51 protein-coding genes and 1 pseudogene (1 of these 52 only partly in view) are annotated in these 55,632 nt (G+C 71.5%); 27 read left to right on the top strand and 25 right to left on the bottom strand.

Going from position 1 to position 55,632, the window contains the following annotated elements:
- The 3 genes in view from ACF1FZ_RS18285 to ACF1FZ_RS18275 are tightly spaced (at most 2 nt apart) and all read right to left on the bottom strand, a layout consistent with a single transcriptional unit that may run on beyond the window.
- Positions 1–2,217, bottom strand: the 5' portion of a protein-coding gene (locus ACF1FZ_RS18285; protein ID WP_391774399.1) for a xanthine dehydrogenase family protein molybdopterin-binding subunit. It extends 201 nt beyond the left edge of the window; only the first 2,217 of its 2,418 coding nucleotides appear in the window; it begins with the start codon at positions 2,215–2,217; its stop codon lies beyond the left edge, outside the window.
- A 2-nt stretch (positions 2,218–2,219) separates the two neighbouring features.
- Positions 2,220–2,816 (bottom strand): (2Fe-2S)-binding protein, encoded by a 597-nt coding sequence (locus ACF1FZ_RS18280; protein WP_391774398.1) that lies wholly within the window; start codon positions 2,814–2,816, stop codon positions 2,220–2,222.
- Positions 2,817–2,818: 2 nt separating this feature from the next.
- Entirely contained in the window at positions 2,819–3,709 is an 891-nt protein-coding gene (locus tag ACF1FZ_RS18275; RefSeq protein WP_391774397.1) for an FAD binding domain-containing protein, read from the bottom strand.
- Between the two features lie 271 nt (positions 3,710–3,980).
- On the opposite strand from ACF1FZ_RS18275, the gene ACF1FZ_RS18270 reads away from it, so the two are divergent.
- Positions 3,981–5,696 carry a PucR family transcriptional regulator gene (locus ACF1FZ_RS18270; protein WP_391774396.1) on the top strand — a complete coding sequence of 572 codons (1,716 nt, stop codon included), beginning with the start codon at positions 3,981–3,983 and terminating at the stop codon, positions 5,694–5,696.
- 192 nt (positions 5,697–5,888) lie between these two features.
- The gene (locus ACF1FZ_RS18265) at positions 5,889–6,674 is read left to right on the top strand and encodes a hypothetical protein (protein WP_391774395.1); all 786 of its coding nucleotides are present in this window, start codon (positions 5,889–5,891) and stop codon (positions 6,672–6,674) included.
- A gap of 55 nt (positions 6,675–6,729) precedes the next feature.
- On the opposite strand, the gene ACF1FZ_RS18260 is transcribed toward ACF1FZ_RS18265, so the two are convergent.
- On the bottom strand, positions 6,730–7,464 hold the full coding sequence (locus ACF1FZ_RS18260) for a GntR family transcriptional regulator (RefSeq protein ID WP_391774394.1): 735 nt from the start codon (positions 7,462–7,464) through the stop codon (positions 6,730–6,732).
- A gap of 143 nt (positions 7,465–7,607) precedes the next feature.
- On the opposite strand from ACF1FZ_RS18260, the gene ACF1FZ_RS18255 reads away from it, so the two are divergent.
- Together ACF1FZ_RS18255 and ACF1FZ_RS18250 are read left to right on the top strand one after the other, a co-directional pair.
- Positions 7,608–8,456, top strand: coding sequence for a (2Fe-2S)-binding protein (locus ACF1FZ_RS18255; RefSeq protein WP_391774393.1), 849 nt, complete (start codon positions 7,608–7,610; stop codon positions 8,454–8,456).
- A gap of 204 nt (positions 8,457–8,660) precedes the next feature.
- Positions 8,661–9,746, top strand: coding sequence for a DUF2637 domain-containing protein (locus ACF1FZ_RS18250; RefSeq protein ID WP_391774392.1), 1,086 nt, complete (start codon positions 8,661–8,663; stop codon positions 9,744–9,746).
- A gap of 3 nt (positions 9,747–9,749) precedes the next feature.
- On the opposite strand, the gene ACF1FZ_RS18245 is transcribed toward ACF1FZ_RS18250, so the two are convergent.
- Positions 9,750–10,160: an ATP-binding protein gene (locus ACF1FZ_RS18245; protein ID WP_391774391.1), complete on the bottom strand. Its 411-nt coding sequence runs from the start codon at positions 10,158–10,160 to the stop codon at positions 9,750–9,752.
- Between the two features lie 252 nt (positions 10,161–10,412).
- Here ACF1FZ_RS18245 and ACF1FZ_RS18240 point away from each other — a divergent pair, with 252 nt between their 5' ends.
- Positions 10,413–10,811 (top strand): ribonuclease domain-containing protein, encoded by a 399-nt coding sequence (locus tag ACF1FZ_RS18240; protein WP_391774390.1) that lies wholly within the window; start codon positions 10,413–10,415, stop codon positions 10,809–10,811.
- 102 nt (positions 10,812–10,913) lie between these two features.
- Entirely contained in the window at positions 10,914–11,303 is a 390-nt protein-coding gene (locus ACF1FZ_RS18235; RefSeq protein ID WP_391774389.1) for a barstar family protein, read from the top strand.
- A gap of 14 nt (positions 11,304–11,317) precedes the next feature.
- Here the strand turns inward: ACF1FZ_RS18235 and ACF1FZ_RS18230 are convergent, their stop codons facing one another.
- Both ACF1FZ_RS18230 and ACF1FZ_RS18225 read right to left on the bottom strand, forming a co-directional pair.
- A complete protein-coding gene (locus ACF1FZ_RS18230) occupies positions 11,318–13,060 on the bottom strand; it encodes a pyruvate dehydrogenase (RefSeq protein WP_391774388.1) in 1,743 nt (580 codons plus the stop codon).
- A 60-nt stretch (positions 13,061–13,120) separates the two neighbouring features.
- The gene (locus tag ACF1FZ_RS18225; RefSeq protein ID WP_391774387.1) at positions 13,121–14,458 is read right to left on the bottom strand and encodes a protein phosphatase 2C domain-containing protein; all 1,338 of its coding nucleotides are present in this window, start codon (positions 14,456–14,458) and stop codon (positions 13,121–13,123) included.
- 309 nt (positions 14,459–14,767) lie between these two features.
- Here ACF1FZ_RS18225 and ACF1FZ_RS18220 point away from each other — a divergent pair, with 309 nt between their 5' ends.
- Positions 14,768–15,754 carry a helix-turn-helix domain-containing protein gene (locus ACF1FZ_RS18220; protein WP_391774386.1) on the top strand — a complete coding sequence of 329 codons (987 nt, stop codon included), beginning with the start codon at positions 14,768–14,770 and terminating at the stop codon, positions 15,752–15,754.
- Positions 15,755–15,872: 118 nt separating this feature from the next.
- Complete coding sequence (locus ACF1FZ_RS18215) at positions 15,873–16,355, top strand: DUF456 domain-containing protein (RefSeq protein WP_391774385.1); 483 nt, start codon at positions 15,873–15,875, stop codon at positions 16,353–16,355.
- A gap of 55 nt (positions 16,356–16,410) precedes the next feature.
- Here ACF1FZ_RS18215 and rsgA read toward each other — a convergent pair whose 3' ends face one another.
- Entirely contained in the window at positions 16,411–17,574 is a 1,164-nt protein-coding gene (rsgA, locus tag ACF1FZ_RS18210) for a ribosome small subunit-dependent GTPase A (protein ID WP_391774384.1), read from the bottom strand.
- A gap of 788 nt (positions 17,575–18,362) precedes the next feature.
- On the opposite strand from rsgA, the gene ACF1FZ_RS18205 reads away from it, so the two are divergent.
- A complete protein-coding gene (locus tag ACF1FZ_RS18205; protein ID WP_391774383.1) occupies positions 18,363–19,376 on the top strand; it encodes an alpha/beta fold hydrolase in 1,014 nt (337 codons plus the stop codon).
- A gap of 145 nt (positions 19,377–19,521) precedes the next feature.
- Here the strand turns inward: ACF1FZ_RS18205 and ACF1FZ_RS18200 are convergent, their stop codons facing one another.
- The 5 genes from ACF1FZ_RS18200 to ACF1FZ_RS18180 all read right to left on the bottom strand — a co-directional run bounded on the left by ACF1FZ_RS18200 (position 19,522) and on the right by ACF1FZ_RS18180 (position 23,218).
- Positions 19,522–19,878: a hypothetical protein gene (locus ACF1FZ_RS18200; RefSeq protein WP_391774382.1), complete on the bottom strand. Its 357-nt coding sequence runs from the start codon at positions 19,876–19,878 to the stop codon at positions 19,522–19,524.
- A gap of 99 nt (positions 19,879–19,977) precedes the next feature.
- Positions 19,978–20,280, bottom strand: coding sequence for a hypothetical protein (locus ACF1FZ_RS18195; RefSeq protein ID WP_391774381.1), 303 nt, complete (start codon positions 20,278–20,280; stop codon positions 19,978–19,980).
- Positions 20,281–20,541: 261 nt separating this feature from the next.
- The gene (locus tag ACF1FZ_RS18190) at positions 20,542–20,811 is read right to left on the bottom strand and encodes a hypothetical protein (protein WP_391774380.1); all 270 of its coding nucleotides are present in this window, start codon (positions 20,809–20,811) and stop codon (positions 20,542–20,544) included.
- Positions 20,812–21,056: 245 nt separating this feature from the next.
- Positions 21,057–21,326: a hypothetical protein gene (locus ACF1FZ_RS18185; protein ID WP_391774379.1), complete on the bottom strand. Its 270-nt coding sequence runs from the start codon at positions 21,324–21,326 to the stop codon at positions 21,057–21,059.
- 992 nt (positions 21,327–22,318) lie between these two features.
- Positions 22,319–23,218 carry a hypothetical protein gene (locus tag ACF1FZ_RS18180; protein ID WP_391774378.1) on the bottom strand — a complete coding sequence of 300 codons (900 nt, stop codon included), beginning with the start codon at positions 23,216–23,218 and terminating at the stop codon, positions 22,319–22,321.
- A gap of 468 nt (positions 23,219–23,686) precedes the next feature.
- On the opposite strand from ACF1FZ_RS18180, the gene ACF1FZ_RS18175 reads away from it, so the two are divergent.
- Positions 23,687–24,475 carry a chaplin gene (locus ACF1FZ_RS18175; protein ID WP_391774377.1) on the top strand — a complete coding sequence of 263 codons (789 nt, stop codon included), beginning with the start codon at positions 23,687–23,689 and terminating at the stop codon, positions 24,473–24,475.
- Positions 24,476–24,541: 66 nt separating this feature from the next.
- Here the strand turns inward: ACF1FZ_RS18175 and ACF1FZ_RS18170 are convergent, their stop codons facing one another.
- From ACF1FZ_RS18170 to ACF1FZ_RS18150, 5 genes are all read right to left on the bottom strand, one after another.
- Positions 24,542–25,474 carry a dihydrodipicolinate synthase family protein gene (locus ACF1FZ_RS18170; RefSeq protein ID WP_391774376.1) on the bottom strand — a complete coding sequence of 311 codons (933 nt, stop codon included), beginning with the start codon at positions 25,472–25,474 and terminating at the stop codon, positions 24,542–24,544.
- Entirely contained in the window at positions 25,471–26,478 is a 1,008-nt protein-coding gene (locus tag ACF1FZ_RS18165; RefSeq protein WP_391774375.1) for an oligopeptide/dipeptide ABC transporter ATP-binding protein, read from the bottom strand. The genes ACF1FZ_RS18170 and ACF1FZ_RS18165 overlap by 4 nt, the downstream gene beginning before the upstream one ends.
- Complete coding sequence (locus ACF1FZ_RS18160; protein WP_391774374.1) at positions 26,475–28,451, bottom strand: dipeptide/oligopeptide/nickel ABC transporter permease/ATP-binding protein; 1,977 nt, start codon at positions 28,449–28,451, stop codon at positions 26,475–26,477. Before ACF1FZ_RS18160 ends, ACF1FZ_RS18165 begins: the two co-directional genes overlap by 4 nt.
- Before the next feature lies 1 nt (position 28,452).
- Positions 28,453–29,403 (bottom strand): ABC transporter permease, encoded by a 951-nt coding sequence (locus ACF1FZ_RS18155; protein ID WP_391774373.1) that lies wholly within the window; start codon positions 29,401–29,403, stop codon positions 28,453–28,455.
- Positions 29,404–29,474: 71 nt separating this feature from the next.
- Complete coding sequence (locus tag ACF1FZ_RS18150) at positions 29,475–31,070, bottom strand: ABC transporter substrate-binding protein (RefSeq protein ID WP_391774372.1); 1,596 nt, start codon at positions 31,068–31,070, stop codon at positions 29,475–29,477.
- A gap of 170 nt (positions 31,071–31,240) precedes the next feature.
- On the opposite strand from ACF1FZ_RS18150, the gene ACF1FZ_RS18145 reads away from it, so the two are divergent.
- From ACF1FZ_RS18145 to ACF1FZ_RS18130, 4 genes are all read left to right on the top strand, one after another.
- Positions 31,241–31,972, top strand: coding sequence for a FadR/GntR family transcriptional regulator (locus ACF1FZ_RS18145; protein WP_391774371.1), 732 nt, complete (start codon positions 31,241–31,243; stop codon positions 31,970–31,972).
- Positions 31,973–32,118: 146 nt separating this feature from the next.
- Positions 32,119–33,123, top strand: coding sequence for an acetylxylan esterase (locus tag ACF1FZ_RS18140; RefSeq protein WP_391774370.1), 1,005 nt, complete (start codon positions 32,119–32,121; stop codon positions 33,121–33,123).
- A gap of 14 nt (positions 33,124–33,137) precedes the next feature.
- Positions 33,138–34,433, top strand: a complete 1,296-nt coding sequence (locus ACF1FZ_RS18135) for a GDSL-type esterase/lipase family protein (RefSeq protein ID WP_391774369.1) — start codon at positions 33,138–33,140, stop codon at positions 34,431–34,433.
- A 71-nt stretch (positions 34,434–34,504) separates the two neighbouring features.
- Entirely contained in the window at positions 34,505–35,941 is a 1,437-nt protein-coding gene (locus ACF1FZ_RS18130) for an exo-alpha-sialidase (RefSeq protein WP_391774368.1), read from the top strand.
- A 385-nt stretch (positions 35,942–36,326) separates the two neighbouring features.
- Here ACF1FZ_RS18130 and ACF1FZ_RS18125 read toward each other — a convergent pair whose 3' ends face one another.
- Complete coding sequence (locus ACF1FZ_RS18125; RefSeq protein WP_391774367.1) at positions 36,327–37,034, bottom strand: FadR/GntR family transcriptional regulator; 708 nt, start codon at positions 37,032–37,034, stop codon at positions 36,327–36,329.
- Positions 37,035–37,198: 164 nt separating this feature from the next.
- Here ACF1FZ_RS18125 and ACF1FZ_RS18120 point away from each other — a divergent pair, with 164 nt between their 5' ends.
- From ACF1FZ_RS18120 to ACF1FZ_RS18105, 4 genes are read left to right on the top strand one after another with little or no spacing between them, the layout of a single operon-like run.
- Positions 37,199–38,158: a dihydrodipicolinate synthase family protein gene (locus ACF1FZ_RS18120; RefSeq protein WP_391774366.1), complete on the top strand. Its 960-nt coding sequence runs from the start codon at positions 37,199–37,201 to the stop codon at positions 38,156–38,158.
- Positions 38,155–39,099 (top strand): ROK family protein, encoded by a 945-nt coding sequence (locus ACF1FZ_RS18115; RefSeq protein ID WP_391774365.1) that lies wholly within the window; start codon positions 38,155–38,157, stop codon positions 39,097–39,099. Before ACF1FZ_RS18120 ends, ACF1FZ_RS18115 begins: the two co-directional genes overlap by 4 nt.
- On the top strand, positions 39,096–39,776 hold the full coding sequence (locus tag ACF1FZ_RS18110; protein WP_391774364.1) for an N-acetylmannosamine-6-phosphate 2-epimerase: 681 nt from the start codon (positions 39,096–39,098) through the stop codon (positions 39,774–39,776). Before ACF1FZ_RS18115 ends, ACF1FZ_RS18110 begins: the two co-directional genes overlap by 4 nt.
- Before the next feature lie 45 nt (positions 39,777–39,821).
- Positions 39,822–41,288 carry a sialate:H+ symport family MFS transporter gene (locus ACF1FZ_RS18105; protein WP_391774363.1) on the top strand — a complete coding sequence of 489 codons (1,467 nt, stop codon included), beginning with the start codon at positions 39,822–39,824 and terminating at the stop codon, positions 41,286–41,288.
- Between the two features lie 243 nt (positions 41,289–41,531).
- Here the strand turns inward: ACF1FZ_RS18105 and ACF1FZ_RS18100 are convergent, their stop codons facing one another.
- From ACF1FZ_RS18100 to ACF1FZ_RS18085, 4 genes are all read right to left on the bottom strand, one after another.
- Positions 41,532–41,990 carry a MaoC family dehydratase gene (locus ACF1FZ_RS18100; RefSeq protein WP_391774362.1) on the bottom strand — a complete coding sequence of 153 codons (459 nt, stop codon included), beginning with the start codon at positions 41,988–41,990 and terminating at the stop codon, positions 41,532–41,534.
- 29 nt (positions 41,991–42,019) lie between these two features.
- A complete protein-coding gene (locus tag ACF1FZ_RS18095) occupies positions 42,020–43,363 on the bottom strand; it encodes an MFS transporter (RefSeq protein WP_391774361.1) in 1,344 nt (447 codons plus the stop codon).
- Between the two features lie 115 nt (positions 43,364–43,478).
- Entirely contained in the window at positions 43,479–44,705 is a 1,227-nt protein-coding gene (locus ACF1FZ_RS18090; protein WP_391774360.1) for an acetyl-CoA C-acetyltransferase, read from the bottom strand.
- A gap of 117 nt (positions 44,706–44,822) precedes the next feature.
- Positions 44,823–45,713 carry a LysR family transcriptional regulator gene (locus ACF1FZ_RS18085; RefSeq protein WP_391774359.1) on the bottom strand — a complete coding sequence of 297 codons (891 nt, stop codon included), beginning with the start codon at positions 45,711–45,713 and terminating at the stop codon, positions 44,823–44,825.
- A 155-nt stretch (positions 45,714–45,868) separates the two neighbouring features.
- Between ACF1FZ_RS18085 and ACF1FZ_RS18080 the strand changes: the two genes are divergently transcribed.
- From ACF1FZ_RS18080 to ACF1FZ_RS18050, 7 genes and pseudogenes are all read left to right on the top strand, one after another.
- Complete coding sequence (locus ACF1FZ_RS18080; RefSeq protein ID WP_391774487.1) at positions 45,869–46,786, top strand: CoA transferase subunit A; 918 nt, start codon at positions 45,869–45,871, stop codon at positions 46,784–46,786.
- Between the two features lie 26 nt (positions 46,787–46,812).
- Positions 46,813–47,589: a CoA-transferase subunit beta gene (locus ACF1FZ_RS18075; protein ID WP_391774358.1), complete on the top strand. Its 777-nt coding sequence runs from the start codon at positions 46,813–46,815 to the stop codon at positions 47,587–47,589.
- A gap of 63 nt (positions 47,590–47,652) precedes the next feature.
- A complete protein-coding gene (locus tag ACF1FZ_RS18070) occupies positions 47,653–49,182 on the top strand; it encodes a 3-hydroxyacyl-CoA dehydrogenase (protein WP_391774357.1) in 1,530 nt (509 codons plus the stop codon).
- Between the two features lie 68 nt (positions 49,183–49,250).
- Positions 49,251–49,643 (top strand): VOC family protein, encoded by a 393-nt coding sequence (locus tag ACF1FZ_RS18065; RefSeq protein ID WP_391774356.1) that lies wholly within the window; start codon positions 49,251–49,253, stop codon positions 49,641–49,643.
- Between the two features lie 102 nt (positions 49,644–49,745).
- Complete coding sequence (locus ACF1FZ_RS18060) at positions 49,746–50,036, top strand: SDR family NAD(P)-dependent oxidoreductase (protein WP_391774355.1); 291 nt, start codon at positions 49,746–49,748, stop codon at positions 50,034–50,036.
- A gap of 75 nt (positions 50,037–50,111) precedes the next feature.
- Positions 50,112–50,246: pseudogene (locus tag ACF1FZ_RS18055) on the top strand (short-chain dehydrogenase); the annotation flags it as partial.
- Between the two features lie 119 nt (positions 50,247–50,365).
- Entirely contained in the window at positions 50,366–50,503 is a 138-nt protein-coding gene (locus tag ACF1FZ_RS18050) for a hypothetical protein (RefSeq protein WP_391774494.1), read from the top strand.
- Between the two features lie 43 nt (positions 50,504–50,546).
- Here ACF1FZ_RS18050 and ACF1FZ_RS18045 read toward each other — a convergent pair whose 3' ends face one another.
- Together ACF1FZ_RS18045 and ACF1FZ_RS18040 are read right to left on the bottom strand one after the other, a co-directional pair.
- Positions 50,547–51,272 carry a DUF6597 domain-containing transcriptional factor gene (locus ACF1FZ_RS18045; RefSeq protein WP_391774486.1) on the bottom strand — a complete coding sequence of 242 codons (726 nt, stop codon included), beginning with the start codon at positions 51,270–51,272 and terminating at the stop codon, positions 50,547–50,549.
- A gap of 17 nt (positions 51,273–51,289) precedes the next feature.
- Positions 51,290–52,414 carry a YihY/virulence factor BrkB family protein gene (locus ACF1FZ_RS18040; RefSeq protein ID WP_391774354.1) on the bottom strand — a complete coding sequence of 375 codons (1,125 nt, stop codon included), beginning with the start codon at positions 52,412–52,414 and terminating at the stop codon, positions 51,290–51,292.
- Positions 52,415–52,431: 17 nt separating this feature from the next.
- Between ACF1FZ_RS18040 and ACF1FZ_RS18035 the strand changes: the two genes are divergently transcribed.
- Together ACF1FZ_RS18035 and ACF1FZ_RS18030 are read left to right on the top strand one after the other, a co-directional pair.
- A complete protein-coding gene (locus tag ACF1FZ_RS18035) occupies positions 52,432–54,069 on the top strand; it encodes an acyl-CoA dehydrogenase family protein (RefSeq protein WP_391774353.1) in 1,638 nt (545 codons plus the stop codon).
- 254 nt (positions 54,070–54,323) lie between these two features.
- Positions 54,324–55,616 (top strand): GAF domain-containing protein, encoded by a 1,293-nt coding sequence (locus ACF1FZ_RS18030; protein WP_391774352.1) that lies wholly within the window; start codon positions 54,324–54,326, stop codon positions 55,614–55,616.
- Positions 55,617–55,632 lie beyond the last annotated feature (16 nt).

The following is a 55,632-nucleotide window of genomic DNA, read 5'->3' as shown; positions in this document are numbered from 1 at the left end:
CAGGTAGTCGGTGAAGGAGGGGTTGCGCACCTTCGCCGTCTCCGGGTCGACGATGATCTCCTCCATGACGGCGACACCCAGCCCCTGGGTGGTTCCGCCCTGGATCTGGCCCACGACCGACAGCGGGTTGAGGGCCTTGCCGACGTCCTGGGCGCAGGCGAGCTCGATGACCTTGACCAGACCGAGCTCGGTGTCGACCTCCACGACCGCGCGGTGCGCGGCGAAGGAGTACTGGACATGGCCGTTGCCCTGTCCGGTACGCAGGTCGAAGGCCTCGGTGGGCCGATGGCGCCACTCCAGCTCCACGTCCACCGCCTCACCCTCGAGCACATCGGCCAGCGAGGCGAGCACCTCGCCACCGTCGGTGACGACCTTGCCGCCCTCCAGGAGGAGTTCGGCGGTGGCCCAGGCGGGGTGGTACGTGCCGAACCTGCGGCGGCCGATCTCCAGGACCTGCTCCCGGACGGCTTCGCAGGAGTTCTTCACGGCACCGCCGGTGACGTACGTCTGCCGGGACGCGGAGGTGGACCCGGCGGAGCCCACCTGGGTGTCCGCCGGGCGGATGGTGACCTGGCTGACGCCGAGTTCGGTCCGCGCGATCTGGGCGTGGACGGTGACCCCGCCCTGCCCGACCTCGGCCATCGCGGTGTGCACGGTGGCGACGGGTTCGCCGTTGATGACCTCCATCCGCACCCGGGCGGTGGAGTAGTCGTCGAAGCCCTCGGAGAAGCCGACGTTCTTCAGTCCGACGGCGTAGCCGACGCCGCGCACCACGCCTTCCCCGTGGGTCGTGTTGGACAGTCCGCCGGGCAGGGCTCGTACGTCGACGGAGTCCCCCTCGGCGCCGGCCGCGAGCCACTGCTGCTCGGGAGGCATGGGGCGGGCCTTGACGCGGCGCAGCAGTTCGGCCACGGGGGCCGGCGAGTCGACGGCCTGCCCGGTGGGGAGGAGGGTGCCCTGCTCCATGGCGTTCAGCTGCCGCAGTTCGACCGGGTCCATGTCCAGGGCGGCGGCCAGCTTGTCCATCTGCGCCTCGTAGGCGAAGCAGGCCTGGACCGCGCCGAAGCCGCGCATGGCGCCGCAGGGGGGGTTGTTGGAGTAGAGCGCGATGGCCTCGATGTCGACGTCGTCGACGGCGTACGGTCCGACCGCGAGCGAGGAGGCGTTGCCGACGACGGCCGGGGAGGCGGAGGCGTAGGCCCCGCCGTCCAGCACGATCCGGCACTTCATGTGGGTGAGCTTGCCGTCCTTGGTGGCGCCGTGCTCGTAGTGGAGCTTCGCGGGGTGCCGGTGGACGTGTCCGAAGAAGGACTCGAAGCGGTTGTAGACCATCTTGACCGGCTTGCCGGTGCGCAGCGCGAGCAGGCAGGCGTGGATCTGCATAGACAGGTCCTCGCGTCCGCCGAAGGCGCCGCCGACGCCGGAGAGCGTCATACGGACCTTGTCCTCGGGGAGGCCGAGGACGGGTGCGATCTGCCGGAGGTCGGAGTGCAGCCACTGGGTGGCGACGTACAGTTCGACGCCGCCGTCCTCGGAGGGCACGGCGAGGCCGGACTCGGGGCCGAGGAAGGCCTGGTCCTGCATCCCGAAGACGTAGTCGCCCGTGACGATCACGTCGGCCCGCTCGGCGGCCGCGGCCGCGTCACCGCGGATGATCGGCTGACGGTGGACGATGTTGGGGTGCGGGACATGACCGATGTGGTGGTCGGTGCGGCCCTCGTGGACCAGGATCGCGTCGGGGGCCGTCGCGGACGCCTCGTCCGTGATGACAGGCAGTCCGGCGTAGTCGATCCTGATCTTCGCGGCGGCGCGGCGCGCGGTCTCGGGGTGGTCCGCGGCCACCAGGGCCACGGGTTCGCCGTGATGGCGGACCTTGCCGTGGGCGAGGACGGGGGTGTCCTGGATCTCCAGCCCGTAGTTCTTCATCTCCGCGGGCAGGTCGTCGTAGGTCAGGACGGCGTACACGCCGGGTGTGGCGACGGCCTCGCCGATGTCGATCGAGCGGATCACGGCGTGGGCGACCGTGGAGCGGAGCGTGTGGCCCCACAGCATGTCCTCGTGCCACATGTCCGAGGAGTACGCGAACTCACCGGTGACCTTGAGGGTGCCGTCGGGACGCAGGGTGGACTCGCCGATACCGCCCCGGGTCTCGGAGCCCTGGGTGATCCTGGTGGGGGTGCCGGCCGGTACGGACGCGGCTCGTGGGTGCAGCGCCATGGCTATCGGACCGCCTCTTCCTGACGGGCGGCCGCGAGGCGGACCGCGTCGAGGATCTTCTCGTAACCGGTGCATCGGCAGAGGTTGCCGGAGAGCGCCTCGCGGATGTCCTGGTCGGACGGGGAGGGCCGCGTCTCGAGCAGTTCGTCGGCGGCTACCAGCAGACCGGGGGTGCAGAAGCCGCACTGCACGGCGCCCGCGTCGATGAACGCCTGCTGGACGGGGGAGAGTTCGGTCGCCTCGGCGCTCTGCCCGTCGCCGGGCCTGGCCTGCCACCGCTGGGCGGCGTCGAGCGGGGTACCGCAGGTCCCCGCGGCGCAGCCGGTGCCGGGGTGGGCGTCGTCACGGTGCCTGGCGTAGTCCGCCAGGCCCTCGACGGTGACGACCTCGCGGCCCTCCGCCTGGCCCGCGGCCACGAGACACGAACAGACCGGCACACCGTCGAGGCGTACCGTGCAGGAGCCGCATTCGCCCTGTTCGCAGGCGTTCTTGGAGCCGGGAAGGCCCATGCGCTCACGCAGGACGTACAGGAGGGACTCGCCCTCCCAGACGTCGTCGGCTTCCTGCTTGCGGCCGTTGACCGTGAAATTCACTCGCATGGTTAAGCAGCTCCTTCGAGGGTGCGTCCCGCTCCGCGGTACTGCTCCCAGGTCCAGCCCAGCGTGCGGCGGGCCATGATGCCGACGGCGTGCCTGCGGTAGGCGGCGGTGCCCCGGACGTCGTCGATGGGGTTGCAGGCCCCGGCGGCGAGCTGGGCGAACTGCTTGGCCACGGAAGGAGTGATGGTCTTTCCGCTCTCCCAGAACCCGCCCTCCTCCAGTGCGGCGTCCAGGAACGCCTCCGCCTCCTTCGCCCGCACCGGGGTCGGGGCGGCGGAGCCGATGCCGGTGCGCACGGTGCGGGTCTCCGGGTGGAGCGCGAGACCGAAGGCGCAGACGGCGATGACCATCGCGTTGCGGGTGCCGACCTTGGAGTACTGCTGGGGGCCGTCGGCCTTCTTGATGTGCACGGCCCGGATCAGCTCGTCCGGGGCGAGGGCGTTGCGCTTGACCCCGGTGTAGAAGTCGTCGATCGGGATCATCCGCGTCCCCCGTACGGACGCGGCCTCGACCTCGGCTCCTGCGGCGAGCAGCGCCGGGTGGGCGTCACCCGCGGGCGAGGCGGTGCCCAGGTTGCCGCCGACACCTCCGCGGTTGCGGATCTGCGGTGAGGCGACGGTGTGCGAGGCGAGGGCGAGCCCGGGCAGCTCGCCGCGCAGGTGCTCCATGACGGCGCTGTACGGCACGGAGGCGCCGAGGCGCACGGTGTCCGGGCCCACCTGCCACTCCGACAGCTCACCGATGCGGTTCAGGTCCATGAGGTGGCCGGGCCGCCGGTGGTCGAAATTGATCTCGACCATCACATCGGTGCCACCCGCGATGGGCACAGCCGTCGGGTGCTCGGCCTTGGCGGCGAGCGCCTCCTCCCAGCTGGCGGGGCGAAGGAAGTCCATGAGTGGCTCTCTTCTTCTTGATCGGGTCCGTTCGGGTGGGCTGGGGACGGCCGGCCCTCGATGGCTCGTTCCTGTGTTGTTGACACGGTGTGTGGCCCAGTACACAAGCCTTGCTCCAGTCGGTGCAGTCACCGAAAACATGAAGGAACTGGCTGGTCCCCGTCGCTGTCTTGTAGATTCGAACGAATGGCGGGTACCGGTAACCTCACCGCGTTTCACAGGTCACCCCCGCTGACCCCCGCACCAACGAAGAGATCGGCGGCAATCGACGATGCGGCTGCGCGCACTGCTGGACACCGAGGTACTGGGCCTGCGGCTGCTCGGCGGCGAGGACGAGCTGGACCGCTCGGTCCGGGGTGTCATGACGACCGACCTGCGCGACCCCAGCCGCTATCTCTCCGGCGGTGAACTGGTCCTCACGGGGCTGGCCTGGCGCCGGGACGCGTCGGACTCCGAGCCCTTCGTCCGGATCCTGGCGAGCGCCGGGGTGGCCGGCCTGGCGGCGGGTGAGGCCGAACTCGGGGCCGTCCCCGACGATCTGGCCGAGGCGTGCCTGCGGCACCGGCTGCCCCTCTTCGCGGTCGACGAGACCGTGGCGTTCGCGACGATCACCGAGCACGTGGTGCGCCAGGTCTCCGGTGAGCGGGCCGGCGACCTCGCCGCGGTCGTGGACCGCCACCGCAGGCTGATGACCTCGGGACCGGCCGGTGGCGGCCCCGAGGTGGTCCTCGACCTGCTCACCTCCGACCTGGACCTGCGCGCCTGGGTCCTGTCCCCCACGGGCCGGCAGATCGCCGGAGCGGGCGACCCCCTGCCCCCGCACGTCGGTGCGGAACTGGCGGGCCGGCACCTCGCGGCGGCCCGCACCGGCCGCCCGGGCCCGCACCGGGCGGAGGTGGACGGCGCCGCGTATTCGCTGTTCCCGATCCGGAACACCGGGCGGGGGGCCGTGCCCGCCCCGTCCCGCGATGTGCGGGAGTCCGTGCTGTCGGACTGGCTGCTGGCCGTGGCGGCCGACGCGGGTGACTGGCCGGCCCCTCGGCTGGACCTGCTCCAGGGCGTCACCCAGCTGATCGCCGTCGAACGGGACCGCCGCGACGCGGCCCGCGCGGTACGCCGCCGGCTCGCCCAGGAGGTCCTGGAGCTGGTCCGGACGGGTGCTGCCCCGGCCGAGATCGCGGCGAGGCTGCGGGTGGCCACGCCGGTCCTGCTGCCGGGTCTCGGCACGGCGCCGCACTGGCAGGTCGTGGTGGCCCGGGTCGAGTGGGCGGCGGAGAGCACGGACCTGTCGGGCGGCCGGGCCGCGCAGGCCCTGCTGGAGGAGATCCTCGTCGACCCGGCGGTGGCGGGCCCGGATTCGGCCGACCGGATCGCCGTGGCGCACACGGACGAGGAGGCGGTGGCTCTCGTGCCGCTGGCCTCGCACACCTCACCGGACGTGGACGGGGCCGACACGCCGGAGGAGTCCGCCGCTCCGGAGCGGCAGGCCGCCGCGCTGCACGCCGACGCCCTGCTCGGCACCGTCCGCGCGCCGCTCTCCGCCGGCCTCGCGGAGGACGGCCGCCTGACGCTGGGAGTCAGCGCGGCGGTCCATTCCGCAGAAGGGCTGCGGGGTGCGCTGGAGGAGGCCCGGCACGCCCGCCGGGTCGCGGCGGCCCGGCCGGGCCCGGTCTGCGCGGCGGGTCACCACGAGCTCGCCTCGCACGTCCTGCTGCTGCCCTTCGTTCCGGACGACGTCCGCCGCGCGTTCACCGCCCGGCTCCTGGACCCGCTGCGCGACTACGACCGGCGGCACCGCGCCGAACTGATCGAGACGCTGGAGGCCTTCCTGGACTGTGACGGCTCCTGGACCCGCTGCGCGGCCCGGCTGCACCTGCACGTCAACACGCTGCGCTACCGCGTCGGACGTATCGAGCAGTTGACGGGACGGGACCTTTCGCGCCTCGAGGACAAGCTCGACTTCTTCCTCGCCCTGCGTATGAGCTGATGCCCCGGGCTTATCACAGTCCTCCTGGGCTCCAGGTGATTGTGAAATCTTTCACCTGAGATCGATCCCACCTCTTGGCCCGGTGTGCCATTCCGTGCTGAGATGCGCGCAGACCCTGGCCGCCCGGCTTCCGCCGGCCGGCCTCCACAGCTCGACGGCGCGCTCGGGGAGGGCAATGTGGCGCATACCGCCATGTCTGGTTCCGGAACGACAGCAGATGACGATCCGCCGCTCCAGACCGCGGTATGGCGGCTGCGCTCACGAGCCTGCTGGACGGACGCGGCCGCGCTCCTCGGTCCCCGGGCGGCCACCGACCCCGCGGCCGCTCTCCAGCGGACCTCACTGCTGACCGAGCGGTGCCTCTACACGGGCACCGGCTGGACGGACGCCGAGGACGCCCTGCGCACCGCGGAGGCGCTCGCCCAGGACGACTCCGAGCGCGGGGCGGCCGCCTGTGAGCGCGGATACCTGGCCTACGCCTCGACCCTGCTGGGGGCGCGCGACCGGGCCGACGAGGCCAGCGTGGCGCTCAGCAGGGCCGCGGCCCTGCTCCCGCCCGCGGCCCCCGGCCGGCCCCTGCTGGACTTCCGCCGGGGTCTGATCGCCCAGAACATCGCCGACTCCCCCCAGTCCGCCCGCGCCGCCTACCGCAGGGCACACGCCGGCGCCACGGCCCGGGGGGACGAGCTCCTGCTCTCCTTCACCTGGCGGCACCTCGCCTCGCTCGCCCTGCGCGAGGGTGAGCGGGCGGAGGCGCGGCACGGCTTCGCGGAGTCGCTGCGCATACGGGAGGATCTGGGCTATCTCGTGGGCACGGCTCCGGCGCTCATCTCGCTCGCGGACGCCGAGCCGGAACCCGAGGCGGCCGCCCGGCTGCGCGCCGAGGCCGGCCGGCTGTTCCGGCTGCTGGGCGGCGTACCGACCTGGCTCGCCCCCCGCCTGGAGCCGCCGGCCCCGGAGGCCGTCGAGGCGAACTGAGGGCCCGGTCCCGCCTCGCGGGGCACGAGCCCGGCAGACGGCCGGTCCTGCCGTCTCAGACGTCCGCGCGGTCGAAGTGCTCCCGTACGAGGGCCTGCGCCCCCGGGAGGTCCCGGGCGATGAGCGCGTCCAGCAGCGCGGTGTGCTCCGAGGCGTCGGCGAGCAGGCAGGCCCGGCTGCCGGCCAGGGGCCACTGGGACCGGCGATGGAGGTCCTCGGCGACCGACACGAGCTGCTGGTTGCCGGACAGGGCGAGCGCGGCGCGGTGGAAGGACCGGTCGCTCTCCGCGTACGCCGCCCGGTCGCCCACGGCAGCCGCCGCGACCGTGGCGTCGGCCAGCGGACGCAGCGCGCACCAGTCGGCCGCGGGAACCGTGCGGGCGAGCCGCAGCAGGACGGGGACCTCGATCAGGGCGCGCACCTCGGCGAGCTCCGCCAGATCGCGGGGACCCCGCTCGCTGACCCGGAAGCCGCGGTTCGGTACGACTTCCACGGCGCCTTCGGCGGCCAGCTGCTGCATCGCCTCGCGCACCGGCGTCGCGGACACGCCGAAGCGGGCACCGAGCGCCGGGGCGCTGTAGACCTCTCCGGGGGCCAGCTCGCCGCCCACGAGCGCGGCGCGCAGGGCGTCCAGGATCTGGCCGCGTACGGAGTGCCGCTGGACCATGCGGGCAGCGGACGGCTCGCCGTGGGTGTGTTCGCCACGCGCCTGTTCGGGCACGCGGACGCCCGGCGGGGTGCCCGCGGACGCGTACGGCCGCACGTCCTCACGCGCTCTGCCCTGCTCCACCGGCACCTCCTGCGACTGGCGGGCCGGCTCGCGTGCGCCGTACCCCTTGTGCACGATAAGCGGAGCGGACCCCAGTTCAAACACCGATCACTTCGGGTAAGGTAAGGCTTACCTGCAAAAGATCGTGAATCGGTGGTCCCCGAATGACCGTGCCCGCCCTGCTCACCTCCACCGCCCTGTCTCCGCTGACGGCTGCGTACGCACGCCTGGCCGAGGTCTTTCCCGGGCTGCGCGCCGAGGTGCTCTCCGATGACGTCGCGGCGCCTTCGGGCAGCGGATGGGTCGGCGCCGCCGACCTCGCGGCGGGCGGTGCCGCGCTGGACGAGTTCCTGGCGTGGGACGAGGCGCAGGTGCTGCGGGACTACGGCACCCGGGCCCGCCCCGACGTGGTGGCGAGCTTCGGACTGCACCGCTATGCCTGGCCGGCCTGCCTCCTGGTGACCCTGCCGTGGTTCACGCACCGCCGGGTGCCGAGGATTCCCGTCGAGGGCGTCGCCTTCCACCGGGGTCTGGGCCGGCTGGCCCTCCGCGTGAGCGGGTTCGCCTGCCTGCCCGACGACCCGGCGGCCGGACTGCCCGGCGCCCGGGTCGTCCCCGACGAGTCGGCGCTGCGGGCCGAGGTCCTCGATTCCGTCGCGCAGCACATCGGCCCGGTGCTGGACGGCTTCCGGCCGCGCATGCGGCGCGGGAAGCGGGCCCTGTGGGGCATGGCGACCGACGAGATCGTCGAGGGCCTCTGGTACGTCGCCCATCTGCTCGGCGAGGAGGACCGCGCGATGAGGGAGCTGGAGCTGCTGCTGCCGGGCACCACCGAGCCGTACGTCGGCACGGCCGGCTTCCGTGAGCTGACCGGGCCCGACGGCGAATCACTGCCGACACGCGACCGCGCGAGCTGCTGCCTGTTCTACACCCTTCGCCCGGAGGACACGTGCGTCACCTGCCCGCGCACCTGTGACACCGAGCGCGTGCGGAAGCTGACGCCCGTCTCCTGAGCCCCGTGGCCACTCACACCACCCGGACGGGTGAACTGAATTCGAACGTAACTCGGCTTTCACGTGTGGGAATTCGAAAAGATTCCGCCCAACGATGAGCCCGGCCGACCCGATGGCGTTCACTTGCCCCGAAACTCCTTGAGCACAGCGGTATTTCCGTCACGATGGCGCCCGAAACGCCCTACGTGACGCAAGGGACCGCGCATGAGACTGACCGATATATCGCTTGACTGGCTGCTTCCGGGCGCCGTGCTGCTCGTGGGGGTCATGGCGGCGGTGACGGTGGTCGCGCGCGGCAGGCGCGCCGCTGAGAAGGCCGGGTCCGACGACGGCTGGGAACGCAGTGAGGAGCGCCGCAGGCGCAAGGAGACGCTCTACGCCACCGCCTCGTACGTCCTGCTGTTCTGCTGTGCCGCGGTCGCCGCCGCCCTCTCCTTCCACGGGCTCGTCGGCTTCGGCCGGCAAAACCTCGGCCTCTCCGGGGGCTGGGAGTACCTCGTGCCGTTCGGCCTCGACGGGGCCGCGATGTTCTGCTCGGTGCTCGCGGTGCGCGAGGCCAGCCACGGGGACGCCGCACTGGGCTCCCGGCTGCTGGTGTGGACGTTCGCCGGGGCGGCAGCCTGGTTCAACTGGGTGCACGCGCCGCGCGGAATCGACCACGCGGGCGCCCCGCACTTCTTCGCGGGAATGTCCCTGTCGGCGGCCGTCCTGTTCGACCGCGCGCTGAAGCAGACCCGCCGTGCGGCGCTGCGCGAGCAGGGCCTGGTGCCCCGTCCACTGCCGCAGATCCGGATCGTGCGGTGGCTGCGTGCTCCCAGGGAGACCTTCGGCGCCTGGTCGTTGATGCTCCTCGAGGGCGTACGCACCCTGGACGAGGCGGTGGACGAGGTGCGCGAGGACCGCCGGAACAGGGAACAGGACCGGCGCCGCAGAAGGGACCAGGTGAAACTGGACCGGGCCCGCATCAAGGCCCTGAACCGGCAGAACCGGGCCTGGGGGCGCGGCGGCCGGGCCGGCAGGCAGGTGGACGTCCAGGCCATCGCCCCGGCACCGGTCGGCGGCCCGCCGTCCGTCGCGGAGCCTGCCACGGCGGAGCCGGGACAACTGCCACTGCGTCCCCGGCCGCCCCTGCAGGCCGTGAACGGGTCAGGAGCCGGAAGCTCTTCGGCACAGACCACGACCGGTGATCCCTCGGCCGTCGGCCTCACCGCGGAGGACGACACCCAGGCCCTGCCCCGGCTCGATTCGCTCGAGCGGAAACTCAAGGACCTGGAGCAGCAGTTCGGCTGAGCGTCAGGACGTCCCGGCGTTCAGCTCGAACCAGACCACCTTGCCCAGCGCCTGCATCGTGACTCCCCAGGAGTCCGCCAGGCTCTGGACGAGGAGCAGCCCCCTGCCGTGCGTACCGTCGTCGGCGTTCGGTACGTACGGCGCGGGCTCCTGCCCGCTCACGAAGTCACGGACCTCCACCCGCACCCGTGCGGGCGCGGAGGTCACCGTGACCACGGCGCCGTTCCTCGTGTGGATGAGGGCGTTCGTCACCAGCTCGCTGAGCAGGAGCTCCGCCACCTCGGTCTCCTCGGGACGTCGGCGATAACGCAGGAACTCCCGCAGCGCCGCACGTGTCTCCCCCACGCCTGACAGATCGGCGTGTCCGAGTCTGCGGTGCAACCGCGTCGGTGCACCTTTCTGCCGCTTCGTCATGTCCCCCGCACGCACGTTGAATCGACCTCCCTGAATTCCGTTTCGTCATGTCATGTCTCGAACGCCTTCACGGAATGCATGCCCCACAGCGGGGCTGTCACGCGTCTTCCGGCGTCAACACATGAACGAGCGGTCGCACAACCCGGCGCGGACGATCGGCGCGTCACGTTTTCGTACTCACGGTCAACTTCCCAAAAATTCACTCGTCCCAGCGTTGACGAATGGGGATCTACGCGCGTCATCATGGTGGGCATGCGAATCCCCCCACGGATCACCACGCTCGGCGGTATCGCCGCCGTCCTGTCCGTCCTGTTCGTCGGCGGGCCGGTCACCGCATCGGCCGCGACAGCTCCCTCGACCGCCGCGGTCGGCAGCGTCTGTTACTCCGCGCTGCCGTCCCAGGCCCACGACACGCTCGACCTCATCGATGCGGGCGGCCCGTTCCCGTACGAGCAGGACGGCACCGTCTTCCAGAACCGGGAAGCACTGCTGCCGAGTCAGAACACCGGCTACTACCACGAGTACACGGTCATCACACCCGGCTCCTCGGACCGCGGCGCCCGCCGGATCGTGACGGGTGAAGAAGCCGAGGAGGACTACTACACCGCGGACCACTACGAGTCCTTCGACCTGGTCGACCACGGCTGCTGATCCGCACTCCCCGGGTCCGGCCCGGTCCGCAGCCCCCCACCTGCGGCACGGGCCTCCGGACCGGGGCCGGGGGCCGGGAAAGCCTGCTTGTACCCTCCACGCATGACCGTGACCTATGTGATCGAGGGTTCCCGCATCACCGGCCTGGACGGCTTCTGGGATGCGATCGGCGAGGCGGTGAACGGCCCCGGCGGCTATTTCGGCCGTAGTCTCGACGCCTTCGCCGACTGCCTCGGCGGCGGTTTCGGCACTCCGGAGGACGGCTCCTTCGTCATCGAGTGGCGCGACCACGCCCAGTCGGCCCGCGCGTTGGGCCACGAGGAGACCGCCCGCCGGCTGGACCGCATGCTCCCCCGGGTGCACCCTACGAACAGGGTGCGCGTGGAGCGGGAGCTGGCCGAGGCCCGGGCGGGCATCGGCCCGACGCTCTTCGACCACCTGGTCGAGATCATCACGGACCGGACACCGCCCGGGACACTACGGCTGAGGTGAACCCGCGGCCCCGCTCAGGGACGCGGCACGTTGCGGAGGTTGGAACGGGCCATCTGGAGCATCTTGCCGACTCCGCCGTCCAGGACGATCTTGCTGGCGGAGAGCGCGAAACCGGTGACCATGTCGGCGCTGATCTTCGGCGGGATGGAGAGGGCGTTCGGGTCCGTGACCACATCGACGAGCGCGGGCCCCTTGTGCTTGAAGGCGTCCTTGAGTGCACCCGCCAACTGCTTGGGCTTCTCCACCCGCACCCCGTAGGCTCCCGCCGCCCGCGCGATCGCCGCGAAATCCGGGTTCTTGTTGGCCGTGCCGAACGAGGGCAGTCCCGCCACCAGCATCTCCAGCTCGACCATGCCGAGCGAGGAGTTGTTGAACAGGACGACCTTCACCGGCAGGTCGTACTGGACCAGCGTGAGGAAGTCGCCCATCAGCATGGTGAATCCACCGTCACCGGACATCGACACGACCTGCCGGTTCCGGTCGGTGAACTGGGCCCCGATCGCCTGCGGCAGAGCATTCGCCATCGAGCCGTGACTGAACGAACCGATCACCCTGCGCTTGCCGTTGGGCGTGAGGTAACGGGCCGCCCACACATTGCACATACCGGTGTCGACGGTGAAGACGGCGTCGTCGTCGGCGAGTTCGTCGAGCACCGAGGCGACGTACTCGGGATGGATCGGGATGTGCTTCTCCACCTTGCGGGTGTACGCCTTGACGACGCCCTCGAGCGCGTCGGCGTGCTTCTTCAGCATCCGGTCGAGGAATTTACGGTCGGTCTTGACCTTCACACGCGGATTCAGGGCACGCAGTGTCTCGCGCACGTCGCCCCAGACCGCCAGGTCGAGCTTGGACCGCCTGCCCAGGTGCTCGGGGCGCACGTCGACCTGGACGATCTTCACATCGGTCGGCAGGAAGGCGTTGTACGGGAAGTCGGTGCCCAGCAGGATCAGCAGGTCGCATTCGTTGGTGGCCTCGTAGGCGGCGCCGTAGCCGAGCAGCCCGCTCATGCCCACGTCGTACGGGTTGTCGTACTGGATCCATTCCTTACCACGCAGCGCGTGGCCGACCGGCGCCTTCACCCGCTCGGCGAACTCCATGACCTCGGCGTGCGCGCCCGCCGTCCCGCTTCCGCAGAACAACGTCACCCGCTCCGCCTTGTCGATCATCCGGCAGAGCTTGTCGATCTCCTCGTCACCGGGTTTCACGGAGGGCCGCGAGGTGACCAGGGCGTGCTCGACCGACTTCTCGGGGGCCGGCTGTCCGGCGATGTCACCGGGCATCGAGACGACGCTGACGCCGCCGCGGCCGATCGCGTGCTGGATGGCCGTCTGGAGCAGCCTCGGCATCTGCTGCGGATTGGAGATCATCTCGTTGTAGTGGCTGCACTCCTGGAAGAGCAGCTCCGGATGCGTCTCCTGGAAGTAACCCAGGCCGATCTCGCTCGACGGGATGTGTGAGGCGAGGGCGAGCACCGGGGCCATGGAGCGGTGGGCGTCGTAGAGCCCGTTGATGAGGTGGAGGTTGCCCGGCCCGCACGACCCGGCGCAGGCGGCGAGGGAGCCGGTGACCTGGGCCTCGGCACCGGCCGCGAAGGCGGCGGCCTCCTCGTGCCTGACCTGGACCCACTCGATGGCGGCGTTACGCCGGATGGCGTCGACCACGGGGTTGAGGCTGTCGCCGACGACGCCGTACAACCGCTTGACCCCCGCCCGCACGAGGATGTCGACGAACTGTTCCGACACGTTCTGCTTGGCCATGGGTGCGTGCCCTCTCTGCCTCCGGCTGTCCGTCTCTCCATCAACCCATGACGGGCCCGGTTACGCCTCCCAGACCGCGGCGCCCGTACGGTCGTCGGCGTACCCCTCGATCCTGAGCTGGATGTCGGCCAGATAGGCGGGCAGCCCGGGCGGGCCCGCTGCGGCCCAGCGCCGCGCGAGTTCCCCGGCCAGCGCCGGCTTTTCGCGCATCGGTTCGGCCAGGCCGTTCCCGCAGAGCATCAGGGTGTCCCCGGGCCGGGCGACGGAGGCGCGGAAGCGGAAGGGCTCTGCGGGCGGCTGCGGTGGGTGCCCGGCGTACGGGGGCGTGGTGATCTGCAGGTCCATCGTCAGCCGGTCCCCGCCGGGGCCCACTTCGCCCGCCGCGCCACCGGTCGCGGGGCGCACGGGATCGAGGTCCTGCCAGGCTCCGTCACGCAGGCGGAAGAGGCCGCCCGGCCCGATGCCGAAGAAGACCCGGGTACGGCACTCGGGGTCGGCGGACAGCAGCAGACAGCGCAGGCCGGTGCTGTACGCGGACGGTTCGAGGCCGAGCTCGGCGGCACGGGCGCGCAGCTTGCCGTAGGTGCGGGCGGTCAGACGGTGCAGCCCCGACTTGAGGTCGCCCCTGCGCCCCGCCCTTATGTCGTCGGAGAGCCGTGCATGGCTGCGGGCGACGGTTGCGCCGATCCAGCGACAGGCGTCGGCGGCGGGCCGGGCCGGGCCGGCCCCGGTGCCCCCGCCGGCCACGGCGACCAGGACCAGGGCGCCGTCCCCGTCACCGAAGCGTGCGGTGAGCAGGGCGTCGCGGCGGGGCTCGCCGCACGAACGCGCCGAGTCCCCCCGCACGGATGCGGCCCGCAGGGTGTACGTCCCGTAGCGGGCGCCGTCCAGGACGGTGTCGGGCACCGGGTCCCCGAGGTCGTCGGGGCCGGACGCGGGAAGCGCTGCGGGTTCGGCGTCGTAGGCGGGTGGGCGCTCCCCGAGGTGACCGACGGCGGGGCGCACCGGAGGTTCGGGGAGGGCCGCCACGGCGGGCGGCTCCTGGGACGGGGCCGGCGGCCGTACGGCGAAGGTCTGCGGACGGGAGGGTCCGGCAGGAGCCTCCCAGGGTGCGCGCCCGAGCGGGACGGTGCCCTGGGGCGGTGGTGGCTCCGGCACCCGGTCCGGTCCCTTCTCCGCTTCCGCTGCCGGCGAGCGCGGGTCCGGCAGCGGCACCACCGTGGCCGGGCGGTCCGGGCGGGCCTGCTCCGTGTCGCCCAGGGCATCCGACGCGGAGTCGAAGCGGTCGTCGAGACTGTCGGCCTCGCTGCCCGGCCCGGCGTCCGGCGCGGCCTCGTCGTACAGCCTGCGCCACCAGTCGTCCTCGTGGTCGGCGGGCTTCTCCCCCTGCTGGCTCATGCCCATTAGTGTCGACCGCTCGCGCCTCACGAAACCGGGTCATCCGGAAAAGTGGCCCGGAAGTGGCATCCGCGAGGTGGCCCGCCGGACGTCCCCGCCCCCACGGGAAGGTCGCCCGGCGGGCCGGTCCGTGTATCAGCCCGCCGCCTGTGGGGCGGTCGTCGCTGCGGTGGCGCCGGATGGTCGGAGAGACGGGTGTCACGGGGCATGATGAGCGTGGCGGGTTCACGCCGTGGCCGTTTCCCGCCACGGCGCGCCCCGCCCGGCGCGTGCAGGAGTGCGCGGGCACCGATCCGGGGAGGGCCGAGGATGTTGTCAGCGATAGGTCTCGACGAGAGACAGGAAGCTGCCTACCGGGCACTGGTCACGGCGGGCGCCGCGGAGCTCTCCGATCTCGCGCGGCGGCTGGCCCTTCCGGAGGCGGAGACCGAACGCGCGCTGCGGCGGCTGGAACACCAGGGGCTCGTGGCCCAGTCGTCGTCACGGGCGGGCCGCTGGGTCGCCGCACCGCCCGGAGTCGCCCTGGGCGCACTGCTGACTCAGCAGCGCCACGAGCTCGAACAGGCGGAGCTGGCGTCCGCCGTGCTCGCCGAGGAGTACCGGGCCGAAGCGGCCGAACCCGCGGTGCACGACCTGGTGGAGGTGGTGACGGGAGCGAGCGCGGTGGCCCACCGGTTCCACCAGCTGCAGCTGGGCGCCACGTCCGAGGTCTGCGCGCTGGTCACCGGGAAGCCGATCGCGGTCACCGGGATGGAGAACGAGTCCGAGGAACGGGCCGCGATGCGGGGCGTGTCCTACCGCGTGGTCGTCGAGCGCGACGTTCTCTCGCTGCCGTCCGGGATCGTGGAACTGTCGGCGGCGCTGAGCCGTGACGAGCAGTGCCGGGTGGTCGACCGGGTGCCGACGAAACTGGTGGTCGCGGACGCGGCGCTGGCCATGGTGCCGCTGACCGGCCGGGGGGCCGAGCCCGCGGCCCTGGTGATCCACGCCAGCGGGCTGCTGGAGTCCCTGACGGGTCTCTTCGAGGCGGTGTGGCGGGACGCGATGCCGTTGCGGCTCGGCGGGAGCGGGATCAGCGAGGGGAACGGACCGGGTGCGGATCCGACCGATCTGGAGATCCTCTCGCTGCTGCTCGCCGGTCTGACGGACGCGAGTGTGGCGAAGCAGCTGGACCTGGGGCTGCGCACGGTCCAGCGGCGGGTGAAGGGCCTGATGGAGCTCACCGGGGTCACCACCCGGCTCCAGCTCGGCTGGCACGCGTACGAACGCGGCTGGGTGGCCCGCGCCCCGCGCTGACCGCTCAGCTCCACCGCACCGGCACCTGGGGCCGGCCCACGGCTCCCGCCCGTGGATCCGGCCGTTCGCGGAGCCACGCTGACGGGCGGGACCCGGCGGACTCCGGCACGCTGGTCGGATGAGTGTGTGGCAGCTCGTTGCCGTCGGGGCGGTGATGCTGCTCGGCCTGGTCGGTGTACTGGTGCCGGTCGTGCCGGGGCAGGCGATCATCTGGGCCGCAGTCCTGTGGTGGGCTCTGACCGACCCGGCTCCGGTCGCCTGGGGCGTGCTGATCGGTGCGACGTGCGTGCTGCTGCTGAACCAGGCGCTGAAGGCGCTGATGCCTTCGCGGCGCCCGCACGAGTCGGGGGCGCCGCGCAGGACATTGATGGCCGGCGGCCTCGCGGCGATCGTCGGGTTCTTCGTGATTCCGGTGGTGGGCGGGATCCTGGGGTACGTGGGCGCGGTCTACGGCGCCGAACGCCTGCGTCTCGGCAGCCGTGCGGCGGGGCGGACCTCGCTCAGGTCCGTGATGCGGGCGACGGGGTCCTCGGTGCTGCTCGAGCTCTTCTGCTGCCTGCTGGTGGTGGGGGCGTGGCTGGGCGCCGTCCTCTGGGGCTGAACGCCGCGGGTGTCCGGGCGGCGGCCCGCCGCCCGGACACCCGCGGCCGTAGCCGTCAACGCGTCCTGCCCCGCTTCATCGCCATGGCCGCCCGGCCCTCGGCTCCCCTGCGCTTCCACTCCCGCAGGGTCTCGGTGCGCAGCCGGGCGTCCGTCTTCGCCGCGATGCGGTGGTTCTCGCGGAGCAGCTTGCGGTAGCTGTCGAGACGCCGTGCGGGCAGCGTCCCGCCCTCGATCGCACCGAGCACGGCGCAAGCGGGTTCGGACTCGTGGGCGCAGTCGTGGAAGCGGCACTGCCGGGCCAGTTCCTCGATCTCCGAGAAGACCTGGCCGACGCCGGTCTCCGCGTCCCAGAGACCGACCCCTCGCAGCCCGGGGGTGTCGATGAGGACGCCGCCTCCCGGCAGCACGAGGAGGTTTCGCGTCGTGGTGGTGTGCCGGCCCTTGCCGTCCACCTCCCGCGTCTCGTGCACGTGCATCACCTCCTCACCGAGCAGCGCGTTGGCGAGGGTCGACTTTCCGGCGCCGGAGGTACCGAGCAGCACGCTCGTCCCACCGCCGACGATCGCGCCGAACACGTCGACGCCCTCACCCGTGGCCGAGCTGACGGGCAGCACCTGCACCCCGGGAGCGATGCGCTCGATGTCCTCGACGAGGTGGGACAGCGTGGTGACGTCCGGGACGAGGTCGGCCTTCGTGAGCAGTACGAGCGGGTGCGCTTCCTGTGCCCCGTGCCCGGCGGGCGGGGTCCCGTCGCCGAGCAGAGCGGCTCCGGTGGTGCTGGACATGGCCAGCGCCAGGAACCGTTCCAGTCGTCCGAGGTCCAGCTCGACGGAGAGCGGGACACAGATGACGATGTGATCGATGTTGGTGGCGAGCACCTGCCCCTCGGAGCGCTGCGACGACGTCGAGCGGACGAAGGCCGTACGGCGGGGCAGGAGCGTACGGACGAACTGCGGGTCGCCGTCGGGGTCGACAGCCACCCAGTCGCCGGTGCAGACGATCCGCATGGGGTCACGGGGCACCACGAACGCGGTGTCCGCCCTGATGACACCGTTCGGAGTGACCACATCGCACTGACCGCGGTCCACCCGCACCACGCGTCCCGGCAGGAGTCCCTGCTCGGCGTGCGGGACGAAGGTGACGGCCCATTCGTCGTCCCAGCCGTACGGGGCCAGCGGGTGGGACGAGCTGGAAGTCAGGGAGAAGGAGAAAGACAAGGGAAACCCTTCACGAGGGCGGCCCCGGCACCGCGCTCTCAGGCGCGGAAGGAAAGCGTCAAGGTCAGCCGGCGGCCGCAGGGGTGGGAACGATGCTCTTCGGGTTGTGGGCAGCGCCCACCGCAACGACAGTCATCAATGTCCTCACCTCCTGGTTCCTCGAACTCGGCACACCCTAGCGGGAGCCCACGCTGTGGCTCAACACTTTTTCTTCGACGCGGTCAGCTCCGGTCGCCCGCGGCTTCGGCCGGGGTCCGGGCTCCGGGGACGAAGGCGTTCCGGGGGGACCGGCTGAGCGCGGAGGGCGATGCGGGCGTCTGTTCCCTGTTCCTTGCGGCTTCTTGCCATTCGGCGAGCAGACGGTCGTAAACAGGCGTGTCGGAATCGGTGCGCCAAGACGGGCGGCGGTCGTCGAACTGGTCCATGAAGGCGCCCTACCCCGCGGTACGGGGGGACGTAGCCGCCGTTGCGCCGACCGGCTCAACACGCGCCCGGCCCGTGGACCGCCCGTACAGCGCCGCGGCGGGGAAGCACCGACGACCGCACAGCCCTCGGCTCCGGGACCCTTCCCCGTGCGGGCGGGTCCGGCGCGACGGCACAGCGGCGGACCATTACCCGTACCTACGAAGCGGTTGAGCCGCATGGGCGCCGACGCTCACGCCAACGGCCGCCCGGACCGAGCAAATATTACCGACACGCCCACCATGGGTGTGGATCGTATGAAGTGGGGCGCAATGGGAGGATCGTTAGCTTCGACCTCAACCTCATCCCACTTCCCTGGGGGCATAATGCGTTCCGACATCAGCACCGCACAGGACACCTCCTCGCCGGGTCCCGGCCTGGGCGCGGTGTCACCGGCCGCTGTGCGGGTGGAAGAGCGCACGCTCACCTTCGAAGGGTTCGCGTACCACTGCCGCGTCGTCCATCAGGATCGCCCGCAGACCGAGCCTCTGGTCCTCCTGGGCGGCTCCTCGCAGAACCGGTACGCGTGGCTGCGGCACGAGAAGTGGCTGGCCGACCATTGCACGACAGTCACCGTGGACCTGCCGGGTTACGGTGCGGCGGATTTCCTGCCCGTCCGTCACGGCATCGACTTCCTCGCCGCCAACGTGAGGCACATGCTCGAGGAGCTGGCCATGCCGCGGGTCAATCTCGTCGGCAGTTGCTTCGGCGGGGCCATCGCCGTGCGGTTCGCCCAGCAGTACCCCGGCCATGTGGCCAAGCTCGGGCTCGTCGGGATGACCAAAGTGATCCCGGACGACTACGCCCACGCGGTACCGCGCTGGGCCCGCATGCTGGAACAAGGGGACCGGGCCGGCATCGCCGCCGAACTGGTCGAGCGGTTCATGTCGCCTGCCGGCACCGGCGCCGTCCGCAAACACCAGGTCGTCTCACGGCTCCTGCTGAGGCAGTTCCTGGCGCAGTCGGACGACGAACTCCGGATGTCCGTCGAGCACAACGCGCGCCTGATGAGCCACGACTGGTACCGGGACGAGCCGCTGCCCCCTGTGCCTTCCCTGGTGTTCACCGGCGAGTACGACACCCTGTGCACCCCCGCCATGGGACGTGAAGTAGCCGACGCGCTGCCGGCGGCGGCCTTCACCACCATCAAGGAGGCAGATCATCTGGCCCCGGTGGAAAGGATGGAGGAATTCTCCGACCTCGTCATCAGGTTCTGCACCCACAAGCCGCTGAGCGGGCTGCCGTACTGCAACCCCATCGAAACTCTGGGCACCGCCGTACAGCGGCCTCTCGTCCCCGGGCCGGCCGGCCGGAGCGATGCGGCGCCGACAGTTCGGTGAAGGCCCTCGCCTCGCGTCCGCATACGGATGGCCGGACCCGATTCGGGTCCGGCCATCCGCATCTGCACCGGCTCCCGGCCCGGGCCGGGGCCCCCTCACGCAGGCCGAAGGGGGAGGCTTGCGCCCGGGTCCCGGCCGTAGGGGCTCAGCGCCCGACGGGGGCGATGACCGGGGCGACGAAGCCCTCCGGCGCGGGCGCCGAGTTGGAGCAGTTCACGGTCGGGCCGGCTTCTGTCGTCCCGCCCTGCCCCACGCTGACGCCAGGCTGGTAAACCGTCTCGCGGCTGACCGTCGTGCAGTCCTGCTTCTGATTCAGGTGGTACGTACCGTCCTCGCTGGTGTACGAGGTCTCGCTCTTCTGGACGCACACGAGGTTGCCGTACGCGTCCGTGGAGCAGTCGCCCTGAGGTGTTCCGGCGTACGCCTGAGTGACACCCAGGCCCGTCAGGGCAAGACCGCCCATGAGCATCGAGGCGACCGCGATCTTCTTACGACTGGACATGTGCTGCGTTCCTTCACGATAAGAAAACGGGCCCGGCTGCCGGGCACATGGCTCGGTAACCGGGACCCGCTCTCAGGTGCTTACTCGACTACCGGGTGCTCAGAACGCGTCGTTGCTGCAGTCCTGGGTCGAGCCGAGCTCGGTGGCCTGGGCGCCGGGGTTGCCCTCGCCGCCGAGCAGGTTGCCCGCCACGCCGTTGAGGAGACCGACGTTGCCGAGGACGTCCACGTTCAGGTCGTGCGAGACACAGGAGGTCGACTGCTGAACGTCGAACTCCGGGGCACTCTGCTTGACGACGGGGGCCGGGGCCACCTGCCCACCGGCGACGGCCGTGCCGGCGCCGGCGAAGCCGACGCTACCGAGCATCGCGACCACGACAGCAGCCTTCTGAAGCTTACGCATTCTCATTCTCCGTCTTTCCTCATGGCACGCTCCGCAGTGGTGCGTGCACTCACGGTTACGACCTTACGGAAGCCCGCACCCCGGGCGCCGACGACGCGCCGCAGGGCGAAGCAATGACCGCCGTTCGGCCCAACGCACACAACCCAACGCACCCAGCGGCGCACACCGGGGACGGTGACGCCGCACAGCGAAGCGGCGGGCCGCTCCCCGAGGGGCAGCCCGCCGCCGTGCCGTGAATTGCGGTCAGCTACTGACCGGCGCTCAGAAAGCGTCGTTGCTGCAGTCCTGCGTCGAGCCGAGGCTGGTGCTCTGGGCGCCGGGGTTGCCCTCGCCGTTGAGCGCGTTGCCCAGCAGACCGTTCAGGATGCCGACGTTGCCGAGGATGTCGATGTTCAGGTCGTGCGACTTGCAGGAGGTGCTCTGCGTCACGTCGAAGCTCGGACCCTCACCGGCGACGGCCGTGCCGGCACCGATGAAGCCGACGCTACCGAGCATCGCGACCACGACAGCAGCCTTCTGAAGCTTGCGCATTCTCATTCTCCGTTTTCCCTCATGGCACGCTCCGCAGCGGTGCGTGCACTCACGGTTACGACCTTACGGAAGCCCGCACCCCGGGCGCCGACGACGCGCCGCAGGGCGAAGCAATGACCGCCGTTCGGCCCAACGCACGCAGCGGCACACACCGGGGACAATGGCGCCGCACAGCGAAACGGCGGGCCGCCCCGAAGGGCAGCCCGCCGCCGTGCCGTGAACTGTGGTCAGCTACTGACCGACGCTCAGAAAGCGTCGTTGCTGCAGTCCTGCGTCGAGCCCAGCTCGGTGCTCTGGGCGCCCGGGTTGCCCTCGCCGTTGAGCGCGTTACCCAGCAGACCGTTCAGGATGCCGACGTTGCCGAGGACGTCGACGTTCAGGTCGTGCGACTTGCAGGAGGTGCTCTGCGTCACGTCGAAGCTCGGACCCTCACCCGCGACGGCCGTGCCGGCACCGATGAAGCCGACGCTACCGAGCATCGCGACCACGACAGCAGCCTTCTGAAGCTTGCGCATTCTCATCTCCGTTTTGACTAGTACAACACGGTCCGTTGTTCGCCGCATTCGTACAGTTACGAGATGTTAGTGGAGAATGTCCGTCAGGTCGCAACACCGCGCCGGGTGCGGGAACGGACTGTTGACGTTCGGGTGGAGGGCGGAGCCAACTCGCCCTTGCGGCACAAGGGTTCCACGACGTTGAGGGGCGTCGGGCGCCCCCGGGCAAAGCACCCGTTCGGCTGCATGTCGAGGCGTGTCGCTTCATGAGTGCGGTGCCCCTGCGGCGGAGTTGGAGCCCGGGAAGAGCCTGTCGCCGAATGTCTGGCTCCATGGACGTTCGCAGGCTCCTCGACCGCGGCGCGAGCCCACAGAGGTGACCCGCCGGCCTGGTGTGCCTGTGCCGTGCACTCCCTCGCCTCGATCCGCAGACGAACCTCGACGGGAACCGGTCGGCAACACGTACGCGCCGGGGGAACCGGCGCGTACCTCTCGGCCGACGCGGGACGTCCGCCACGCCCCGTGCCGGACGAAAAGAAACCGCCGCCCCCGGGGAGGAACCAGGGACGGCGGTGACTCGATACGGGGCGCCGGCTGTGCCGGCGGAGAACACCGGCCAGCACCCCGATGCCCTCTTCGGGAGGGAATCGCGCCCTGAGGGCGCGCACCTCACCGTCGTTGTCCGACCGGACGCCATGACGGTCGGCGAACGCGTTGACGAGGATGCGCGCGCAGAGTCGAGAGGGCGATCCGTCTACCCCGACAACGGGGAACGAAATCCTTTTTGCTCTGAACGCCCACTCCGCGCATGCGGGGCGACGTTCACGTGGTGCTACACGGGACTCGGGGAGGAACCGAAGCGAGAAAAATCGGCGGAGCCGAATGAAATCGGTCCTCCGGCACACCAGGTTTTCGCCTGCGGCACAATTCATCCACCGACTTCAGCACCCTGCGCATGGAATGAGCCCAGCCGTAGCACTCCAAGCAGGTGTTCATCAGCCCATGTCTGGCATTTACTGCTGGACGGGGGCCTGGATCACCGTCTGCACCTGGACGGGCGCCTGCTCCAGGTACTGCACCTGGACCGGGGCCTGCTCCAGGATCGGAGCTTCCGCCTGCGCCTGCGCACGCACGGGCGCCGGGGCCGGGGCCTCAACCGGAGCCGCAGCCGGAGCCGGGGCCTCAACCGGAGCCGGAGCCGGGGCGGGAGCCGCAGCCGGGGCGGGAGCCGCAGCCGGGGCGGGAGCCGCAGCCGGAGCCTGAGCCGGAGCCGGAGCCGCAGCATAAGCCGGGGCGGGAGCCGCAGCCGGGGCCTCGACCGGAGCCTGAGCCGGAGCCGCAGCCGGAGCCGCAGCCGGAGCCGCAGCATAAGCCGGGGCGGGAGCCGCAGCCGGGGCCTCGACCGGAGCCGGAGCCGGGGCGGGAGCCGCAGCCGCAGCCGGGGCCGCAGCCGGGGCGGGAGCCGGAGCCGGGGCCTCGACCGGAGCCTGAGCCGGAGCCGCAGCATAAGCCGGGGCCTCAACCGGAGCCGCAGCCGGAGCCGGGGCGGGAGCCGCAGCCGCAGCCGGGGCCTCGACCGGAGCCTGAGCCGGAGCCGCGGCGGGAGCCGCAGCCGGGGCGGGAGCCGCAGCCGGGGCGGGAGCCGCAGCCGGGGCGGGAGCCTCGGCCGGAGCCGGGGCCTCTTCCGCACCCACGGTGTTGCCCTCGATGTCCCACTCGTAGTTGGTGGAGCAGTCCATCTTGTTGGACGCGGTCGATACGACCGGGATCTTCACGGCTTCCAGGCTGAAGCAGGAAAGGATTTGCCCGTTGTTCTCGAACTTGGGAGCGTCATCGGCCTGAGCTGCAGCCGCCCCGATCACCATGAGGGCTGCCGCGGACAGGGAGACGACGGCAGTTCGCTTTGCGAACACGAAGATACCTCTCGTTGTTTGGTCGAACGCTTTCAGCGGGACTCGTCGCCGGAAAACTTTCGCGAGCGACGAGGCCTGCCACTTTCCGTGCCTATCACTGCGGTGAACGAGGGGGATCAGACCGGGTAATGCTGCTGAACGAGTGAAGACCGGTTCCCACGCCGTCGCATGGGGCCCGGACGCCTGCCGCCGAGTGCGCCAGGCCGAACGCGCGGCCCTCCTTCGCCGGTGGCGCACGACAGCGGAGCCGTGGAACCCGTACGCGTAACCCGTACGGAGGATTTTTCGCCGTGACGGCGCCTTCACAGTTTCCCGAGCGCCCACCGCTCGTTATGACCGTCGTCCAAGCGCACTCAAGATGACGATCCGCCGAGGCCCTTCACCTCAGACAGCAACGGCACCACTCGTCACACACGCGTCACTTGCGGGTGCAGTACCCGCTCGGAAATGTTGAGGATGGCCCATTCAATGCGTCAAGTATTGAACAAGAGCATGATCGTCATGGCAGCAGCGTCCGGCATCATCACTGCCGTCGGAGGTCATGCATACGCTGACGCCTCGGCCGACGGCGCCGCCGTCAACTCGCCGGGCGTCGGCTCGGGCAACGTGGCCCAGGTGCCGGTCCATGTCCCGGTCAACGTCTGCGGCAACACCGTGGACGTGGTCGGCCTGCTCAACCCCGCCTTCGGTAATGAATGCCAGAACATCGACTCCGGCAAGGAGCAGCACGCTCAGCACGAAGAGAGCGCCGGCAGCAAGGCGAGCCCCGGAGCCGACGGCGACCAGGGCCAGGACAATTACGACAACCGGAGCGCCGACGGCTACGGCGACGACGCCTATGGTCACGGCTCCGACGGCGCGAGCGCCGAGGGCGTGGCCTCCGGCTCTCCGGGGGTGCTCTCCGGCAACCTCATCCAGGTTCCCCTGGACATCCCCCTCAATGTCTGCGGCAACAACGTCGGTGTGATCGGGGTCCTCAACGGAGCCGCCGAGAACGAGTGCGTCAACGAAAGCGGCCCCGCGAAGCCGCCCGCCGACGAGCCGGAGGGCGACGAGCCGGAGATCGACGAGCCCCCGACCGCCGAGAAGCCGCCGGCCGACGAGCCTTCCGCCGGCACCCCCGCACCGAACGCTCCCGTCGCGCAGCTGGCACACACCGGTGCCGGTGGTGACATCGGTCTGGCCGCCGGTGGAGCCGCCGCTCTGCTCCTGGGTGGTGCGGTACTGATGCGCCGTACCCGCGGTGCGCGCAACTAGTTCCGCTCTCGCGAAAAGGGCCGCCCGGCGTGCTTGCAAGCACGCCGGGCGGCCCTTTCGTGTGTGCTAGACGCGGGACAGGCCCGCCCGGCCCAGGTACGTGGCGATCAGGTTCGTCTCCTCGCCGTCCAGCCGGCGCATCGGCGGGCTCACCACGTTGGTCGCGATGACACCGCGCAGCATCAACGCCGTCTTGAAGGCACCCAGTCCTGCCGCCGTCGCCGAGGCGGTGCCGGGTGCGGCGGCCGTGACGATGTCGAACAGCGCGACGAGCCGGTCCTGTTCGGCCTTGGCGGTGGTCCAGTCACCACGCACGGCGGCCTCGTGCAACCGCACGTAGCCGTGCGGGTCCACGTTGCCCAGGCCGGGTACGGAACCGTCGGCGCCGCTCAGCATCATCGCGTCGACCACCAGCTCGTGGCCGGTCAGGACGGAGAACCCCGTCAGGTCGCGCGCCCCGATGGCCAGTCGGCGGAAGGAACCGTCGTCCCCGCTGGAGTCCTTCACACCCGCGAGCACTCCTTCCTCCGCGAGCGGCAGCAGGAGTTCCGGGTCGAGCTTGCTGTGTACGCACACCGGCACGTCGTACGCGAGGAGCGGCAGGTCCACGGCCGCGGCGATGTCCCGGAAGTGACGGTCGATCTCGGTGGCATGGGTGCGCGTGTAGAAGGGCGCGGTGGCCACGACCGCGTCGGCACCGAGGGCCGCCGCGGCACGAGCCCGCTCGATGGCCCGGTTGGTGGTGGTCTCGATGGCGCCGACGAGGACCGGCACCTGTCCTGCGGCGGCCGACGCGATCACCTTGATGACCTCGTCCTGCTGGCCGGGTGTCAGGTACGCGGTCTCCCCGGAGCTGCCCAGGGCGAAGAGGCCGCTGACACCACCGTCGAGGAGGTGGCCGACGACCCGCTCCAGGGAGACCCGGTCGAGATCGCCGTCCTCGGTGAGCGGGGTGACGACGGGCGGGATCACTCCGGAGTAGGTGGTGGGGGCGGTCATGCGGTGCTCCTTGCGGGCGGTACGGGGGTCCGGCCCCCGGCGGGGGACGCGGAGGTCTGGGGGTGTACGCAGTGCCAGCGGTGCTCGCCGGACCCGAAGGTCTCCGCGGGGAAGACCGTGGAGCACTCGGTGTCGGCCTTCCAGCAGCGGGTGCTGAAGGGGCAGCCGGGTGGCGGGTTGGTGGCGGAGGGCACCGGGCCGGTGAGGACGATGCGTTCCGTCGCCTCCAGCAGGCTGGGTGTCGCGGAGAGCAGCGCCTCGGTGTACGGGTGGCTGGGGCGGCCCGCCACGTCGGCCGCCCGGCCCTCCTCGACGATGCGGCCGAGGTAGAGGACGGCGATGCGGTCGGCGAGGTAGCGCACGGTCTGGATGTCGTGCGAGATGAACACCATGCCGAGGCCCAGGCGTTCACGCAGGTCGACGAGGAGGTTGAGCACCTGGGCGCGTACGGAGACGTCGAGTGCGGAGGTCGGTTCGTCGGCGACGATCAGCTCCGGTTCGAGGGCCAGGGCCCGGGCAATGGCGACACGCTGCCGCTGGCCGCCGGAGAGCTGCCCGGGCAGGGCCGCGAGGGTGTGGCCGGGCAGTCCGACCAGGTCGAGCAGTTCCTCGACGCGGGCCTCACGCGTCTCACGGGTGCCACGCCGGTGCACGTCCAGCGGGTCGAGCAGGATCTGCCGGACCGTGAGGCGCGGGTTCAGGGCCGTGGAGGGGTCCTGGAAGACGACGCCGACGGCCGAGCCGAAGTCGTTGCGCCGTTCGGCGGCCGACATCTCCCACAGGTCGCGCCCGTGGAAGAGGACCTCGCCCTCGGTGGGCTTCTGCAGTCCGGTCAGGACCCGGGCGAGGGTGGACTTTCCGCAGCCGGACTCGCCGACCAGGCCCACGATCTCGCCGCGCTCGACCTCCAGCGTGGCGTCGGTCAGCGCGTGGACGGCGTCGCGGTTGAAGAGGCCTCCGCTGCGTGCCTTGTGGCGTACGTGAACGCCGTCGAGCCTGATCACAGGGCGCTCCCTTCCAGCTTCCTCGTGGCGGCGGCCTCGGCCGGGTGGTGGCAGGCGAAGCCGTGGTCCTTCGTGCTGCCGCGCCCGGTGAGAGCGGGGGTCGTGGTGCGGCAGAGGTCGGTCGCGGCACCGCAGCGCCCGGCGAAGCGGCATCCCGCGCCGAAGCCCTGGGGTGCGGGAACGACGCCGCGGATCTGGTGGAGGCGGTCCGCTCCGGCCTCCAGGGAGACGACGGAGCCGAGGAGGCCGCGGCTGTAGTGGTGGGCGGGGTCGGTGAGGACGGAGCGGGTGTCGCCGACCTCGGCGAGCCGGCCCGCGTACATCACGGCGACCCGGTGCGAGAGGTCGCCGACCAGGGCGAGGTCGTGCGAGACCAGCACCATCGCGAAGCCGAGCTCGTCGCGGAGCCGGATGAGGAGTTCGACGACCTGGGCCTGGACGGTGACGTCGAGGGCGGTGGTCGGTTCGTCCGCGATCAGGAGGCGGGGACTGCGGGACAGCGCCATGGCGATGAGGACGCGCTGGCGCTGGCCGCCGGAGAGTTCGTGCGGGTAGCTGCGCAGGGTGCGCTCGGGCGAGAGGCCGACCAACTCGAGGAGCTCGGCGGGGGTCTTGGTGCCGCCGCGCGAGGTCAGCTGCTTGAGCTGGGTGCCGACGAGCACCGAGGGGTTGAGGGAGGAGAGCGCGTCCTGGTAGACCATCGCGATCTCGGGGCCCATCAGGGCACGGCGTTCCTTGGGCGGGAGCTTCAGCAGGTCCCGGCCGCGGTAGAGGATCTCGCCGCTGACCTCGGCGTTGCGGGCGAGGAGACCCATGACGGCGAGGCTGGTGACGGACTTGCCGCAGCCGGACTCGCCGACCAGGCCGAGGGTCTCGCCCTCGTGGACGGTGAAGTTCAGCTTGTCGACGACGGGGGTGTCGCCGTAGCGGTCCGGGAAGCGGATCGCCAGGTCGCGTACGACGAGGAGTTCGTCGGCGTCCTCACGTACCGGGGTGAGGGCGGGCTCGGTGGCGTTGATGTGCCCGGCGAGCGTGGCGAGGGCGGCGTCGATGTCGACGGTGGCGGCGGCCTCGACCGGGTCCGGCGCCGTCGTGTCGGCGGGCCCCTTGACGGCGCTACGGCCCTTCGGCGCGGCGGAGGCGTCGGTGAGCCCTTCGGAGAGGATGTTGAGCGCGAGGACCGTGATCAGCAGGGCGAGGCCGGGGAAGAAGGTGGCCCACCAGCCGCCGGCGAGGAGGATCTGCCTGCCGTAGGCGAGGACGCTGCCCCAGCTGGGGTCGGGGTCCTGGACGCCGGCTCCGATGAAGGAGAGGCTGGCCTCGAAGATGATGGCCTCGGCCACCATGACGGTCGCGAACACCATGACCGGGGCCATGCAGTTGACGGCGACGTGGCGGAGCACGATGTAGCTGCGCCGGGCGCCGATGACCTTCTCGGCCGCCACGTAGTCCTCACCGTACTGTGCGAGCACGTTGGCGCGTACGACGCGGGCGAGGGAGGGGGTGTAGACGAAGGCGATGGTGAAGATGATCACCGGGATGCTGGTGCCGAAGACGGCGACCAGGACGGCCGCGAGCGCGATCGGCGGGAACGACATGACGACGTCGAGGACGCGCATGACGGACTCGTCGCCGAGCTTGCGCGAGGTGGCGGCGAGCGAGCCGAGGACGGCTCCGGCGACCAGGGCGCAGGCGGTCGCGCCGAGGCCGATGATCAGCGAGTAGCGCGAACCGTGGATGACGCGGGCGAACACGTCGCGTCCCGCCCGGTCGGTGCCGAACCAGTGGTCACCGTTCGGGGCCTGGACGGGGGTGCCCGTGGTCAGCGGATCCTGGGTGAGCAGGGGGGCGAACACGGCGCCGAGGATGACGACGACCAGGACGCCGAGGGCGACGCGGGAGGTGACCGGGAGGGCGCGGAACGCGATGCCCGGTCGGGAGAGCTTGGTGGCCAGACGGCCCGTGGCGAACATGTCACACCGTCCTGATGCGCGGGTTGACCAGCAGGTAGAGCAGGTCGACGATGACGTTGACCACCAGGAAGGCGATGGCGATGGTCAGTACGGTGCCCTGGACCAGGGCTACGTCGCCGCCGGTGACACCTTCGAGGATGAGTTTGCCCATGCCGGGCAGGTCGAAGATCGCTTCGATGACGACGGCACCGCTGAGCAGGTAGCCGACCTTGACGCCGAGCACGGTGAGCGGGGTGACGAGCGCGTTGCGCAGCACCGAACGGACCACCAGGAAGACCGGCAGGCCGTTGCCCTGGGCGGTACGGACGTAGTCGCGGTCGAGTTCGGCGACCATCGAGGTGCGGACGAGGCGGGCGAGCGACGCGGCGACGGGCACGGCGAGCGAGATGGCGGGCAGGGCCATGGTGGTGAGCCAGCCGCTGAACGAGTCGGCGGGGTTGGTGTATCCGCCGGTCGGGAAGACAGGGGTGTTCAGTGCGAACTGCTGGATGAGCAGCACCCCGAGCCAGAAGGACGGGACGGCGACCCCGGCCATGGACAGGACCCGGAAGAGCTGGTCGGGCCAGCGGTCGCGGTACATCGCGCCCAGGACGCCACCGACGACGGCGAGGACGACGGCGAGGAGCAGGCCCAGGAAGGTCAGCTGGAGGGTGAGGGGGAACGCCGCCGTGATCCGGTCGATCACGGGCTGGCTCGGCGGGACGGTCATCCCGAGGTCGAAGTGGAACAGCTGACCGAGGAAGTCGAAGTAGCGGATGGGCAACGGGTCGTTGAGTCCGTTGGCCTCCGCGAAGGCTTCTCTGGCCTCAGGGCTGGCGCTCTCTCCGAGCGCGTTGTAGGCCGGGTCGGCCGGCGAGAACTGCAGCACCACGAATACGAGCAGTGCGATGCCGAGGATCATCACCGGCATCATCGCGACGCGGCGCAGCGCGAGCCGGAGAAAAGCAACCATCGTCGGGTTCCTTGCGGTTTGAGCGGACGGCGGGCCCGGGCCGCCGGGGAGGGCGCCCGGGCCGGTGGGCGTCAGGCGCGGCCGACGTCCAGGAAGGACAGGCCGGTGGTGGGCAGCGGCTCGAAGCCGGGCAGGGCCTTCTCGTTCCAGGCGGTGGGCAGTTTGCGGTGGAGGATCGGGTAGAGCGCGGCCTCGTCGGCGACGATGTCGGTGATCTGGGCCCACAGCTGCTTGCGGGCAGTCTCGTCGGCGGCCTGGGCGGCCTTGTCGAGGAGCTGCTTGACCTTCTTGTACTCGGCGGTCCTGGACCAGCCGTAGCGCTTCTCCGGCCAGAAGCCGTAGTAGAACCAGCGCATCAGGAGGTCCACGTCGTTGCCGAAGACCGAGGGGTCGCCGGGGGCGACGAGGACCTCGAAGTCACCGCTGTCGACCTTGGCGTACTGGGCCGCGGACTGGGCGATGCCGAGGGTGGCCTCGATGCCGGCCGCCGCCCAGCTCTCCTTGAGCAGCGGGGCGATGTCCTTGACCCAGCCGGTGTCGGTGGTCAGGACGGTGAACTTGAGGTTCTTCACCCCCGCTTCGGCGAGCAGCTTCTTGGCCTTGGCCACGTCGTGGGTGTAGACCGTGGCGGCCTTGTGGTAGTCGGGGTGGGTGGTGGGGACGTAGCCCGTGGCGGCCGTCGCGTTCCCGACCATGGCGGTCTTGATGATCTTCTCGGTGTCCAGTGCGTAGTGCAGGGCCTGGCGGACCCGCTTGTCGGCGAACCGCTTGTCGGCGGTGTTGAACATCAGGAAGAGCAGGCCGAAGGACTGCACGGCCTCGGTCTTCGCCACGGCGGAGAGCCCGTTCACGTCGATGTACGGGACGTCCTCGATGGCCTGGACGCGGCCGGACTGCATGGCACTGACGCGGGCCGACTGGTCCGATATCAGACGCCAGATCATCTTCTTGGCCTTGGCCGGGTGCGAGCCGTTGTACGGGTCGTGCTTCTCGAAGACGATCTTGTCTTCGCGGGTCGCCGAGATGAACTTGTACGGCCCGGAGCCGACGGGCTTGGCGTCGAATCCCTTGACGTCCGCCTCGACGATCTTCTTCGGCACGATGCGGGCGACCGCGATGCGGGAGGGGAAGAGCGCGAAGGCGTACTTGAGCTTGAACTCGACCGTCTTCGCGTCGACGGCGGTGATCGTGTCGATGAAGGGCACGAACTGCGCCATCAGCGACGCGTTCTTCGCGTCCAGGATGCGTTCGAAGCTGAACACGACGTCCTCGGCGGTGACCGGGGAACCGTCGTGGAAGGTCGCGCCCTCGCGGAGGGTGGCGCGGTAGGTGGTGGCGTTGATCTTCTTCGGCATCTCGGTGGCGAGCGCGGGACGAGCCACAAGCGTTGCAGGATCGAGATCCACGAGACCCTCGAAGATGTGCATGTTGGCGGCGTACGGCGTGGCGCCCGAGGTGACCATCGGGTCGAATCCGGTCGACAGGGGGTATGACATACCGGCTTCGATGGTGCCGTTGCCGTCGCTCTCACCCGTCTCGCCGTCGGCGGTCGAGGAGGGACCGCCGCACGCGGAAAGGCTTGCCGTGATGGCAGCGGCCGCACCGATGAAACCTGTGTAACGCAGGAACGTACGGCGCTCGACACCGACTGGCCTCAGCTCGGGCACGGGTCCTCCAAGGGACTTTAAGGGGGGAGTAATGGGTGGAGAACAACTGTTCTGACGGCTATCGGGAGACCGAGGAACCATCCAGCATCAGACGTCAGATGTCTGATGCCTTGATAGCGTGGGAACGTAGCTTGACAATCGAGAGGGGTCAAGAGGTGGGGAGTTCACATATGTCCGGCACACGACCCGGCCGCACCCTGTTGCGACAGGAAGTCGTCGAGGGCATCAAGCGCTACATCCTCGACGAGCGGCTGCGCCCCGGGGACCCGCTCCCGACGGAACCGGCCCTGTGCGAGGCGCTCGGCGCCAGCCGTTCCAGCGTCCGGGAGGCCGTCAAGATCCTCGACGCCCTCGACATCGTCGAGGTGCGCCACGGCCACGGGACGTACGTCGGCCGGCTGAGCCTGTCCGCGCTGGTGGAGAGCCTCACCTTCCGCGGCATGCTCTCCCCCGACGACGACTTCCAGGTGATGGCCGACCTCGTCGACGTGCGCGAGCTCTTCGAGCGGGGCATGGCCGACCGGATCATCTCCTCGCTCTCCACCGAGCAGCTCGACGCCCTGGACGCCCTGGTGGCGACCATGCGCGCCACCGGATCGGGCGACGGGCACGGCTTCGTCGCTGCGGACCGGGCCTTCCACGCCCTGCTCGTGGCCCCCCTCGGCAACGACCTGATCGGTCAGCTCTCGATGGCCTTCTGGGACGTCTACACCATCGTCGCGCCGCACCTCGACGGCTTCACGCACGCCGACGAGACGGTGACGGTCGCCGCCCACCAGAACATCGTCGACGCGGCCCGGGCGAACGACGTGCCCGCGTTCCTCAAGGCCCTCGGCGAGCACTACGCACCGGTCAGGAGGCGGATCGCCGAGGCCAGGGCGCGCGGAGCGAACCAGGCCTGACCGCCCCCGCCCCCGCCCCCGAGGCGGGGGCTTCCGCCCCGCCCCGCTCTTGACGTCCCGCCGCGCAGCTCCCTAAGGTCCGGTTGCCACCAGGACATCTGACGTCTTCTGTCCTGTCGCTTCCCGTACCCCTGGAGGGCACAGCCATGCCGTCGGCCGATCTCCCACTCGAGGACTGCCTCGCCTACCGGCCCGAACTCACGCTGCCCGAGGACTTCGACGACTTCTGGTCCGGCACCCTGAGCGAGGCACCCCTGGACGGCGCCCTGGGCAAGCCCCGGTACGAGCAGGCCGACAACGGGCTGACCCAGGTGCGGACGTACGACGTGAGCGTTCCGGGATACGGCGGCCGGCCGGTTCGCGGCTGGCTGCACATGCCCGCCGGCGCCACCGAACCGCTCGGCTGCGTCGTCGAGTTCCTGGGGTACGGACGTGGCCGGGGGCTTCCGCACGAGCAGCTGATGTGGGCCTGCGCCGGATACGCGCACCTGATCATGGACACCCGCGGCCAGGGCTGGTCGGCGGCGGGCGGCGACACCGCGGACACCGACCCCGGGGCCGCGGGGACCGTACCGGGCTTCCTGACGCGGGGCGTCGAGAGCCCCGGGACGTACTACTACCGGCGGGTGTTCACCGACGCGGTCCGCTGCGTGGAGGCGATCCGGGAGCACCCCGAGATCGACCCCTCCCGCGTCGTGGTGACCGGGGTGAGCCAGGGCGGCGGTATCGCACTGGCCGTGTCCGGTCTGGTGGAAGGACTGGCCGGGGTGATGCCGGACGTGCCGTTCCTGTGCAACATCCCCCGGGGCGCGCGGATCGCCGGAGTGCCGCCGTACACCGAGATCGCCGCCTACCTCCAGCTCTACCGCGACCGTACCGAGTCGGTCTTCCGCACCCTGTCGTACTTCGACGCGGCGCAGCACGCCACCCGGGCGGCCGCGCCCGCGCTGTTCTCCATCGCGATGATGGACGAAATCTGTCCGCCCTCCACCTGTTTCACGGCCTACAACCGTTACGCGGGTCCCAAGGACGTACGCGTCTACGGGTTCAACGGGCACGAGGGCGGCGCCGAGCACCACCGGGCGGAACAACTGGCCTGGGTGCGCTCGCTGTTCGCCGGCCTCCCGACCGGGCAGGCCGACCTCTCCTGACCGGAGGAAGCTCCGTGCGCAGACGTTCCATGCTCCTCGCCGCAGGTGCGGCAGCCCTGTCCGCCCCGTCGGCCGGCCGCGCCTTCGCCGCTGCCGGCAGCGGCCCACTGGTGGACCACGGCACGGCCGTGGTCCTGAACGGCAGCAAGCACGTCGACCTGTCGTCCCAGGTGAGGGCTCTCGCCCCACTCACCACGGGGACGATCCTCGTCACCTTCCGCACCACGAGCCACAACGATGCGATGACGCTGATCAGCGCCTCCGACCCGGCCGACCCCTCATCCAACCTCACGCTGAACCTCAGCGGCGGGGCCCTGCAGTTCTCGGTACGGCAGAAGGGCGCCGTCCTTCTGAACTTCATGACCAGGACACGCTACGACGACGGGCGTCAGCACACCGTCGCCGTGACCGCCGGCAGCGTCGGCACCCGCCTGTACGCGGGCGGCCAGGCGGTGTTCGACACGGCGGCCCGCGCCTTCTTCGGCAGTGTGTCCCCGCTGACCGCGCTGACGCTCGGCGCGAACCGGGACAGCGACCATCCGTCCGGTGAATGGTTCTTCACCGGCACCGTCGAGCGGGCCGCGGTCTGGGACCGGGTGCTCGACGCGGGTGAACTGGTCGCCCAGTGCCCGCGTCCCGTCGCCACCGACCACGGCCGGATCTCCACCGTGCTCAACAGCAACACGCCCGCCACCTGGGTGCTCACCGGGGACAGCATCACCCACGGCGCCCTGCACACCAACGGCCGGCGCAGCTACCCCGAGCACTGGACGGAGCGCGTCCGCTGGGAGCTGGGCAAGCCCAAGAACCGTGACTTCGTGGTCGATTCAGGGGTGAGCGGCGCCACGAGCGCGGAACTCGTCTCGTACTTCGCGGAGCGGGTCACCGCCTTCTCGCCGAAGGTCGTCTCGATCATGATCGGCACGAACGACATCGCGACGGCGGGCCTCGGCCTGGAGACGTACCGGGCCAACCTCGTCTCGCTCGTCCGCTCGGTGCGTGCGCTGCCCGGATCTCCGGCGGTCATCCTCCAGGCCCCGAATCCGGTCGATCCGGCCAAGTGGCCCGGCCGGGTGGCCCTCTCGGGCTACGCACAGGTCATGGGCGAGGTCGCGGCGCGGGAGAAGGCCGTCTTCGTCGACCACTACAACGACTGGCTGACCGGCAACGGCGGCCAGGTCCCCCTGTCCCTGCTCAACGACGGACTGCACCCGAACGAGCGGGGTCACCACCGGATCGCCGTGAAAATGATCAAGGACCTGCAGATCTTCGACACCGGCAGCCGGGTGTGCACCCTTTCCGTCCCCTGACGAGCCGGCCGCTCATGCCGCGCTCCGCTTCATCTCCGCACCTCTCCCCCTCAGCAGAAGAGAGACCGTTCATGCAGCGCAGAGTCACCGTCGCCATGCTGTCCGCCGCCGTCATGGTGGCCACCGCGGCCGGCACCGCGCACGGCGCGCCCGCCGCCGGCGAACTGACCTCCCAGGACATAGCGACCCAGGGCGCCGGATCCCCCTACTACCGCATCCCCGCGCTGACCACGTCCGTCAAGGGCACCCTGCTCGCCGCCTACGACTCCCGCCCCACGCTCGGCGACCTGCCCGGCAACCTCGGTATCGTCCTGCGCCGCAGCACCGACGGCGGCACCACCTGGCAGACCCAGCAGGTCGTCCGCAAGGAGGCCGCACCCAAGGGGTTCGGCGACCCGAGCCTGCTCGTGGACCGCACCACGGGCCGGATCTTCGTCTTCTACGCCGGCTCCGTGAACCAGGGCTTCTTCGGCTCGGCCACCGGCAACGACGAGAACGACCCGAACGTCCTCCAGGCCGACTACAGCTACTCCGACGACGACGGCGTGACATGGACGCACCGCCGCATCACCAAGCAGATCAAGAACCCGGCCTGGGCCGGCATGTTCGCAGCCTCCGGCGAGGGAATCCAGGTGCGCAACGGGCCGTACAGGGGGCGGCTGATCCAGCAGTACGCGATCCGCCACAACGGAGCCAACTACGCGGTCAGCGCCTACAGCGACGACCACGGCGCGACCTGGAAGACGGGCAACCCGGTGGGGCCGGGCGGGGACGAGAACAAGACGGTCGAGCTGTCCGACGGCCGGATCATGCTCAACAACCGCTCAGCGCCCTACCGCACGATCGCCTACTCCACCGACGGCGGCGTCAACTACACGCCGTTCACCCAGGACACCAACCTGCCCGACCCGGCGAACAACGGCTCGGTCATCCGCTACGCGCCGGACGCCGCCGCATCCAGCCCGCAGTCCTCGTGGCTGCTGTTCAGCAACACGGAGAGCACCTCCTCGCGGAGCAACCTCACCGTGAAGATGTCCTGCGACAACGGGAAGACCTGGCCGATCCGCAAGGTCGTCAACCCCGGCAGCGCCGCGTACTCGACGCTGACACGACTGCCGAACGGCCGGGTCGGCCTGCTCTACGAGCGCGACAACTACAAGAACATCACCTACTCCTCGTTCGACCTGCAGTGGCTCGGCGGCACCTGCGCGGACATCACCATCACCCCGCCGGCCACCATGAAGGCGGGTACGACCGCGGAGGTCACCGTCCGGGTCGTCAACCGGATGGACGTGACCCGCAGCGCGGGCACGCTCGACCTGACGGTGCCGTCCGGCTGGACGACCAGGCAGGTGACCTTCCCGGCGACGCGGCCGGGTGAGGGCGCGAACATCAAGGTCCCGGTCACGATCCCGGCCGGTGTCTCGGGTGACCACAAACTCACCGTGACCTACAAGGCGGACGGCAAGCAGGCCTCCGGCCACCGGACGGTGACCGTGGCCCCGTGACACCTCGTCACGAGGGAGGTGTTGTCACCCGGCCGCACCCGTTCGGCTGCGACGACGGGGACGGCACCTCCCGGGGCGACGGACAAACGGCATCGGCATGGCGGCGACGTGCTCACGGAGGGGCGTCGCCGGCGGCAGCACCGCCGGGTGCACGGTCGCGGGGTCGCGGGTCTCCGGGCGGGGGCGGACGGCACCGGGTACGAGCGCAGCACGGGCGCCCTCCGCCTGGAGGCGCCGCGTACGTCCGCCTCGCCGCCGAAGCGCCTGCACCACTCCCGTGAGCGCGGCCCGGAGGGGCACGGCTGGTGGAGCGGGCCCGGGCCGGACCGCGATGGGCCAGACCGCTGGTGGCGTGGTGCCGCGCCGCCCGGACGGGCGCGAACGGCTACCCCGACGCGGACGCGGACCGGGGTTCCAGGCGGTTGCGGATTCCGTCGAAGTGGGTGCTCATCGCGCGCACCGCGCGCACTCCGTCGGCAGCCGCGACCGCCTCGACGATCTCGTGGTGCTGCGCGCAGGTGACGGCCGGGTCCTGGTGGCCGTCGTCCATGTCCTCGCGCACCCGGTCCATGGCCGCCCAGAACGCGTCCAGCACCTCGCTGAGCAGGTGGTTGCCGAGCGAGGCGTAGAGCGCGAGGTGGAAGGCCCGGTCGGTGGCGCGGGCGACCCTGCCGTCCCGGGCGGCCTCGCTCTCCATGGCCACGACGAGGGCCCGCAGCACGGCCAGGTCCCCTGCGGGGACGCCGGCGGTGACGACGCCGACCAGCCCGGTCTCCAGCGCCTCTCGCACCTTCATCAGCTCCAGCAGGCCCGGCTCGCCCTGTCCGTGCCGGACGGCGGCCCGGAAGGCCAGCCCCTCGACGAAGGGCGCCAGGGAGAGGGAACCGACGAAGGTTCCGAAGCCACGCCGGATCTCGACGACGTGTGTGGCCTGCAGCGCCTTGAGGGCTTCACGCACCGAGACACGTCCGGCCGAGAACAGTTCCATCAGCTCGGCCTCGGTGGGCAGCGGGTCGCCCGGTCCGAGCCTGCGGTCGAGGATCAGTTCCTTGATCCTCCGCTCGATGTCCTGAGCCATGGTGGGGCGGGCCACAACAGTCCTCCTGGGGTGTCGCCGGCCGTCGGCGCCTCTTGACCGGTCGCCAGGACATCTGCTTAAGGTGAATCTAAACATAAGACATCTTACGTCTCATGTCTCGGTCCTGTCTTCCCATCCGGCGGCGGACCGGCGTCCCGAACGAGCTGGAGCTCCTCACCATGTCCCTGACCGCACCGCTGCACGGCGTCGTACCGCCGGTCTGCACCCCGCTCGACGACCGTGGGGAGGTCGATACGGCCTCCCTCACCCGGCTCGTCGGCCACCTCGTCGACGGCGGTGTGCACGGACTCTTCGCCCTCGGTTCGACCAGCGAGGTCGCCTATCTGACCGACGCCCAGCGCGCCACCACCCTGGAGACCGTGGTCACGGCGGCCGCCGGCCGGGTGCCGGTCCTCGCCGGGGTCATCGACACGACCACCGCGCGTGTCGTCGAGCATGCCCGGGCCGCCGCCGGGCTGGGCGCCGACGCCGTCGTCGCGACAGCGCCCTTCTACACCCGTACGCACCCGAAGGAGATCGCCGGACACTTCCGCAAGTTGCGCGCCGCCGTCGGCCTGCCGCTGTTCGCGTACGACCTCCCGGTGTCCGTGCAGTCCAAGCTCTCCACCGCGCTGGTGCGCGAGCTCGCCGAGGACGGCACCCTGGCCGGCCTCAAGGACAGCAGCGGCGACGAGGGCGGGCTGCGCCGGCTCGTCGTCGAACTCGGCGGGCGCGACGGCCGGGCCGAGGGCCCGGCGCCGCGCTTCAGCGTGCTGACCGGTTCGGAACTGACCGTGGACGCCGCCCTGCTGGCCGGCGTCGACGGGGTCGTCCCGGGGATCGGCAACGTCGACCCGGCCGGTTACGTGCGTCTGTACGAGGCCGCGCGGGCCGGGGACTGGGCGCTCGCCGCCCAGGAGCAGGAGCGGCTCGTCGAACTGTTCGCCATGGTGGACGTCGGCCCGGAGGCGGACATGGGCCGCGGCTCGTCGGCGCTGGGCTCCTTCAAGGCCGCCCTCCGGTTGCTCGGTGTCATCGACAACGGCGCAACCGCCTTCCCGCAGATCCAGCTCTCCGCCGAGTCCGTCGCCCTGGTCGCGGAGCGGCTGCGCGGCGCCGGTCTGCCGCCGGTCCGATGACCACGCAGTCGACCGGGGCCGCGGTGATCGGCCTCGACCTGGGCGGTACGAAGATCGCGGCCGCGCTCTTCGCCGCCGACGGCACCGTGCTGGCCCGGCACACCCGGCCCACCCCCGCCCGGGACGGCTCGGCGGCGGTGCTCGACGCGCTCGCCGACGCGGCCGCCGAGGTGGATCCCAGCCGGCTGGCCACGGCACTCGGCATCGCGGCCGCCGGGGTCGTAGACCCCCGGAGCGGCATGGTCACCAGCGCCACCGACTCGATCAGCGGCTGGGCGGGCACCGCGCTCGGCACCGGTCTCGCGGACCGCACCGGTCTGCCGGTGGCCTGCGACAACGACGTGCGGGCCACCGCGGGGCCCGAGCTCGCCGCCTTGGCGGACAGCCACGGTTCGCTGCTGTTCGCGGCCGTCGGCACGGGCGTGGGCGGCGCACTCGCCGTCGACGGGCGGATGCTGCACGGCACGTCCGGTATCGCCGGCCACCTCGGTCACCTCCCCAGTGCGGAGGCGGCCGGACTGCCCTGCACCTGCGGTGCCACCGGGCACCTGGAGGTCATCGCCTCCGGCCCGGGCATCGCCGCCCACTACGAGCGGCTGGCCGGCGCCCCGGTGGACCGGCTCGAGACGGTCGCCGCCAGGGCGGCCCGGGGCGACGCCGCCGCCGTACGGGCCGTCACGACCGGCGCGACGGCGGCCGGACGGGTCCTCGGCGGCCTCGCCAACGCACTCGGACCGGACCGGGTCGTCGTCGGAGGCGGGGTCCCCCGGATCGGGACGCTGTACGGCGACGCGCTCGCCGCCGCCTTCGCCGCCGAACTCATGCCCCCGCTGCGCGGGCTCGTCCCCGAGCCCCCTCTCTTCGGCCACGACGCCGCGGTGCTGGGCGCCGCGGCCCTGACCACCGCACTCCCCCTCCACCTCCCAGGAGTCCACCGATGACCGCACAGAATCTGGCCGCCGCCCTGAAGGGCCGGCTGATCGTCTCCTGCCAGGCTCCCCCCGGCGACCCGATGCGGGAGACCGCCACCCTCGTGCGTCTCGCCCTCTCGGCCGTCGCCGGCGGCGGCTCCGCGATCCGCGCCAACGAGCCGGAGGTCGTCGCCGCGATCGTGAAGGCCGTGGACCTGCCGGTCATCGGTCTGTGGAAGGACGGCGACACCGGCGTCTACATCACCCCGACCGTCCGGCACGCCCTGGCGGTCGTCGAGGCCGGTGCGGCCGTCGTCGCCGCCGACGCCACCGACCGGCCGCGCCCCGACGGTTCGGCCTTCGCCGAACTGGTCACCGCCGTGCACGCGGCGGGCGCCCTGGTCATGGCCGACGTCTCCACGCTCGCCGAGGGGATCACCGCCGCCGGGCTGGGAGCGGACTTCGTCTCCACGACCCTGTCCGGCTATGTTCCCGGAACCCCGAAGCAGACCGGCCCGGACCTGGAGCTTGTGACATCTCTCTCGGCCGCGGTCTCTGTACCGGTCGTCGCCGAAGGCCGTATCAATACCCCTGAGGAGGCTGCCGAGGCACTCGCCCGCGGCGCCCACAGCGTCGTGGTCGGCACGGCCATCACGGCGCCCACCGCCCTGACGTCCCGCTTCGTCGCCGGCCTCGCCCGGCCCTGAGCAGCCCCCACGCAGCGGGACGGCGACGCGTCGCCGTCCCGCACCATGGAGCGCACCGTGCAGAAAACCTCCCCCACGCTCCCCTGGTACCGCGAGGTGAGCGGTACGCAGTGGAAGTCCTTCTTCGCCGCCTGGATCGGCTACGTCCTGGACGGCTTCGACTTCGTCCTCATCACACTCGTCCTGACCGAGATCAGTGACGATTTCGGACTGAGCACCGTCCAGGCGGCCAGCCTGATCTCCGGTGCCTTCATCACCCGCTGGCTGGGCGGCGCGGTCCTGGGCGCGATCGGCGACCGGTACGGCCGCAAGCTCTCCATGGTGCTGAGCATCCTGCTCTACTCGCTGGGCACCTTCGCCTGCGGCTTCGCCTGGGACTACCACAGCCTCTTCGCCGCCCGGCTCGCCATCGGCATGGGCATGGCCGGCGAGTACAGCGCCAGCGCCACGTACGTCATGGAGAGCTGGCCGGCCCGCCTGCGCAGCCGCGCCAGCGGGTTCCTGATCTCCGGCTTCTCCGTCGGCTCGGTCCTCGCGGCGCAGGTCTACGACTGGGTGGTGCCCTCGCTGGGCTGGCGGTGGATGTTCTACCTGGGCCTGATCCCGATCGCGGTCGCGCTGTGGATGCGCCGGGCCCTGCCGGAGGCGGAGGAGTGGACCGCGGACGTCGCGGACCGGGGCGCCCGCCCCAACCCCTTCCAGCCGCTGTTCCGCTCTCCGCGGCCGGCCCTGGTCAACACGGTCCTGACCGCGGTCGCCACCCTCGCGCTCTTCATGGTCTTCACCCCGGGCGGCGAGGGGATGGTCCCGGTCCTGTCGGTGGTCGCCGGACTCGCCCTCGTGGCGTTCGCGGTACAGCTGGGCGGGGAGCGCGGCCGGCTGCTGTACGTCTCGATGATCGTGACGCTGTTCTTCGCGTTCCTCTACTCCTGGCCCATCCAGGCCCTGCTGCCCACGTATCTGAAGTCCGAGCTGGGCTACAGCACCGGCCAGGTCACCGACGTCCTGTACTTCGCGGGCTTCGGCACCATGGTGGGCTGCTGGGCGGCCGGCTTCCTGGGCGACCGGATCGGCGCGAAGAAGGCGTACGCGCTGACACTGCTGGCCTCGCTGGCCTTCGTCTACCCGGTCTTCGCGGTGCGGGACAACCTGCTGGTGCTCGGCTGTCTGCTGTTCCTGCTGCAGGCCACCAGCTTCGGCGTCTCGGGGCTGCTGCCGCGCTACATCGGCGGCCACTTCCCGACCGCGAACCGTGGGGCCGCGCTGGGCTTCACGTACAACGTGGGGGCGCTCGGCGGTGCCGTGGCCCCGGTCCTCGGGGCGCGTCTGGCGTCCGGGATGGGCCTGGGGCAGGCCCTGGCGGTGCTGACGTTCGCGGGGACGGTGATCGTGGTGCTGCTGGTCGGCTTCGACGTGCCGGCCCGGCTGAACCGGCTCACGGACCCGGACGCGCAGGCGGACCACCTGGCCGTGTCCGGGAAGGTGCCGCAGCCGGAACGTGTGCGGGGCTGAACGGCACCGCCGTACGTCCGGCCCGGCGCGAGGAGGGGGCCGCCGCGCTGGTCGCCGCGGGCCCGTCGAACAGCGACACCGGCGAAGAGCTCTTCGTCTCCCCCGCCACCGCCAAGTCCCGTGTGGCGGCCTCCGGCGCGAGCTGGAGGTCCGCGCCCGCGTGGGCATCGCCGTGCGGGCCTGGCGGACCGGGCTCGCGCCGGCCGGCCAGGGGCGGGCCGTGTCTCCCCTCCCGCCGGGCCCCTACGGGTAGAAGTGCGTCAGCGACTCGGCGACGCAGGCGGGCTTCTCCGACCCCTCCAGTTCGAAGGTGAAGCCCCGCGTCATCTGCACTCCGCCCCGCGCTACCTCGGTCACCTCCGCTACGGACGCGTGCAGCCGCACGCGGCTGCCGACGGGGACGGGCGCCGGGTACCTGACCCGGTTGACCCCGTAGTTGAGCGCGCGTCCCACGCCGCTCACCTGGAGCAGTTCGCCGAACATCGGGATGCCCCAGCTCAGCACCATGTAACCGTGGGCGATGGTGCGCCCGTACGGACCGGCGGCTGCGCGTTCGACGTCGGTGTGGATCCACTGGTGGTCCCCCGAGACGTACGCGTAGGCGTCGATCAGCTCCTGGGTGACCTCCTTCCACTCCGAGCGTCCGAGGTCGCGCCCGCCGAGGGCGAGGATCTCCGGGATGCCGTGCGCGGTCAGCGGCATGGGCGTACTCCGTTCTGCCGTACGGGCGGTCAGGCGCTGACGGGCGCGGTGCGGGGGACGGCGACGGGCTCGGCGGCCTGCTCGTCGTGGTCGGGGCGCTTGAGCAGGAGGAGCATGCAGCCCAGGGTCAGCGCCACCTGGAAGACGGCGTACGCGATGACGGCGGTGATGGAACCGGTCCGGTTGAGCAGGAACTGGCCGACGATCGGGGTCGTGCCGCCGAGCAGGGTCCCGCAGAGCTGGTAGCAGAGCGAGATCCCGGTGTAGCGCAGGTGGGCCGGGAAGCGGCTGGCCAGCATGCCGGCGAGGGCCGCGTAGTAGAGGCAGTGCGGAATCGTGGCGACAGCGACACCGAGCATCGCCAGGCCGTAGTTCTCGGTGCTGATGAGGACGAACATCACCGGCATGAGGACCAGCTCGGGAACCAGCATCACGGTCACCGCGCGGGACCAGCTCCTCATCCGGGTGGCGATCAGAGCGCCGAAGGGCTGGACGATGATCTGGGTGATGTTGGCGACGAGGATGATCGTCAGGAACGAGCTGCGGTCGAAGCCGAGGGACGTGGTCGCCCAGGACAGGGCGAACGTCGACTTGAAGTACGTCGCGGACAGGCCGATGGTGCAGGCCCCGATGCCGAGGACGATCAGCATGGGGTGGCTGCGGAGCACCTCGGTGAGCGGGAGCCTGACGACTTCCTTCTTCTCGATGAGCTCGGCCATGGCCGGGGACTCGGCGACCTTCAGCCGGACCAGCAGCCCGACCATGACGAGTGCGGCGGAGGCGAGGAAGGGCACCCGCCAGCCCCAGGAGACGAAGGCGTCGTCGGGCAGCTGGCTGATGGCGAGGAAGCTCACCGTGGAGAGGGTGTTGCCGACCGGGGAGCCCTGCTGGGCGAACGCCGCGTACAGCACCGACTTGCCCTTGGGCGCGTGCTCGGAGGCGATGAGGACGGAGCCGCCCCATTCACCGCCGAGGCCGATGCCCTGGATCATGCGGATGCAGACCAGCAGGATCGGGGCGGCGATGCCGATGGAGGCGTAGCCGGGCAGCAGGCCGATCGCGGTGGTCGAGACGCCCATCATCAGCAAGGTGATGACGAGGGTCTTCTTACGGCCGAGCCGGTCGCCGTAGTGACCGAAGACGATGCCCCCGAGGGGGCGGGCGAGGAAGCCGACCCAGAAGGTGGCGAAGGCGACCAGAGTGCCTATGGGGCCTTCGAGTTCGGGGAAGAAGACCTTGTCGAAGACCAGCGCCGCTGCGGTTCCGTAGATGTAGAAGTCGAACCATTCGATGGTGGAGCCGATGAAGGCTCCGAACCCCGCGCGGTTGGCGGCTTTCGTTCGCTCGCGTGCGGTTGCGGTGGTCGCGCTCATGGTGGCTCCCGGACAAAGTCGGTCAAGCGGATGGAGGCACGGCTGACCCGGCGTCGCCCGGGACGCCCTGGTCGCGTGGTGGAGAGGGGACGGAGTCCTCGAAGGGGGCGGGGTCTCAGGAGGCGATGCGTTCGAAGACCGCGGCGAGACCCTGTCCCCCGCCGATGCACATGGTCTCCAGCCCGTAGCGCGCCTGACTGCGGTGCATCTCCCGGCTGAGCGTCGCCAGGATGCGTGCGCCGGTGGCACCCACCGGGTGGCCGAGCGAGACACCGGAGCCGTTGACGTTGATCCGCTGCTCGTGGTCCTTCTCGCCGAGCCCCAGCTCCCGGGTGCAGGCCAGGACCTGGGCGGCGAAGGCCTCGTTGATCTCGATCAGGTCGAGGTCGGCGAGGGTGAGACCGGCACGGCCGAGGGCCGCGTGGGTGGCCGGGACGGGGCCGATGCCCATCGTCGCGGCGGGGACGCCCGCGCGGGCGAAGGAGACCAGCCGGACGAGCGGGGTGAGCCCGAGCCGTTCGGCGGTGGCGGCGCTGGTGACGAGGCAGGCGGCTGCGGCGTCGTTCTGCCCGCTGGCGTTGCCCGCGGTGACGGTGGCCTCCGGGTCGGTCTTGGCCATGATCGGGCGCAGTGCCGCGAGCTGCTCGGCGGTGGTGTCGGGGCGGGGGTGTTCGTCGGCGGTGACGACCGTCTCGCCCTTGCGTGTTTTCACCGTGACGGGGACGATCTCCGCGTCGTAGCGCCCCTCCCGGACGGCGCGTGCGGCGCGGGCCTGCGAACGCAGGGCGAGGGCGTCCTGGTCGGCGCGGCTGACGGAGTGGGCGCGGCGCAGGTTCTCCGCCGTCTCGATCATGCCGCCGGGTACGGGGTGGTGGACGCCGCCCGCGGTGACCCGGCCCCGGGCGAGGGAGTCGTGGAGCTGGAGGCCGGGGCCCTTGATGCCCCAGCGTCCGTCGTGCGTGTAGTAGGGGGCGGCGCTCATGACGTCGACGCCGCCCGCGATGACGACGTCGCTGAAGCCGGCCCGGACCTGCATGGCCGCGTCGAGGACCGCCTGCAGGCCGGAACCGCAGCGCCGGTCGGTCTGGACGCCGGTGACGGTGTCGGGGAGCCCGGCGTCCAGCGCGGCGACCCGGCCGACGGCGGGGGCCTCGGAGGAGGGGTAGGCGTGGCCGAGGATCACCTCGTCCACCCGGCCCGGGTCGATTCCCGTGCGGGCGACGACCTCGGCGATGACGCGTGCGGCGAGCGCGGCCGGGGTCTGCTGGGCGAACGCGCCACCGAACCGCCCGATGGGTGTGCGCAGCGGTTCGCAGATGACGACATCGGTCTGGTCGGGCACAGCGGGGCACCTTTCGGCGGGTTCGGATGTGTGGGGCGACCTTCGCACCGGACCACTGAGTCGGTCCAATATCGAATTACCTCATCTTCAAGACGTCATGCGTCTCAATCGGAGGAGTCACGGGGTCGGCAGGGCCTGCTCGGCGACCGCGAGCACCGCGCGGAGCGCTGCCGAGGGGTTGTCCGTGCGCCAGGCCAGCGCCGCCTGGCGGCGGATGGGCGGGCCGGCGAGGGGCCGGTAGACCAGCCCGTTCTGCTGGATGTGGCGGACGGAGGAGACCGTGAGCGTGACGCCGACACCCGCGGCGACGAGGGCCAGGATCGTGTACGAGTCGGGGGCCTCCTGCACCACGCGCGGGTTGAAGCCGGTGGCTTCGCACGCCTGGACCATCGCGTCGCGCACCGTGGAGCCCGCGTTCGCCGGGAAGGAGACGAAGGGCTCGTCGGCGAGGACCCCGATGGGGACCCTCTCCAGGCGGGCCAGCCGGTGGTCGGAGGGCAGTGCGCACAGCAGCTCCTCCTCGTCGATCACCCGGCAGGCCACTTTGGGCTGGGTGACCGGGAGCCGGACGAACCCCAGGTCGAGGGAGCCGTCGGCGACCCGGGACAGGGCGACGTTGGCGTAGGTCTGGCCCTTCATGACCAGCTCGATCCCGGGGTGGGCGGCACGCACGGCCCGGGTCAGCAGGGGCAGCGTCTCGTGGCTGGAGGCTCCCGCGAAGCCGATGGTGACCCGGCCGTACTCCCCGCGCCCGGCGGCCTTGGCCGCCCGTACCGCCGTGTCGAGATCGGCGAGGACGGTGCGTACGGGCTCCAGGAAGGACTCCCCCGCGCTGGTGAGCCGCACCGAGCGGGTGTTGCGCTCGAAGAGCTGGACGCCGAGCTCCTTCTCCAGCTGCCGGATCTGCTGGCTGAGCGGGGGCTGCGCCATCTGGAGCCGCTTGGCGGCGCGGCCGAAGTGCAGCTCCTCGGCGACGGCGGTGAACGCGGTCAGATGACGCAGTTCCATCGGGACTTCCATTCATTAACCACAGGTCTTGATCCGACCTTAATTCGGTATTGGACAGCAATCAATGGCCGCTGACACGGTGAGGGCGACCAGCACGCACTCGCCCGAGGAGCACCGTGGAACGGACGGATACGGCCGACGGGGCCGGCAAAGTCATGTCGATGAAGGAGGCCGTCGCCTCCTTCGTGCACGACGGGGCCACTGTCAGCCTCGAAGGGTTCACCCATCTCGTCCCCACCGCGGCCGGGCACGAGATCATCCGGCAGGGCCGCAAGGACCTCACCGTCGTACGGATGACGGCGGACATCGTGGTGGACCAGATGCTCGCGGCGGGCTGCGTCTCGCGGCTGGTCTCCTCCTTCGTGGGCAACTCCTCCGCCGGTTCCCTCGGCGAACTGCGGCGCAGGATCGAACGCGCCGACCCGGCCCCGCTCGCCTTCGAGGAGTACAGCCACTACGGGATGGTGTGCCGCTACCTCGCCGGATCCCAGCGGCTGCCGTTCTACCCGCTGCGCAGCTACGGCGGCAGCGATCTGCCGGGGGTGAACAGCGACCTGCGCAAGGTGACGTCGCCCTACCCCGGGCCCGGCGGCGAGCAGGAACAGATCTACGTCGTGCCGCCGGTGAACCCGGACGTGACGATCATCCACGCACAGCGGGCCGACCGCCGGGGAAACACCCAGATCTGGGGGCTGACCGGCATCCAGGCCGAGGCGGTGTACGCGGCGGACAAGGCGATCGTCGTCGTCGAGGAGATCGTCGGCGACGAGGTGGTCCGCTCGGACCCCAACCGCACGCTCGTCCCCTCCCACGCGGTGGACGCCGTCGTCGTCTGCCCGCGCGGCGCGCACCCGTCCTTCGCCCAGGGTTACTACGACCGCGACAACGCCTTCTACCGGGCCTGGTCGCACATCAGCAAGGACCCGGAGCGGCTGCGGGAGTGGCTGGGCGAGTGGGTGTACGGAACGGCCGACCACGCCGAGTACGTCGCCAAGCTGGGCGAGGACTTCTGGGCGGGGCTCGCGGTGGGCGAGGCGCTCAGCGAACCGGTGAACTACGGGCGGCGGCTGTGAGCGCGCCCCAGGGGAAGGAACGGCACATGACCACCACCGCACCGGAGACCGTCACGTCGTCCGAGCTGCTCTCCGTCGTCGCCTCCCGTGAACTGGCTTCCCGCCGCACGGTGTTCGCCGGCATCGGGCTGCCGACGCTCGCCACCGAGCTCGCCCGTCTGACGGTCGCGCCGCAGATCGAGGTCGTGTACGAGTCCGGGGTCTGCGGGGCGCACCCCTCGCATCTGCCGGAGACCATCGCCGACGCGGTGCTCATCTCGGGCGCGGAGGCGGTGCTGTCGATGCCGGCGCTCTTCGGCTGTGTGCTCCAGGGCGGCCACATCGACGTGGGCTTCCTCGGTGCCGCGCAGATCGACCGGTGGGGCAACCTCAACACCTCCGTCATCGGCGACTGGGAGAGTCCCACGGTGCGGCTCCCCGGTTCCGGCGGCGCGGTCGAGGTGATGGCCAACTCCCATGAGGTCTTCGTGGTGATGCGCCGTCATGACCCGCGCTCCTTCACCGGGGCCCTGGACTTCTGCACCACCCCGGGCCCCGACCGCGCGCTCGCCGAGGGCATCAGGCCACTGGGCGCGGGAGTCACCCGGGTCATCACCGAACTGGGCATCCTGGCCCGCGAGGGCGTCGGTGAGGAGCTCCGGCTCGTCGCCGTCCACCCGGGCGTGACGGCCGGGCAGGTCCGGGAGGCGACCGGCTGGGACCTGAAGGTGTCCGCCGCGGTCGGCACCGTGCCGCCGCCGACCGCGGCGGAGCTGCGGCTCCTCCGCGAGGACGTCGACCCCGGCCGCGTCTATCTTCGCTGAGGGCGCTCACCTGATCCCGGTGAGCACTTCCCCGATCCCCACCCCGAGAGGACCGTAACTGCCATGCGTATCAGGATCGTCGGCGCCGGAGCCATGGGACGCGGTATCGCCCAGTGGGCGGCGGCCGGCGGACACACCGTAGAGCTCTGTGACGTCCGGCCCGAGGCGGTGACGGAGGCCGTGGACTTCGTACGGTCCATGCTGGAGCGCGCGGTCCACAAGGGCCGGATGTCCGCCGGGGACTTCGCCGCGGCCATGGAGCGGCTGGTCCCGCTGGACGACCCGTGGGCGCCCGGCCCGGAGGTCGAGCTGGTGATCGAGGCCGTACGGGAGGACCTGGACACCAAGGCCGAGGTGTTCGGGAAGCTGGAGGAGGTTCTGCCGGACTCGGCGGTCTTCGCGACCAACACCTCGTCCCTGCCGGTGACCCGGATCGGCGCCTCACTACGGGACCCGGGGCGGCTGGCGGGGCTGCACTTCTTCAACCCCGTACCGCTGATGAAGATCGTCGAGGTCGTACCGGGCGCCGCCACCCGTCCCGGCATCCCGGCGGCGCTCACGGAGCTGGTCGAGAGCTGCGGGCACCGCGCGGTCACGGTCGCCGACACTCCCGGCTTCCTGGTCAACCACGCCGGCCGGGGGCTCGTGACGGAGGCGCTGGCGCTGCTGGAGGAGTCCGTCGCGGATCCGGCGGGCATCGACCGGATCGCCCGGGACGTCCTGGGGCTGCGCATGGGCCCGTTCGAACTGATGGACCTCACGGGGCTCGACGTCACGGCCGCCGTCATCGACTCGATCTGGCAGGGCTTCCGCCACGAGGACCGGCTCCGCCCCTCCTATCTCACCCCGAACCGGGTGACGGCGGGTCTGCACGGCCGCAAGACCGGGCAGGGCTGGTTCGCGTACGGCCCCGAGGCCCCCGCCCCGGCTCCGGAACCGCCGGTGACGGGTGACGCGGACCGGCCGGTGTTCGTCGCGGGCGGCGAGGGCGCCGAAGGACTGCGGACCGCGCTGACCGCCGCCGGAGCCACGGTCGGGAGCGGTCCGTCACCCACCGGCGAGGCACTGGTCCTCGTCCCCGTCTGGGGTACCACCGTGGCAGCGGCGGTGGCCTCCCTGGGCCTGCCCGCCTCGCGCACCTTCGGCGTCGACCCGCTGCCCCCGGCGGGCCGGCGCCGGGTGCTCGCGGTGACGCCCGCGGCCGTCCCGGCCGCAGCCCGGGACGCCCGCGCGGTCCTGGCCCGCGCGGTGGACGGGGAGGAGCCCTGGGCCGTGTCGGTGGTGCGGGACACCGCGGGTTCGGTGGCGCAGCGGCTGCTCGCCTCGGTGGTCTCGGTGGCCGCTTCGATCGCGGAGCGCTCGCTGGCCACGCCGGCGGACATCGACCTCGCGGTGAGGACCGGACTCGGTTACCCGGCGGGGCCGCTGGCCTGGGGCGACCGGATCGGCGTCGCGCGGCTGCTGGACCTGCAGCGTTCCGTGTACGCCACGACCGGGGACCCGCGGCACCGGCCGACCCGCTGGCTCACCGAACGCGCGCAGCTGGGTCTGCCGCTGACCGAGCCCGGCACCTCGCCCGCGGCCTGCGCGTAAGGGGGACCGCACCGGGCCGTGACCGTTTCGTACAAGACCCGGTCACGGCCCCGGCATACGGTCGGCCCATGACTCCACGACTCGACGCGATCTCCGTCACCACCGCCGACCTGGCCGCTTCGCTCGCCTTCTACCGCAGGCTCGGCCTCGACATCCCCGCGGGCGCCGAATCGGCCCCCCACGTCGAGGTGGTGCTCCCCGGCGGGCAGCGCCTGCTGTGGGACACCGAGGACGTCGTCCGCTCCTTCGAGCCCGACTGGCAGGGGTCCGGGGGCGGCGAGCGCCTCGGACTCGCCTTCCTCTGCGACAGCCCGGCAGAGGTCGACTCGGTGTACGCCGACCTGACCGGTGCCGGCTACCGGGGACACCTGAAGCCCTGGGATGCCGTCTGGGGGCAGCGCTACGCCGTCGTCCTGGACCCCGACGGCTGCGCGGTGTCCCTCTTCGCCCCTGTGCCGTAGGCGTTCCTGACGGGATCCGGCGGCAGCCGTTCGGCCGGGTGGCCGGCTCCGCGCCTGCCGTCGGCCGCTTGTCACGTGACACCCCGGAGAACGGGAGAGGGAATGGGCGCTCAGCGCGGCGAGGCACTGGTCACGGGAGCCTCCTCGGGCATCGGAGCGGCATATGCGGCACGGCTGGCCGCCGGGGGGTGGGACACCGTCCTGGTGGCCCGGCGGGAACAGCGGCTCGACGACCTGGCGGTACGGCTGCGCGGGGGGATCGGCCGTGGAGACCCTCGTGGCGGATCTGTCGGACCCCGGTGGTCTGGCGCGTGTGGTGGAGCGGGCGGGGCAGGGCGACATCGGTTTCCTGCTCAACAACGCGGGGACCAACGGGTACGGCCCGTTCGGTGAACTGGAGGCCGCGCTGATGGCGAAGGTCGTGAACGTCAACGTGCTCGCCGTCACCGCGCCGGCACGGTCGTCAACGTGGCCTCCCAGTCGGCGTTCGCCGGCTCGCCGCGGCCGCTGCCGCTGCCCGAGCGTGCCGTGTACGCCGGCACCAAGGGGTACGTGGTCACCTTCACCCGCACCCTCTCCGCCGAACTCCCCGGCTCGCCCCTGCGTCTTCAGGTGCGGTGCCCCGGCCTGACCGCCACCGGATTCCATCGCTCGCGCGGCGAGGAGCCCGTCGGCGGACGTGAGCAGTCCGTGCACGAGGACGGCGGCATGCCCGTGGACAGGTGGTCGACGCCTCGCCGGCCGCGCTGGAGGACGGCCGGGTGGCGTGCGTGCCCGGGCTGCCGGACGCGGCACCGGTCGACGGCCTCGCGGCGGCGGAGCTGGCGATCCGTACGGCGGCCCGCGGCGGTCGCGGCTGAACGGCCGGGCCCCCCTCGGGCGGCGGCGGTCCGGACGGCACGGCTACGCCGTGCCCGCGAGGCCCCGTGCCGCCAGGTAGCCGCCGAGCGTCGTGCCGGCCAGGTCCCGCATCTCGCGGGCCAGATGTGCCTGGTCGGTGCAGCCCGCCGTGTACGCGGCCTCGGCGTACGGCGTGCCCGCCCGGACGAGGGCCAGGGCACGCTGCAGCCTCAGGACTCTGGCCAGCGTCTTGGGGCCGTAGCCGAACGCGGCCAGCGAGCGGCGGTGCAGCTGGCGTGCCCCTAGCCCCACGGCGTGCGCGGTGGCGGCGACGGACCGGCCCTGCCGCAACTGCTCGGCGACGGCCGCCATGAGCGGGTCCGGGGGCCCGGCGCCGGCCGCCCGGCGCAGGGCGATGCCCTCCAGCGCGGCGGCCGGGTCGCCGGCCGCGCCGAGGCGCTCGGTCAGCCCGCGGACCTCCGGCCCCGGCCAGAGGGCGTCGAGCGCGACCCGCCGGTCACGCAGTTCGTGCGCGGGCACGCCCAGGAGTGCGGGGGCCGTGCCAGGGGCGAAGCGGATGCCCGTACAGCTGCCGGAGAGCGCCGCGGCCGGGGTGAACGCGTGGGTGTCGGGACCCGCCACGAGCAGCCGGCCGCCGGCCCACAGCAGGTCCATGCAGCCGTCGGGAAGCACCGGCCGGGAGGGCTCGCGCGGCCCCCTCCAGGCCCATAGGACCGCGCCGCCGAAGCGCGATGCCCGCTCCTCGTACCGCGCGCCCCTGGTCGCCATGGCTGTCGGGCCGGCCCTCACGGGGCGTCCTTGTCCCGGTTCCCGTGCAGGCGGGACTTCACGTCGTCCGGGGGCAGGAAGCGTGACCAGCGCTCGGGGAACTCGGAGGGCATGGACACGTCCTCCTCGTCGTCGTCCGCGTACGCGCCCCAGTTCGCCGCCCGTGCCACGAGTTCCGCGGCCTGGGCGGCCTTGATCCGGTCGCTGGCGGCGCGGGCCGCCGCGGTGGCGAGCGAGGGCCAGACCCGGTCGATCGCCGCGTTGACGGCGGCGCCCACGAGGACGGCGAAGGCGGAGATGCCGATCCAGAGCAGGACGGCGATGGGCGCGGCCAGTGAACCGTAGATGGTCGGTCCTTCGACCGTGCTCGTGAGGTAGATGCGCAGCAGGAAGCTGCCCAGCACCCACATCCCGAGTGCCACGAGTGCCCCCGGCACGTCCTCCAGCCACGGCGAGCGTACGGGGACGGACACGTGGTAGAGCGTCGTCAGGAACGCGATGGACAGCAGTATGACCAGCGGCCAGTACATGACGGCGAGCACCTCGGTGCCCCACGGGACGAACTCCACGACCCGGTCGGGACCGACCACCAGCAGCGGCAGCACCACCGCGCCCAGCAGCAGCGCGACCACGTACAGCAGGAAGGCGAGCAGCCGGGTCTTGACGATGCCGCGGTGGCCGTCGAGCCCGTACATCACGGTGATGGTGTCGATGAAGACGTTCACCGCGCGTGAACCGGACCAGAGGGCGATCGCGAAACCGATGGAGATGACATCGGGGCGCGCGCCGGTGGTGACGTCGGCTATGAGCGGCTTGGCGATGTCGTTGACGCCCCGTTCGGACAGCACCGTCTGCACCGCCCCCAGGATGTTGCGCTCTATGGAGGCGACCGTGGTGGTGGACGTCCATTCGTCGACGTAGCCGAGCAGCCCGATCAGGCCGAGGAGCAGGGGCGGCAGGGACAGCAGGGTGAAGAACGCCGCCTCGGCGGCGAGGCCGAGGATGCGGTACTCGATGCACGAATTGACCGTGTCCTTGAGCAACTGCCACGCCATCTGCCGCTTGGACACGTTGCGGTAGAGGACTCGAGCCCGGTGGAGCCGACCCGGTGGCCGCTCGGGTGTTTCGTTTGCTGCCTGCACCTCCTTACCGTATCGGCATGGCACCTAGCACCCACACAGTGACCAACCAGGTTCCGCCGCTGGTCGGCTATGACGTCTTCGCCGGTGACCGGGCGCTGGCGGAGGCCGTGGAGCGGCATCTCGAGCCCGGGATCCTCGACGAGGCCCGGGAAGAACTCGGCTCGCTGGGCCGGTCCGCCGGTTCCGCCCAGGCCCAGGCGTGGGGGGCGCAGGCGAACGAAAATCCGCCGAGGCTGCGCACGCACGACCGCTACGGGCACCGCCTCGACGAGGTCGAGTTCCACCCGTCCTGGCACCGGCTGCTGGGGCACGCGGTCACGGCCGGGCTGACGGACGCCTGGGGCAGGCGGGGCGGCCATGTCCGGCGCGCGGCCGGGTTCCTGGTCTGGACGCAGGCCGAGGCGGGCCACGGATGCCCGCTGTCGATGACGCACGCGGCGGTCCCGGCGCTGCGGACCGATCCGGCGCTGGCCGCGGAGTGGGAACCGCTGCTGACCTCGCACGTGTACGAGGAGGGGCTGCGGCCCGCGTCGCAGAAGGCCGGTGCGCTCTTCGGCATGGGCATGACGGAGAAGCAGGGCGGCACCGATGTGCGGTCCAACACCACCCGGGCCGAGCCGCTGGCCGGCGAGGGGGAGTACCTGCTCACCGGCCACAAGTGGTTCTGCTCGGCACCCATGTCCGACGGTTTCCTGGTGCTGGCGCAGGCGCCGGGCGGGCTGAGCTGCTTCCTCGTGCCGCGGGTCCTGCCGGACGGTGCCCGCAACGTGTTCGCGATCCAGCGCCTCAAGGACAAGCTGGGCAACAGGTCCAACGCCTCCGGCGAGGTCGAGTTCGACGGGACGTGGGCCCGCCGGGTCGGCGAGGAGGGGCGCGGGGTGCGCACCATCATCGAGATGGTGGCGGCGACCCGGCTGGACTGCGTGGTCGGTTCGGCCGCGCTGATGCGCCAGGCCGTGGCGCAGGCGATCCATCACAGCGCCTACCGCAGCGCGTTCGGCGGTCTGCTGATCGAGAAGCCGCTGATGCGCAACGTACTGGCCGACCTGGCGCTGGAGTCGGAGGCGGCGACGACGCTCGCGCTGCGGCTGGCCGCCGCGTACGACGCGGACACCGAGGAGGAGCGGCCCTTCCTGCGGATCGCGGTACCGGCCGCCAAGTACTGGGTGACGAAACGGTGCACGGCGGTGGTCGGCGAGGCACTGGAGTGCCTGGGCGGCAACGGGTACGTCGAGGAGTCCGGGATGCCCCGGCTGTTGCGGGAGGCCCCGCTCAACTCGATCTGGGAGGGTTCGGGCAACGTGCAGGCGCTCGATGTGCTGCGGGCGCTGCAGCGTGAACCGATGGCGCTCGACGCCTTCCTCCGTGAGGTCGGGAAAGCGCGTGGCGCGGACCACCGGCTCGACGCGGCGATCAAGGACCTGCTGACGGAGCTGGCGGATCTGGACGCCGTCGAGGCGCGGGCCCGGCGGCTGGTGGAGCGGATGGCCCTGGTGCTGCAGGGCTCACTGCTGCTGCGCTGGGCGCCGCCGGAGGTCGCGGACGCGTTCTGCGCCTCACGGCTGGGCGGGGACTGGGGCTCGGCCTTCGGGACGCTGCCCCACAGTCTGGACCTGGCCACGGTCGTGGAACGCGCACGGGCCCAGGAGGGCTAGAAGCGAACGACGGAGGGTGGTGCTGCGCCGACACGGCACCACCCTCCACGCTTCTGCACCACCGTACGGCGGTCGAGGACCCCGCACGGTGTTCCGTCACTCTCGTACGACCCGGGGCCTGTCACCAGAGTTGCAAGGGGTTGCAACCATTGCGTGGAGTGCGAGCCGGCGGGACCCTCACACGGCAGGATGGGTCCTTCGGGCCGGGTTTCCACCTTCCTGGCCGGTCCCACGCTTTGTTGGGGGAACTTGTCATGGGATTACACCCTGTCGCGCGGAAGCGGCCGGAAATCGCCTCGCGCCCAGCGGTGACCGAACGTCTGGTCCACCGCGCACGGGAGGCCCGGCTCGCGGGCGAGCGTACGGGGGCGGCCCCGCGTGCGGAGATCGGCGCGTCCTGGGACCGCGTACTGCGCAGCGGGATCGACCCCGAGCAGTCACCGGAGAGCAGGCTGCTGGACACGGACGAGATCGAGCACCGGCGCAGGGGCACGGCGCTCGGCGAGGTCATGCCCCTGCTGCGGGAGGGACTGGCCACGATCGCGGACGCCTCGCAGCAGATCATGGTCGTCACGGACGCCGAGGGCCGGGTGCTGTGGCGTCAGGGACATGCGGCGGTGATGCGCCGGGCCAAGGACATCTGCCTGGAGGAGGGCGCCGCCTGGGCGGAGTCGGCGACGGGGACGAACGCCATCGGTACCGCGCTCGCCGCGCGCACACCCGTCCAGGTCCATTCCGCCGAGCACTTCATCCGCGCCCTGCACCACTGGACCTGCGCGGCGGCCCCGGTGCGCGACCCCCGGGACGGCCGGCTGATGGGCATCGTCGACCTCAGCGGGCCGGCCTCCACCTTCCACCCGGCGACGTCGGCGCTGGTCGCTTCGGTGGCTTCGCTGGCGGAGAACGAGCTGCGCAGCCGGCACCTGGTGGCGATCGAGCGGCTGCGCTCGGTCGCCGCTCCGATCCTGTGCCGGCTGGGTGGCCGCGCGCTGGTGGTAGACCCCCACGGCCGGCTGGCCGCCGTCACCGGGATGCCGCCCGTGGACCGGCTGCCGCTGCCGAAGTCCCTGGAACCGGGCACGGTGTGGCTGGCCTCGCTCGGGATGTGCCGGGTGGAACCGCTGCCCGGCGGCTGGCTGGTGCGGATCGCGGAGGGCCTGCAGGAGCGCTCGACGCGCAGGGTGGTGCTCGACCTGAGCCGGGAGCGGGAACTCGCGGTCCATGTGACGGGTCCGCTGGGGAGTTGGACGCGCCGGCTGTCGCCCCGCCACGCGGAGCTGCTGTACGCGCTGGCCCTGCGCCCGGAAGGGCGCACCGCGGCGGAGCTGGCCGGGGACGTCTTCGGTGACGTGACCAGGACCGTGACGGTGCGGGCCGAGATATCGCGGATGCGGCGCCATCTCGCGGAGGTGCTGGCGCACCGGCCGTACCGGTTCCGCCAGGGGGTGGAGGTGGAGGTGGTCCACCCGGAGGTGCCGGCCGATCTGCTGCCCCGCTCCACGGCTCCGGTGGTACTCAGGACGCGCAGGCCCGCCGGGACGGTGTGACCCGGTTTCGGGGGGC

This window comes from Streptomyces sp. NPDC014623, from assembly GCF_043088245.1.
In the GTDB taxonomy this organism is placed as follows: domain Bacteria; phylum Actinomycetota; class Actinomycetes; order Streptomycetales; family Streptomycetaceae; genus Streptomyces.
The sequence above is the reverse complement of the archived record's forward strand: the minus strand, read 5'-3'. Positions and strand labels throughout refer to the sequence as shown.

Bases quoted from the DNA above. Each gene is read 5' to 3' on its own strand.
- ACF1FZ_RS18240 (WP_391774390.1), top strand. From the start codon at position 10,413: ATGCGAATCCCCCCACGGATCACCACGCTCGGCGGTATCGCCGCCGTC.
- ACF1FZ_RS18155 (WP_391774373.1), bottom strand. From the start codon at position 29,403: ATGGTTGCTTTTCTCCGGCTCGCGCTGCGCCGCGTCGCGATGATGCCG.
- ACF1FZ_RS18250 (WP_391774392.1), top strand. From the start codon at position 8,661: ATGAGACTGACCGATATATCGCTTGACTGGCTGCTTCCGGGCGCCGTG.
- ACF1FZ_RS18100 (WP_391774362.1), bottom strand. From the start codon at position 41,990: ATGCCGCTGACCGCGCACGGCATCCCGGAGATCCTCGCCCTCGGCGGG.
- ACF1FZ_RS18035 (WP_391774353.1), top strand. From the start codon at position 52,432: ATGGCACCTAGCACCCACACAGTGACCAACCAGGTTCCGCCGCTGGTC.
- ACF1FZ_RS18095 (WP_391774361.1), bottom strand. From the start codon at position 43,363: ATGAGCGCGACCACCGCAACCGCACGCGAGCGAACGAAAGCCGCCAAC.
- ACF1FZ_RS18080 (WP_391774487.1), top strand. From the start codon at position 45,869: ATGTCGATGAAGGAGGCCGTCGCCTCCTTCGTGCACGACGGGGCCACT.
- ACF1FZ_RS18275 (WP_391774397.1), bottom strand. From the start codon at position 3,709: ATGGACTTCCTTCGCCCCGCCAGCTGGGAGGAGGCGCTCGCCGCCAAG.
- ACF1FZ_RS18220 (WP_391774386.1), top strand. From the start codon at position 14,768: ATGTTGTCAGCGATAGGTCTCGACGAGAGACAGGAAGCTGCCTACCGG.
- ACF1FZ_RS18255 (WP_391774393.1), top strand. From the start codon at position 7,608: ATGACCGTGCCCGCCCTGCTCACCTCCACCGCCCTGTCTCCGCTGACG.
- ACF1FZ_RS18280 (WP_391774398.1), bottom strand. From the start codon at position 2,816: ATGCGAGTGAATTTCACGGTCAACGGCCGCAAGCAGGAAGCCGACGAC.
- ACF1FZ_RS18065 (WP_391774356.1), top strand. From the start codon at position 49,251: ATGACTCCACGACTCGACGCGATCTCCGTCACCACCGCCGACCTGGCC.
- ACF1FZ_RS18170 (WP_391774376.1), bottom strand. From the start codon at position 25,474: ATGACCGCCCCCACCACCTACTCCGGAGTGATCCCGCCCGTCGTCACC.
- ACF1FZ_RS18030 (WP_391774352.1), top strand. From the start codon at position 54,324: ATGGGATTACACCCTGTCGCGCGGAAGCGGCCGGAAATCGCCTCGCGC.
- ACF1FZ_RS18195 (WP_391774381.1), bottom strand. From the start codon at position 20,280: ATGCGTAAGCTTCAGAAGGCTGCTGTCGTGGTCGCGATGCTCGGTAGC.
- ACF1FZ_RS18045 (WP_391774486.1), bottom strand. From the start codon at position 51,272: ATGGCGACCAGGGGCGCGCGGTACGAGGAGCGGGCATCGCGCTTCGGC.
- ACF1FZ_RS18085 (WP_391774359.1), bottom strand. From the start codon at position 45,713: ATGGAACTGCGTCATCTGACCGCGTTCACCGCCGTCGCCGAGGAGCTG.
- ACF1FZ_RS18130 (WP_391774368.1), top strand. From the start codon at position 34,505: ATGCAGCGCAGAGTCACCGTCGCCATGCTGTCCGCCGCCGTCATGGTG.
- ACF1FZ_RS18245 (WP_391774391.1), bottom strand. From the start codon at position 10,160: ATGACGAAGCGGCAGAAAGGTGCACCGACGCGGTTGCACCGCAGACTC.
- ACF1FZ_RS18215 (WP_391774385.1), top strand. From the start codon at position 15,873: ATGAGTGTGTGGCAGCTCGTTGCCGTCGGGGCGGTGATGCTGCTCGGC.
- ACF1FZ_RS18060 (WP_391774355.1), top strand. From the start codon at position 49,746: ATGGGCGCTCAGCGCGGCGAGGCACTGGTCACGGGAGCCTCCTCGGGC.
- ACF1FZ_RS18175 (WP_391774377.1), top strand. From the start codon at position 23,687: ATGCGTCAAGTATTGAACAAGAGCATGATCGTCATGGCAGCAGCGTCC.
- ACF1FZ_RS18070 (WP_391774357.1), top strand. From the start codon at position 47,653: ATGCGTATCAGGATCGTCGGCGCCGGAGCCATGGGACGCGGTATCGCC.
- ACF1FZ_RS18200 (WP_391774382.1), bottom strand. From the start codon at position 19,878: ATGTCCAGTCGTAAGAAGATCGCGGTCGCCTCGATGCTCATGGGCGGT.
- ACF1FZ_RS18265 (WP_391774395.1), top strand. From the start codon at position 5,889: ATGTCTGGTTCCGGAACGACAGCAGATGACGATCCGCCGCTCCAGACC.
- ACF1FZ_RS18105 (WP_391774363.1), top strand. From the start codon at position 39,822: ATGGAGCGCACCGTGCAGAAAACCTCCCCCACGCTCCCCTGGTACCGC.
- ACF1FZ_RS18225 (WP_391774387.1), bottom strand. From the start codon at position 14,458: ATGAGCCAGCAGGGGGAGAAGCCCGCCGACCACGAGGACGACTGGTGG.
- ACF1FZ_RS18230 (WP_391774388.1), bottom strand. From the start codon at position 13,060: ATGGCCAAGCAGAACGTGTCGGAACAGTTCGTCGACATCCTCGTGCGG.
- ACF1FZ_RS18235 (WP_391774389.1), top strand. From the start codon at position 10,914: ATGACCGTGACCTATGTGATCGAGGGTTCCCGCATCACCGGCCTGGAC.
- ACF1FZ_RS18270 (WP_391774396.1), top strand. From the start codon at position 3,981: ATGCGGCTGCGCGCACTGCTGGACACCGAGGTACTGGGCCTGCGGCTG.
- ACF1FZ_RS18190 (WP_391774380.1), bottom strand. From the start codon at position 20,811: ATGCGCAAGCTTCAGAAGGCTGCTGTCGTGGTCGCGATGCTCGGTAGC.
- ACF1FZ_RS18115 (WP_391774365.1), top strand. From the start codon at position 38,155: ATGACCACGCAGTCGACCGGGGCCGCGGTGATCGGCCTCGACCTGGGC.
- ACF1FZ_RS18145 (WP_391774371.1), top strand. From the start codon at position 31,241: ATGTCCGGCACACGACCCGGCCGCACCCTGTTGCGACAGGAAGTCGTC.
- ACF1FZ_RS18185 (WP_391774379.1), bottom strand. From the start codon at position 21,326: ATGCGCAAGCTTCAGAAGGCTGCTGTCGTGGTCGCGATGCTCGGTAGC.
- ACF1FZ_RS18140 (WP_391774370.1), top strand. From the start codon at position 32,119: ATGCCGTCGGCCGATCTCCCACTCGAGGACTGCCTCGCCTACCGGCCC.
- ACF1FZ_RS18205 (WP_391774383.1), top strand. From the start codon at position 18,363: ATGCGTTCCGACATCAGCACCGCACAGGACACCTCCTCGCCGGGTCCC.
- ACF1FZ_RS18120 (WP_391774366.1), top strand. From the start codon at position 37,199: ATGTCCCTGACCGCACCGCTGCACGGCGTCGTACCGCCGGTCTGCACC.
- ACF1FZ_RS18075 (WP_391774358.1), top strand. From the start codon at position 46,813: ATGACCACCACCGCACCGGAGACCGTCACGTCGTCCGAGCTGCTCTCC.
- ACF1FZ_RS18110 (WP_391774364.1), top strand. From the start codon at position 39,096: ATGACCGCACAGAATCTGGCCGCCGCCCTGAAGGGCCGGCTGATCGTC.
- ACF1FZ_RS18160 (WP_391774374.1), bottom strand. From the start codon at position 28,451: ATGTTCGCCACGGGCCGTCTGGCCACCAAGCTCTCCCGACCGGGCATC.